At 49.5% G+C, this 48,097-nt stretch carries 55 protein-coding genes and 1 tRNA gene (1 of these 56 running past the window's edge); 29 read left to right on the plus strand and 27 right to left on the minus strand.

Going from position 1 to position 48,097, the window contains the following annotated elements:
- The 3 genes from GM173_RS13840 to GM173_RS13850 all read right to left on the minus strand — a co-directional run.
- Positions 1-557, minus strand: the 5' portion of a protein-coding gene (locus GM173_RS13840) for a transporter substrate-binding domain-containing protein (RefSeq protein ID WP_203571976.1). Its footprint begins 250 nt before the window's first position; only the first 557 of its 807 coding nucleotides appear in the window; its start codon is at positions 555-557; the stop codon falls past the left edge of the window.
- Between the two features lie 144 nt (positions 558-701).
- Entirely contained in the window at positions 702-1,841 is a 1,140-nt protein-coding gene (locus GM173_RS13845) for a PQQ-dependent sugar dehydrogenase (protein ID WP_203571977.1), read from the minus strand.
- Positions 1,842-1,941: 100 nt separating this feature from the next.
- Entirely contained in the window at positions 1,942-2,658 is a 717-nt protein-coding gene (locus tag GM173_RS13850) for a PilZ domain-containing protein (RefSeq protein WP_203571978.1), read from the minus strand.
- Positions 2,659-2,928: 270 nt separating this feature from the next.
- Between GM173_RS13850 and GM173_RS13855 the strand changes: the two genes are divergently transcribed.
- Positions 2,929-3,912 (plus strand): SPM autocatalytic domain-containing protein, encoded by a 984-nt coding sequence (locus tag GM173_RS13855; protein ID WP_203571979.1) that lies wholly within the window; start codon positions 2,929-2,931, stop codon positions 3,910-3,912.
- A 58-nt stretch (positions 3,913-3,970) separates the two neighbouring features.
- On the opposite strand, the gene GM173_RS13860 is transcribed toward GM173_RS13855, so the two are convergent.
- Positions 3,971-4,534, minus strand: a complete 564-nt coding sequence (locus GM173_RS13860) for a DUF2799 domain-containing protein (RefSeq protein ID WP_203571980.1) — start codon at positions 4,532-4,534, stop codon at positions 3,971-3,973.
- Between the two features lie 198 nt (positions 4,535-4,732).
- Complete coding sequence (locus GM173_RS13865; protein ID WP_203571981.1) at positions 4,733-5,734, minus strand: YeiH family protein; 1,002 nt, start codon at positions 5,732-5,734, stop codon at positions 4,733-4,735.
- A 109-nt stretch (positions 5,735-5,843) separates the two neighbouring features.
- Between GM173_RS13865 and GM173_RS13870 the strand changes: the two genes are divergently transcribed.
- Positions 5,844-6,734 (plus strand): LysR family transcriptional regulator, encoded by an 891-nt coding sequence (locus GM173_RS13870; protein ID WP_203571982.1) that lies wholly within the window; start codon positions 5,844-5,846, stop codon positions 6,732-6,734.
- Positions 6,735-6,845: 111 nt separating this feature from the next.
- Here GM173_RS13870 and GM173_RS13875 read toward each other — a convergent pair whose 3' ends face one another.
- Positions 6,846-7,094 carry a hypothetical protein gene (locus GM173_RS13875; protein WP_203571983.1) on the minus strand — a complete coding sequence of 83 codons (249 nt, stop codon included), beginning with the start codon at positions 7,092-7,094 and terminating at the stop codon, positions 6,846-6,848.
- Between the two features lie 107 nt (positions 7,095-7,201).
- Positions 7,202-7,630, minus strand: a complete 429-nt coding sequence (locus GM173_RS13880) for an Imm44 family immunity protein (RefSeq protein ID WP_203571984.1) — start codon at positions 7,628-7,630, stop codon at positions 7,202-7,204.
- A 252-nt stretch (positions 7,631-7,882) separates the two neighbouring features.
- On the opposite strand from GM173_RS13880, the gene GM173_RS13885 reads away from it, so the two are divergent.
- Positions 7,883-8,599 (plus strand): sugar isomerase domain-containing protein, encoded by a 717-nt coding sequence (locus tag GM173_RS13885; protein WP_203571985.1) that lies wholly within the window; start codon positions 7,883-7,885, stop codon positions 8,597-8,599.
- Between the two features lie 299 nt (positions 8,600-8,898).
- On the opposite strand, the gene GM173_RS13890 is transcribed toward GM173_RS13885, so the two are convergent.
- Both GM173_RS13890 and GM173_RS13895 read right to left on the minus strand, forming a co-directional pair.
- Positions 8,899-9,210 carry a hypothetical protein gene (locus GM173_RS13890; RefSeq protein WP_203571986.1) on the minus strand — a complete coding sequence of 104 codons (312 nt, stop codon included), beginning with the start codon at positions 9,208-9,210 and terminating at the stop codon, positions 8,899-8,901.
- Entirely contained in the window at positions 9,210-10,196 is a 987-nt protein-coding gene (locus GM173_RS13895; RefSeq protein WP_203571987.1) for a patatin-like phospholipase family protein, read from the minus strand. Before GM173_RS13895 ends, GM173_RS13890 begins: the two co-directional genes overlap by 1 nt.
- Positions 10,197-10,465: 269 nt before the next feature.
- On the opposite strand from GM173_RS13895, the gene GM173_RS13900 reads away from it, so the two are divergent.
- Positions 10,466-10,747 carry a helix-turn-helix domain-containing protein gene (locus GM173_RS13900; RefSeq protein ID WP_203571988.1) on the plus strand — a complete coding sequence of 94 codons (282 nt, stop codon included), beginning with the start codon at positions 10,466-10,468 and terminating at the stop codon, positions 10,745-10,747.
- 192 nt (positions 10,748-10,939) lie between these two features.
- Positions 10,940-11,164, plus strand: a complete 225-nt coding sequence (locus GM173_RS13905; RefSeq protein WP_203571989.1) for a hypothetical protein — start codon at positions 10,940-10,942, stop codon at positions 11,162-11,164.
- Positions 11,165-11,386: 222 nt separating this feature from the next.
- Here the strand turns inward: GM173_RS13905 and GM173_RS13910 are convergent, their stop codons facing one another.
- Both GM173_RS13910 and GM173_RS13915 read right to left on the minus strand, forming a co-directional pair.
- Positions 11,387-12,442, minus strand: a complete 1,056-nt coding sequence (locus GM173_RS13910) for a 3-deoxy-7-phosphoheptulonate synthase (RefSeq protein WP_203571990.1) — start codon at positions 12,440-12,442, stop codon at positions 11,387-11,389.
- 139 nt (positions 12,443-12,581) lie between these two features.
- Positions 12,582-12,899: a hypothetical protein gene (locus GM173_RS13915; protein ID WP_203571991.1), complete on the minus strand. Its 318-nt coding sequence runs from the start codon at positions 12,897-12,899 to the stop codon at positions 12,582-12,584.
- A gap of 248 nt (positions 12,900-13,147) precedes the next feature.
- On the opposite strand from GM173_RS13915, the gene GM173_RS13920 reads away from it, so the two are divergent.
- A complete protein-coding gene (locus GM173_RS13920) occupies positions 13,148-14,461 on the plus strand; it encodes an anaerobic C4-dicarboxylate transporter family protein (protein ID WP_203571992.1) in 1,314 nt (437 codons plus the stop codon).
- A 12-nt stretch (positions 14,462-14,473) separates the two neighbouring features.
- Here the strand turns inward: GM173_RS13920 and GM173_RS13925 are convergent, their stop codons facing one another.
- The 4 genes from GM173_RS13925 to GM173_RS13940 form a co-directional block, all read right to left on the minus strand.
- Complete coding sequence (locus tag GM173_RS13925; protein ID WP_203571993.1) at positions 14,474-14,791, minus strand: cupin domain-containing protein; 318 nt, start codon at positions 14,789-14,791, stop codon at positions 14,474-14,476.
- Between the two features lie 100 nt (positions 14,792-14,891).
- On the minus strand, positions 14,892-15,680 hold the full coding sequence (blaOXA, locus tag GM173_RS13930) for a class D beta-lactamase (protein WP_203571994.1): 789 nt from the start codon (positions 15,678-15,680) through the stop codon (positions 14,892-14,894).
- Positions 15,681-15,771: 91 nt separating this feature from the next.
- Positions 15,772-16,128 carry a hypothetical protein gene (locus tag GM173_RS13935; RefSeq protein ID WP_203571995.1) on the minus strand — a complete coding sequence of 119 codons (357 nt, stop codon included), beginning with the start codon at positions 16,126-16,128 and terminating at the stop codon, positions 15,772-15,774.
- 163 nt (positions 16,129-16,291) lie between these two features.
- Positions 16,292-17,047, minus strand: coding sequence for a TFIIB-type zinc ribbon-containing protein (locus tag GM173_RS13940; protein ID WP_203571996.1), 756 nt, complete (start codon positions 17,045-17,047; stop codon positions 16,292-16,294).
- 182 nt (positions 17,048-17,229) lie between these two features.
- On the opposite strand from GM173_RS13940, the gene GM173_RS13945 reads away from it, so the two are divergent.
- The 4 genes from GM173_RS13945 to GM173_RS13960 all read left to right on the plus strand — a co-directional run bounded on the left by GM173_RS13945 (position 17,230) and on the right by GM173_RS13960 (position 19,815).
- Positions 17,230-18,381, plus strand: a complete 1,152-nt coding sequence (locus GM173_RS13945; protein WP_203571997.1) for a pyridoxal-phosphate-dependent aminotransferase family protein — start codon at positions 17,230-17,232, stop codon at positions 18,379-18,381.
- Positions 18,382-18,581: 200 nt separating this feature from the next.
- Entirely contained in the window at positions 18,582-18,809 is a 228-nt protein-coding gene (locus GM173_RS13950; RefSeq protein WP_203571998.1) for a hypothetical protein, read from the plus strand.
- Positions 18,810-18,874: 65 nt separating this feature from the next.
- A complete protein-coding gene (locus tag GM173_RS13955; protein WP_203571999.1) occupies positions 18,875-19,123 on the plus strand; it encodes a DUF7336 domain-containing protein in 249 nt (82 codons plus the stop codon).
- A gap of 485 nt (positions 19,124-19,608) precedes the next feature.
- Positions 19,609-19,815, plus strand: a complete 207-nt coding sequence (locus GM173_RS13960; RefSeq protein ID WP_203572000.1) for a DUF2061 domain-containing protein — start codon at positions 19,609-19,611, stop codon at positions 19,813-19,815.
- A 60-nt stretch (positions 19,816-19,875) separates the two neighbouring features.
- Here the strand turns inward: GM173_RS13960 and GM173_RS13965 are convergent, their stop codons facing one another.
- Positions 19,876-20,916: an alpha/beta hydrolase family protein gene (locus tag GM173_RS13965; protein WP_203572001.1), complete on the minus strand. Its 1,041-nt coding sequence runs from the start codon at positions 20,914-20,916 to the stop codon at positions 19,876-19,878.
- A gap of 261 nt (positions 20,917-21,177) precedes the next feature.
- On the opposite strand from GM173_RS13965, the gene GM173_RS13970 reads away from it, so the two are divergent.
- From GM173_RS13970 to GM173_RS13995, 6 genes are all read left to right on the plus strand, one after another.
- Entirely contained in the window at positions 21,178-21,927 is a 750-nt protein-coding gene (locus tag GM173_RS13970; protein WP_203572002.1) for a GNAT family N-acetyltransferase, read from the plus strand.
- A gap of 218 nt (positions 21,928-22,145) precedes the next feature.
- Positions 22,146-22,511 (plus strand): hypothetical protein, encoded by a 366-nt coding sequence (locus GM173_RS13975; RefSeq protein WP_203572003.1) that lies wholly within the window; start codon positions 22,146-22,148, stop codon positions 22,509-22,511.
- A gap of 40 nt (positions 22,512-22,551) precedes the next feature.
- Entirely contained in the window at positions 22,552-23,034 is a 483-nt protein-coding gene (locus tag GM173_RS13980; RefSeq protein ID WP_203572004.1) for an SRPBCC family protein, read from the plus strand.
- Between the two features lie 133 nt (positions 23,035-23,167).
- Entirely contained in the window at positions 23,168-24,781 is a 1,614-nt protein-coding gene (locus GM173_RS13985; protein WP_203572005.1) for a methyl-accepting chemotaxis protein, read from the plus strand.
- Between the two features lie 200 nt (positions 24,782-24,981).
- Positions 24,982-25,167 carry a DUF1289 domain-containing protein gene (locus GM173_RS16430; RefSeq protein ID WP_203572006.1) on the plus strand — a complete coding sequence of 62 codons (186 nt, stop codon included), beginning with the start codon at positions 24,982-24,984 and terminating at the stop codon, positions 25,165-25,167.
- A gap of 238 nt (positions 25,168-25,405) precedes the next feature.
- Positions 25,406-26,926, plus strand: coding sequence for a polysaccharide lyase (locus GM173_RS13995; RefSeq protein WP_203572007.1), 1,521 nt, complete (start codon positions 25,406-25,408; stop codon positions 26,924-26,926).
- A gap of 59 nt (positions 26,927-26,985) precedes the next feature.
- On the opposite strand, the gene GM173_RS14000 is transcribed toward GM173_RS13995, so the two are convergent.
- Positions 26,986-27,264 (minus strand): peptidylprolyl isomerase, encoded by a 279-nt coding sequence (locus GM173_RS14000; protein WP_203572008.1) that lies wholly within the window; start codon positions 27,262-27,264, stop codon positions 26,986-26,988.
- 261 nt (positions 27,265-27,525) lie between these two features.
- Here GM173_RS14000 and GM173_RS14005 point away from each other — a divergent pair, with 261 nt between their 5' ends.
- Positions 27,526-28,047 (plus strand): DUF6841 family protein, encoded by a 522-nt coding sequence (locus GM173_RS14005; protein ID WP_203572009.1) that lies wholly within the window; start codon positions 27,526-27,528, stop codon positions 28,045-28,047.
- A 102-nt stretch (positions 28,048-28,149) separates the two neighbouring features.
- Positions 28,150-28,656 carry a hypothetical protein gene (locus GM173_RS14010; protein ID WP_203572010.1) on the plus strand — a complete coding sequence of 169 codons (507 nt, stop codon included), beginning with the start codon at positions 28,150-28,152 and terminating at the stop codon, positions 28,654-28,656.
- Positions 28,657-28,864: 208 nt separating this feature from the next.
- On the opposite strand, the gene GM173_RS14015 is transcribed toward GM173_RS14010, so the two are convergent.
- Positions 28,865-28,941, minus strand: a tRNA-Gln gene (locus GM173_RS14015).
- Positions 28,942-29,165: 224 nt separating this feature from the next.
- Here GM173_RS14015 and GM173_RS14020 point away from each other — a divergent pair.
- Together GM173_RS14020 and GM173_RS14025 are read left to right on the plus strand one after the other, a co-directional pair.
- Entirely contained in the window at positions 29,166-29,978 is an 813-nt protein-coding gene (locus GM173_RS14020; RefSeq protein WP_203572011.1) for a TonB family protein, read from the plus strand.
- Positions 29,978-30,190: a cysteine-rich CWC family protein gene (locus GM173_RS14025; RefSeq protein ID WP_203572012.1), complete on the plus strand. Its 213-nt coding sequence runs from the start codon at positions 29,978-29,980 to the stop codon at positions 30,188-30,190. The genes GM173_RS14020 and GM173_RS14025 overlap by 1 nt, the downstream gene beginning before the upstream one ends.
- A 146-nt stretch (positions 30,191-30,336) precedes the next feature.
- Here GM173_RS14025 and GM173_RS14030 read toward each other — a convergent pair whose 3' ends face one another.
- Positions 30,337-30,969 (minus strand): cell wall hydrolase, encoded by a 633-nt coding sequence (locus GM173_RS14030; protein WP_203572013.1) that lies wholly within the window; start codon positions 30,967-30,969, stop codon positions 30,337-30,339.
- A gap of 233 nt (positions 30,970-31,202) precedes the next feature.
- On the opposite strand from GM173_RS14030, the gene GM173_RS14035 reads away from it, so the two are divergent.
- Complete coding sequence (locus GM173_RS14035) at positions 31,203-31,766, plus strand: nucleotidyltransferase family protein (RefSeq protein ID WP_203572014.1); 564 nt, start codon at positions 31,203-31,205, stop codon at positions 31,764-31,766.
- On the opposite strand, the gene GM173_RS14040 is transcribed toward GM173_RS14035, so the two are convergent.
- Positions 31,763-32,599 carry a hypothetical protein gene (locus GM173_RS14040; protein WP_203572015.1) on the minus strand — a complete coding sequence of 279 codons (837 nt, stop codon included), beginning with the start codon at positions 32,597-32,599 and terminating at the stop codon, positions 31,763-31,765. The two genes, GM173_RS14035 and GM173_RS14040, sit on opposite strands and share 4 nt — an antisense overlap.
- A 247-nt stretch (positions 32,600-32,846) precedes the next feature.
- Between GM173_RS14040 and GM173_RS14045 the strand changes: the two genes are divergently transcribed.
- Positions 32,847-34,475: a methyl-accepting chemotaxis protein gene (locus GM173_RS14045; protein ID WP_203572016.1), complete on the plus strand. Its 1,629-nt coding sequence runs from the start codon at positions 32,847-32,849 to the stop codon at positions 34,473-34,475.
- On the opposite strand, the gene GM173_RS14050 is transcribed toward GM173_RS14045, so the two are convergent.
- From GM173_RS14050 to GM173_RS14065, 4 genes are all read right to left on the minus strand, one after another.
- Positions 34,472-35,329 carry a carcinine hydrolase/isopenicillin-N N-acyltransferase family protein gene (locus GM173_RS14050; RefSeq protein ID WP_203572017.1) on the minus strand — a complete coding sequence of 286 codons (858 nt, stop codon included), beginning with the start codon at positions 35,327-35,329 and terminating at the stop codon, positions 34,472-34,474. The two genes, GM173_RS14045 and GM173_RS14050, sit on opposite strands and share 4 nt — an antisense overlap.
- 18 nt (positions 35,330-35,347) lie before the next feature.
- A complete protein-coding gene (locus tag GM173_RS14055; RefSeq protein WP_203572018.1) occupies positions 35,348-36,742 on the minus strand; it encodes a sensor histidine kinase in 1,395 nt (464 codons plus the stop codon).
- Positions 36,739-37,395, minus strand: coding sequence for a response regulator (locus GM173_RS14060; protein WP_203572019.1), 657 nt, complete (start codon positions 37,393-37,395; stop codon positions 36,739-36,741). Before GM173_RS14060 ends, GM173_RS14055 begins: the two co-directional genes overlap by 4 nt.
- Positions 37,396-37,613: 218 nt before the next feature.
- The gene (locus GM173_RS14065) at positions 37,614-37,781 is read right to left on the minus strand and encodes a hypothetical protein (protein WP_203572020.1); all 168 of its coding nucleotides are present in this window, start codon (positions 37,779-37,781) and stop codon (positions 37,614-37,616) included.
- On the opposite strand from GM173_RS14065, the gene GM173_RS14070 reads away from it, so the two are divergent.
- The 5 genes from GM173_RS14070 to GM173_RS14090 all read left to right on the plus strand — a co-directional run bounded on the left by GM173_RS14070 (position 37,772) and on the right by GM173_RS14090 (position 42,946).
- Complete coding sequence (locus tag GM173_RS14070) at positions 37,772-38,671, plus strand: alpha/beta fold hydrolase (protein ID WP_203572021.1); 900 nt, start codon at positions 37,772-37,774, stop codon at positions 38,669-38,671. The genes GM173_RS14065 and GM173_RS14070 overlap by 10 nt on opposite strands.
- A gap of 216 nt (positions 38,672-38,887) precedes the next feature.
- On the plus strand, positions 38,888-39,718 hold the full coding sequence (locus GM173_RS14075) for a MipA/OmpV family protein (protein WP_203572022.1): 831 nt from the start codon (positions 38,888-38,890) through the stop codon (positions 39,716-39,718).
- Positions 39,719-39,738: 20 nt separating this feature from the next.
- Positions 39,739-40,857 (plus strand): serine hydrolase domain-containing protein, encoded by a 1,119-nt coding sequence (locus GM173_RS14080; RefSeq protein WP_203572023.1) that lies wholly within the window; start codon positions 39,739-39,741, stop codon positions 40,855-40,857.
- Between the two features lie 102 nt (positions 40,858-40,959).
- A complete protein-coding gene (locus GM173_RS14085) occupies positions 40,960-41,892 on the plus strand; it encodes a hypothetical protein (RefSeq protein WP_203572024.1) in 933 nt (310 codons plus the stop codon).
- 283 nt (positions 41,893-42,175) lie between these two features.
- A complete protein-coding gene (locus tag GM173_RS14090; protein ID WP_203572025.1) occupies positions 42,176-42,946 on the plus strand; it encodes a C13 family peptidase in 771 nt (256 codons plus the stop codon).
- A gap of 154 nt (positions 42,947-43,100) precedes the next feature.
- Here GM173_RS14090 and GM173_RS14095 read toward each other — a convergent pair whose 3' ends face one another.
- On the minus strand, positions 43,101-44,033 hold the full coding sequence (locus GM173_RS14095) for a TraB/GumN family protein (RefSeq protein WP_203572026.1): 933 nt from the start codon (positions 44,031-44,033) through the stop codon (positions 43,101-43,103).
- 180 nt (positions 44,034-44,213) lie between these two features.
- Here GM173_RS14095 and GM173_RS14100 point away from each other — a divergent pair, with 180 nt between their 5' ends.
- Both GM173_RS14100 and GM173_RS14105 read left to right on the plus strand, forming a co-directional pair.
- Positions 44,214-44,414 (plus strand): hypothetical protein, encoded by a 201-nt coding sequence (locus GM173_RS14100; RefSeq protein WP_203572027.1) that lies wholly within the window; start codon positions 44,214-44,216, stop codon positions 44,412-44,414.
- Positions 44,415-44,661: 247 nt separating this feature from the next.
- Positions 44,662-45,042, plus strand: coding sequence for a hypothetical protein (locus GM173_RS14105; protein ID WP_203572028.1), 381 nt, complete (start codon positions 44,662-44,664; stop codon positions 45,040-45,042).
- Positions 45,043-45,108: 66 nt separating this feature from the next.
- Here GM173_RS14105 and GM173_RS14110 read toward each other — a convergent pair whose 3' ends face one another.
- Complete coding sequence (locus GM173_RS14110; RefSeq protein ID WP_203572029.1) at positions 45,109-46,110, minus strand: M14 family metallopeptidase; 1,002 nt, start codon at positions 46,108-46,110, stop codon at positions 45,109-45,111.
- Positions 46,111-46,256: 146 nt separating this feature from the next.
- Positions 46,257-48,011, minus strand: a complete 1,755-nt coding sequence (gene aceK, locus GM173_RS14115) for a bifunctional isocitrate dehydrogenase kinase/phosphatase (protein ID WP_203572030.1) — start codon at positions 48,009-48,011, stop codon at positions 46,257-46,259.
- Positions 48,012-48,097 lie beyond the last annotated feature (86 nt).

Here is a 48,097-nt window from a genome sequence, read left to right on the forward strand (position 1 = left end):
ACCGGTGCATCATCGACAACCCCGTCGACCACCTCGGCAGTTAGCGCTTTGATCATTTCAGGCACGTCATCAAATTCGGCCAGCTTGGTTTTGGGGAAATTTTGCCGCAGCAATTTAGCACCGGTGGATGCGGTGACCGCGGATAAATGAGCGCCCGCTAGATCTTTCTCGCTATTAAAACGGCCTTTTTTCGCCAAAACACGCGTATCGGTGACGAAATAACCAACGCTAAAATCGATTTCCTTATCGCGCTCAGGCGTGCGCGACAGTACCGCGACAACAATATCGGCTTTATTTTGCTTCAGCCACGGCAAGCGATCGTTTGATTCTAGCGTTTTGAAAATGGGCTTTACATTCAAACGCTTGGCAATACCCTGCGCAAATTCGATGTCGTAACCTTTCAACACGCGAGTTTGTGGATCAAGAATAGAAAACGGCGGCGATGAATCACGCACGCCAATTACAATCGTACCGCTGCGCTGGATAGTTTCGAGAGACGATGCCGCTGCCAGCGCGGTAGCCAGCAACAGCGTAGCGGTCAAAATGATGCGTAACATAGTGAGCCTCTTTGACGATGGTTTACTTTCAGGTGTAGCAGATTTATAGCTAAGCCGCCAAACATCGCTGCGGCACATGCTGTGGTGCTGGCAGTGTAGGTGAAACATGACAATTGGCTAGCTAGGGAAAAGGCTTAATCTTCATTACGACAAGGGGACAAGCCGCAGCAGAGCGCCATCCGCTTCATCGGTCAGCAGATAAAGCAAGCCATCGGGTCCCACGCGAACGTCGCGAATGCGACCAAACTGATTTTTGAGCAAACGCTCTTCGTGCACCACACGCCCGCCATCCAACTCTAAACGCACCAGCATTTGATATTTGAGCGCACCAAGGAATAGATTGCCCTGCCACTGCGGAAATGCTTTGCCTTGATAAAACGCCAAGCCCGACGGCGCAATCGACGGCGTCCATTGATAAATCGGCTGCTCCATACCCGCTTTGGCGCTACCTTCGCCAATTTGAGTGCCGATTCCGTAATTCACACCATACGTAATCACCGGCCAGCCATAGTTGCGGCCAGCACGAACAATATTCAGCTCGTCACCGCCTTGCGGCCCATGCTCGGTCGACCACAGCTCACCACTAACAGGGTTTATGGCCGCACCCTGCATATTACGGTGTCCGTAGCTGTATACCTCCGGTCTTGCATCACTACGTTGCCGGAATGGATTGTCAGTTGGAAAACGACCATCATCGTGTAGGCGCACCGCTTTTCCGGCAAGATCATTAAGTTGCTGCGCGCGGTCTTTTTCGCCACGATCACCCTGCGTAATCAGCAGCATACCACTGCGATCAAACACCAAGCGCGAGCCAAAATGAACGCCAGCGCCACTGCCTGGGCGTTGCCGATAAATCTGCTGGATGTTTTCTAAACGATGCCCTTTTGCATCGCTCAACCATTGCCCACGCGCCACTTGCGTGGATGCGCCACGCCCTTCTTGCCCTGCGTAGGAAAAATACACCCAACGATTTTGGGCAAAATTCGGATGCAACGCCACATCGAGTAAACCACCCTGACCGCTAGCAACCACCGTCGGCACGCCCGCCACGGGGCGCGGATCCAACTCGCCCTTGGCGGAAATAAGGCGCAAGCGCCCTTCGCGCTCGGTAACGAGCATTCGACCATCCGGCAAAAAGGCTAAGCCCCACGGATGCGCCAAACCACGCGTCAGCGTTTGCACCCGAAAATCATGTCGTTCCGAGCGAATCACCTCATCCGCGGCCTGCGCGAACGTCAGCACAGCTAAGCAACTACACGCAATTGGGTAGCGAATTTTGAACATAGCGGACTCCATCCTCTTGGCTCACCACCAGCATAGGTCAGTTGGGACGGTTTAAACACACGCACAATACGTGGCCAACTTTCCGCAAAAACAGTCTCACTTAGCTCGGCATCGAACCATCATTTTGCCCGCTCAGCCGTTCCTGCATATAGCGACGTATCGTCTTATTGGCGGCATCAGATAAATGACTAAACTCCAAGCCATGTAGGACGTGGTCTTCGCTGATCTCGCTAAATTTACTACGAATGATGGCTTTGGCTTCAACGGTCAGCGAGCCAGTTTCAAATGGCAACACCAAGAGTAGCTTGAGCTCTTCGCCAATCAGCCCTAATGGCGCGTGATATTCCACTTGCATCCCTTGCTCAGAGAGATTGAGCATCATCGCGCGGCGGCGCATATCACCTGTTCGTTCGAGCAAAATCGCTTGCTGCAAAGCCACCCGTGGATAGTTACGACTTTGTTCCACTCGTATTTGCTCAGGCCATTGCAGCGCAATCGTCCAATGGGCTTGCTGTGGCAGCAACTGCGCGTTGGAATCAAAACACAAAACGCCATTGGCAACCGCCATCCGAATATGCAAAGTACTCGCACTATTAAACTTAACCCGCACATCTAGCTGATCCGCTTTCGCTAACGGGCGAATCAGCAAAGATTGCCCCGCAATCACTTGCACGACTTGAGCGCGTAATTGAGTTGCACTCTGTTGAGGCAGGCTCATAAACACGGTCTTACCTTCCTGCAAATACGGGCTTGATACCAATTGCTGGCTCAACTCTAGCTCGACCGCACTGTCTTTCTTAGGCTGGATTTGACTCATGGCCATCACTCCAAAATCGAATGGACATAAAGATGACTTAATTGGTAAGCAAAAGCAAGGCTAGTGTGTGTTTAAATTTTTATTTCGTTGGCAAGGTCGCCAAGCCATTTTTCGCGGATAACACGCCTACCAACATCGATCTCAGCACTACCGCTTATCAGTTGGCTCGAGTGCGGTGATCAACGTCCTCCAACGCAGCGCTTTCGGGCCGATAAAGTTCTTAGGCTTGGCTGGTAAACCCAAGATCAATAGATGCATTCGAGGTAGATCATGCGGATTATCGAATCAGACGTCAGCTTAACAGCGCAGCGCAGTTTTCAGCGGGAACGCAGCGAGCGCGTATCAATTCGCTATGAAGCGCCGCGCCCTGTGCCAAACAATGTCGACGAGTCGGTGAGCATTTCCAGTGCCGCGCGGATGATTGAAGAGCAAGAAGAAGCCGTCAATAACGACCCGCGCCTCAGAATGATTAAAAGCTTACTCGAAGCAATGTTAGGCCATGAAATAAAGCTAGGGCATCAGGCGCCAGACACTAATAAAGCTGAGCTACAGAGCAATACCCAAACAACAACCCAAATCGAAGATGGTTTTAGCATCGAATATCACGCCAGCGAGCAAGAAAGCGAACAAACGCAATTTAATGCCGAGGGCGTCATCAAAACCGCCGATGGTCGTGAAATTAGCTTTAGCAGCGAACTCAAATTGAGCCGCAGTTTTAGCCAAACGGTCGATATCAACATCGCCACCGGCAGCGCCGCGCGGCCAAAGAAAGACCCGCTGGTGCTCAATTACGATGCGCCCGTTGCGACGCTCTCAGATAAAACTTTCCAATTTGATATCGATGCCGATGGGAAAAATGAAAGCCTGCATATGCTCACCCGAGGCAGCGCTTATTTGGCGCTGGATCGCAATCGCGATGGCAAAATCAATGATGGCAAAGAGTTATTTGGCGCGCAAAGTGGCAATGGCTTTGCCGATTTGACGCAATACGATGGCGACCAAAACGGTTGGATTGATGAGGCCGACACGGTGTATGCCGACCTCAAACTCTGGCTAAAAGACGCCAGCGGTCAAGATCAGTTGCTCAGCATCAGCCAGCTGCGCATCGGTGCGATTTCTGTCCGCTATGCGCGTGGCGACTTTGATTTGAATAATCAGCAAAACCAGAACTATGGCCAAATCCGTAGTTCTGGCGTCTATTTAAAAGAAAACGGTCAAGTCGGCACGCTGCAGCAAGTCGATCTGAGCGTTTAATCATTCTCGCCAAAACGGGTGAACAGCATAGGCCATTCATCCAACTCGCCGCACTCAATTACTGTGGATATAACAGCGGTGCCGTGATGGCCTGCACGCGTAAAACATCGCGCAAGCGGCGGTCGTCTTTGTTTTGTTGATTTAGATTTTCCAACTCGCGTTGATAACGGCGGCGGTCTTTGTCATTGCCTGCAGCCTTGATTTTGTCTTGTAACCTGTCGCGCTGGCTAGCGTATTGGCTAATCCGCCATTCGGTTTGTTCTAAATCACGCTGAATCGTGAAGCGTTGAAACCCACGTTGATAGGCACTTTGAAACGCAGCTTGGCTCGCTGCTGGACAAACATTTGCCGCTGGCGTACCACGCAGGCCGACTTGATAACCATTCGATGCGGTGCAATAACTGCGTAGACCTTCACTGCGGCCACTATTGTATAAATTCAAATCGGGTTTTACTTTTTGCTTGCGACACGACTCAGCATGATCGGCGGCACGGGATTCATAGCCATTTTGTCCGTCCTTCAGGCCAATGCTATACCAGTCTCCGGTGCGGCATTCACTTTCACTCAAGGTAGAACAGGCACTCATCAGCAAAACGAGGGATAGGGCAATCAGGATACGCATTACTAACTCTTTGTCATATTGAATGGCGGCATTCTAATGACGAGCTTGCAGTAAATCTGGTGAAAAGTAACAGCAACGCGCCGCATTATTCACACCGCATAATGGACGATTTGCGCTTCTCTCTCGGCGGGATGAACTGAATAAAAAGCCGCTCGACCTCACTGTCGCGCGGCTTTGCTTATTTATAATATCAGCGATTTACCAATGGCCGCCCACGTACTGCATCACCAAACTTGAACCTGCGACCATAATCCAAACCAACAAACCCAAAGCCACAGGACGCCAGCCGGTATTTTTCATTTTGCCCAAATCCGTTGACAAACCAATCGCCGTCAGCGCCGCGGTAATCATCACCGTTGAAATACTGTGCGCGGTGCGAGTGAGCATTTCTGGTAAGTAACCGTTAAAAATCGACGCCGCCAAAAACCACACGATGAACCACGGTACCGCATGTGCAATGCTGGCGCGCTGAACTTGGCCGTCTGCTGCTGCGTTACGCGTCATAAACACAAAACTCAAAATCAAGGTCACCGGAATAATCAGCATCGCACGGCTGAGCTTGACGATAGTGGCGTGATCACCCGCCGCTTGGCTCCAAGAATACGCCGCAGCCACCACCGAAGAAGTATCGTTAATCGCCGTCCCCGCCCACAAGCCAAAGCCCGCATCCGACATACCTAGCCATTGCCCGAGCGGCGGAAAGATCAGCACCGCAACGATATTAAATAAGAAAATCGTCGATAAGGAAAACGCCGTTTCATGGTCATCGGGTTTGATGACCGGCGTCATCGCGGCAATCGCCGAGCCGCCACAGATAGCGGTACCGCCGCCAATCAATACACACAATTTGGTCGGAATTTTGAGTAATTTGCCAAAGGCAAAAGCACTGGCAAAGGCAATCGACAAGGTCACCAGCGTCACCGATAGTGATTTCAAGCCGGTATCCATCACCGCACTAATCGGCAACGCTAGCCCCAAGCCGACAATCGACCATTGCAATAATTGCTTGCCCGCAAATTGAATGCCGGGCAATTGTTGGGCGGAAATTGAAAAACGGCTGCGAATCAGCAAACCCAATAAAATCCCGGCGACTGCGCCGCCCATCAGCGGTATTTGTTCACCAATGAGCTGAGCAACAACGGTAATCCCGGCAACGAGCAGCAGGCCCGGTATCAGCGACTTGAGCGTGGCGAGTTTCATGATTTACCCCGTGTTGATTAAATAATGAGCACAGTGTAAAGTCGGCCATCCATCTTGAATAACGGGTAATTCGGGTAAGTTCATCGGAAAAACCGATTAAAGGCACAGTATGCTGAAAATGACATTACGGGAATTAGAGGTTTTTTGCGCCATCAATCGCACGGGCGGCGTCACCGCCGCAGCCGATGCCTTGGGTTTGTCGCAATCGGCAGCCAGTGGCGCATTGGCTGAACTAGAGCGCCGACTTGGCGTGAATCTATTTGACCGCATCGGCCGCCGCGTCGTACTGAATGAGCATGGCCGCTATCTACTACCGCGCGCCGAAGAATTACTCGGGCAAGCGCAAACACTGGAAGAGAACTACAACAACGGGGCGCCGAGCCGTCTGAATATCGCCGCCAGCCTGACCATCGGTAACTTTGTGCTGCCCGGCCTTTTGGGGCAATTGATGCAAGCGCGCCCCGAAGATCGTTACGACGTAGCGATTGGCAATTCACAGCAAGTGATCGAACGCCTGCTCGATAGTCGTGCCGATATTGGCCTGATTGAAGCGCCGATTACGCATCGACAGTTAGTCAGCGAGCGCTGGTTAAGCGATGAAATGACGATCTTCGCCCGATTTGATCACCCACTAGTGGGGCAAACTCCGAGCTTGAGCGAGCTGGCCGCCACACCGTGGATCATGCGCGAACCCGGCTCGGGCGTTCGCAAAATGCTCGAAGCAATGCTGTTGCCGCATCTGGGTGGAATGAATTTATTGCTTGAACTCGGCAGTGGCGAAGCGGTACGCGAAGCAGTGCGCTTAGGGCTAGGGATTTCCTGCGGCTCGAAACGCGCGATTGCGCAGGAACTTGAGCGCGGCGAATTTGCGGCGATTCCACTGCCCAATATTCCAATGGAGCGTCGTTTTTACATCGTCTGGCACGCCGAAAAACGCCTCACCGCCGGCGCAGAGCGGCTACGTACGGCGTGTCACGCCATGATGAACAATCCGCCTTGAGCACCCAATCTGGGTATGCTTAATCATTTAAGCATCCGCTCTGATCAGATGCAGACACCCGCACTTGAATTATCCAGAGCATGAGAGACAGCTCCCGACCCAAAGCGGAACTTAAAATGGCCGTCGCCCTTTTTGGGCTAAAGCCTTAACCCAACGCTCATTAATACTTTTTAACGGCTCAGCTTCATCGTCTATGTATTCATCTAAAGCAAGCTGCTCTTCTGAATTTAACGACAGAATCTCAGAAATGCAGCCGCATGAAACTAATTGATTATTGCAAAATGGGCATCTTTCATTAGTACAAAAAATCTCATGCAATTGCCCTTTTACACAACCACAATCTGAGCATAATTCCGACATATCTTCTAATCCTGAGATTGTTAAATAGATAAGAACTTCCGCTTCTGGCCGACTACCTCCTGTTTTCGACCCAAAGCAGTCCTATAAATCAAATTAGACGAACTTGATTAAGGTGATAAATAGACACCCAAAGCTCTCCTTATCTGGCTAAATAATTCGGCGCTATTTGTGGAGTTGCCACCTTTATCAAGCCTATCCACGCATAGTTTTATTACTTCCAAAACTTTATTTGCTAAATATGTTTTTAACTCATAAGTATTCATTGGTAGCCAAATCTCAGCTGGTATTTGAATATCTAATGTTATATAGCGCTTAGCTTTAGCAAAACGAAGACGGAAAAAACCCTCCGCACCAAATTTTTGTAGGCTTCCATCAACACGTAAAACTAAAATAAATTCATCAATTGCATCGCAATATGTACTTGTTACATGCCTTTCAAGTTCTTTAAAAAGTTGAACTTTAAGATTTGCAACAATCTTTGTCTCTGGGCCTCCACCATCGCAGCCTATAGAAATTGCAGAAATACATACCTCCAATTAATGATTGCTAAAACATACGTTAAGTCCGCTGTTGGCCGACTGCGGCCTCCCAGCTAGTCTAACCCAGTCCATTCATACAAGCATCATTCCTCATTTAATGGTGATTAAATTAAATATCACTTGCCCTCATCAGGGTATTGCCTTGTAGGCATTGATTGAGAACCGCAGTAAGTTAATACATCTTCATCGATGCTCGCCAATGCCGGGTGCGGCATCCTATCACGGCTGTTTTCACCCAGAGAGGCTCTGATGTTTGAATATGTCACAAAGCTACAAGACCGAATCACCACATTAATTGAACAGAATGCCACGCAAATGCCTGTGGCTGCCCAGTGGTTTGCCGATGCCATCGTCAATGACCAAATGATTCATATTTTGGGCACTGGCCATTCGCATATGATCGGTCTGGAAGGCTTTATTCGCGCGGGGGGCTTGGGCAATATCAATGCGGTGCTCGATTCGACCGTCACCACGGTCGATGGCGCGCTGCGTAGCTCGGCCTTGGAAAAGCTGCCGGGTTTGGCGGCGATTTTGTGGGCTGAGCAGCCGATTGCGGCGGGTGATTTAATCGTGGTGATTTCTAATTCTGGCCGCAATACCTTGCCAATTGAGTTTGCCCAACTGGCCAAAGAAAAAGGCCATCGCGTGATTGCGATTACGTCGGTTGAGCAATCAAGCCAAAACCCAAGCCGACATCATTCTGGCCAAAAATTAATGGACATTGCGGACGTGGTGCTCGATAACTGCGTGCCACCGGGTGATGGCCTGTGCGAAGTGAATCAGCAAGTGACAGGGGCGTTTTCAACGATTGCCGGTTGTGTGCTAATCAATACCTTGGTCGTTGAATCACAAAAAATCGCGCTCGCGCAAGGCGTAACGCCGCTGATTTTCGCCAGCCAAAATGTCGATGGCTTTGATAATGATGCGGTTTACCAGCATTTCCGCGGTCGACTGAAATCGATGTAGTTGCTAGGTATACGGCGGCAAATCAACTGAGAAAAACTTCATAAGCAAATACACTTAAATAATAAATTCTTTATGATGCTGTGCCGCGCTCGTTGATCTAGGGCTTAAAAAGCCCGTTCAAGCGCACCGAGTGAGGAGAGAGACAAACAGCTTTATCGTTTGGCTCACGATCGACCGAGGGAACAGCGGAGCTGGGCGCCCCCGGGTCGCCTTCTCTTGCTTACTTCTCGCAGCGAAAAGAGAAGTAAATCCTCGTCGCAGACTGCGACTGTAAAACACCGTGCCGCAGGCACTTATCACTATTTGATGGTAGCCAGCCACCTCCGTACTCCCCAAATCAGCAGCCACAACACGGCGGAGATGAACAACACCGCGGGAATAAAATACAAAGTATGCGCGATATGAAATCCGCCGGGCATAAAGGGAAATTGCCCCGGCCACAGCCAATGCCCCAATAAAGCCAAGGGCAAGGTGTAAATAAAAATCCAAATATTCGCGAGACCATCGGGGGGCTGCTGCCAAAACTGCAGCAGCACCAGCAAGCCGCCCACCGCATAGCCGCCGGGAAGCCAAAACTGCGCCCGCTGCAGCAGTGCGCGCAGAGTGCCCATTACGCTTTACTCAACTGAGCACACGCGTCGCGGTAGCCGACCTCAATCCGCGCGGCGATGCTGTTGGGCGAGAAATCCAAGGTGGTGCTTTGCTCGTCGGGCATTTGATTGGTAATCACGGTGGGCGCGAGCAGCATCCGTAGGCGAGCGATGTCTTTAAAACCGTCCATTTGCCGAATCGGTGAATTCGCTGGCAACAGTTGATTGAGCGCGCCGTATAACTCGGCCAAGCCATTGTAATCAGCCATCCTTTCCATATCGCCCAAGACTTTATTCGAGAAAATAATCTCCAGCATCCGATCTTGAGTTTGGGTCAGATTTTTTGGCAGTTGGCCTTTGAGCGGGAATAAATTGACGATGACAAAGTGCGCGTCGCTATCGGCGGGCAGCGCATTGATCATCGCCCCCAGTGGCGCATTATCAAACAGCCCGCCGTCCCAGTAATGTTTGCCTGCAATTTCAACGGGTGGAAACATCGGCGGAATCGAGAGCGAAGCGATGATGTGATCCATCGTGATGCGCTGGCCGTCGCGGTTGGTGAACACTTCGATCTCGCCACTTTCGATTTGCACAGCAGACAGCTGCACGATGGTCTCGGATTCATTTAATTTATCAAAATCGACCAGCTCGGTGATCAACTCACGCAGCGGGTCGGCCGAATAAATGGACGTCCATTGATTCATATTCCACACATCGGTACGCAAGCGCGACATATGCGGATTGCCAAACAGCGATAGATTTTGCTCGACGATTTGCGGCGCGAATGGAATGTTCGGTACGGTGAGTTTTTGCCACAGGGTTTCCAGTGCCGCCAATGGATTGGCATTTTTGCTACCGACCAACACCGCTGTATTGACCGCGCCAATCGATACCCCCGCTACCATCTTTACAGGAAGCATTGCTAGCTCTTGCATTCGGCGCAATACCCCTAGTTCATACGCACCTAAAGCACCGCCCCCTTGCAGTAATAAAGCGATATTGTTCATGCCTGCTCCAATCTGAATGTTTCAAAAGTTTAAGTAGCAAACCACTGCTACGGTTTTGGGCTCGGTAATCGCTCTGCACACGGCGACCCGAGTACAGCTCGCTGGGTGTTTCGAATTGCTTCCATCACAAATAAATAAAGTTCAAATCAAATACGGGAATTTTTAACAAAATATCAAATTACTATTACACATACAACTGCATGACAAATAATTAATATGAAATTGTCATCAATCCAATTGCTTGAGGGCAATTTAAAACGGAGTTCACTATGTCAGAAAAATTAATTAATCCTAAAGCCATTCGCAAACAACTCGGAATGAATCAGCAGGAATTCTGGAGCAAAATTGGCGTAACCCAAAGTGGTGGTTCGCGTTATGAAAGCGGCCGCAATATGCCTAAACCCGTACAAGAATTATTGCGCGTGGTACATATTGAAGGCATTGATTTAAGCAGCATTCGTAAAGATGATATTCGCACTTTGGAATATTTAAAAAATAAACATCCGAATTTATTTGAGAAAATTTACGACGAGGCGCATAGCGCAGTGTGAACCTATGCATAATCGGATTAGAAAAAAGCCGTGCAACCGCACGGCTTTTTATTTTTAACGGCGAGTCGGAAAACCTTGTTGAGCCATACATTGCTCCCTATCACGACCAGCTGGTGCACAGAAGCGCTCCGCTTCCGAATAGGAGCGACCAGTCGAATTTGATGGGCGATTAGGGCGATTCCAGTCATTCGAATGACTGCTTTCATTCCAACAACGCTCTCTGGCTCGGTCATTCTGCAAATCATTACAATTGCGATGATTGTTATTATTGCGTTCTTCCCAGCAGCGCTCTCTAGCTCGCTCATTTTTTATATCGTTACAATTTCGATTATTGTTATTGTGCTGACGCTCCCAACATTGCTGGCGGGCCCTGTCATTTTTAAAGTCATTGCAATTTTGCCTGCTATTGGCAAATAGTACGCCCGAAAGCGTAAATAAACACAGTGAAATCAATACACGTTGGATCAGCATATTTCATACCTCTCGTTCATTAAATTTTGTATTCGCACTTCACTGTGCAAGGCATAACTTGAAGTTGATTCTCAACATCACCAGCATACGCCTCAGCCAGCCGATTTAAGTTTAATGTAATTAAACTATTTTTCATCAAACAGCTTGGCTGAGAGTGGCGCAGCGTCATTAGCGCAGCGCTAAACGTTTTGCCGCATCGAGCAGCATGGTTTCAGTACTAGCCCAATCCACGCAGGCATCGGTCACTGAGCAGCCATAAATCAATTGCGATAAGTCGGCGGGGATTTTTTGATTGCCTGCCACCAAGTTGGATTCAATCATCACGCCGACCAAAGCTTGGCTACCATTGACGATTTGATTCACCACATCGGCCATCACCAAAGGTTGCAACTCAGCTTTTTTGTAGCTATTGGCGTGCGAACAATCAACAATGATATTGGTCGGCAACTTGGCTTTTTGCAGCGCTTGCTCGGCCATCGCCACCGATACAGTGTCGTAATTCGGACGGCCATCGCCACCGCGCAACACCACATGACCGTATTGATTGCCACGGGTACGGACAATCGCAACGCGCCCCTGCGCATTCATTCCCAAAAAGGCGTGTGGGTGCGAAGCAGACAAAATCGCATTAATCGCAATACTGATGTCGCCATCAGTACCGTTTTTAAAGCCCACGGGCGTCGACAAGCCCGACGACATTTCACGGTGCGTTTGTGATTCAGTCGTGCGTGCACCAATCGCGGTCCAAGCAATCAAATCGCCCAAGTATTGCGGCGAAATCGGATCAAGCGCTTCGGTCGCCGTTGGCAAACCCAGTTCCAGCACATCAAGCAAAAATCGACGCGCTTTTTCCATCCCCAAACCGACTTGGAAAGAATCATCCATTAGCGGATCATTGATGTATCCTTTCCAACCCGTTGTAGTACGTGGCTTTTCGAAATATACCCGCATTACCAGCAACATCGTGTCTTTCACCTGCTCTTGCAGCGCTTTCAAACGACGCGCGTACTCAAGACCAGCCACTGGGTCATGAATTGAGCAAGGGCCAACCACAACGATTAAGCGCTGATCTTTGCGATCCAAGATATTTTTTAGCGCTTCGCGGCCTGCGTTGACCACTTCTGCGGCGTATTCAGAAATTGGTAAGCGTGTGTGTAGTTCTTCTGGTGTCGGCATCCCTTCGAATGACGTGACATTGATATTTTCTAAGTCTTGGCTGTTCATCAGGGACGGCTCGGTGAAATAAGATGCCCTATTATAAACACGTCCACTGCGCGGCATAAGCACTTACGCAATAGATATTGGCAAACAGGGAGGGCGTAAAAAAAGCCGCAAACGCGGCTTGTTCAACTTTGACTCTGACTTATTTACGCCCATAGCGTTTGCGGCGAATGACCGTCAAACCCAGCGCGCCTAAAGCTAGCATCGCATAAATATTTGAGTTTGCATCGCTGGGATTGCTGTTTACGACGGGCTTGGTCGGAGCGCCCAATACAGGATGAATTTGTAGCGCAGTCGCCGCAGCAGGCTGCAGGCTTTGCTCTAAACTGCCATTTTGCGCTGCAAAGATCGTAGTCCCTTGCATCGCTCCCACCACCGGCACCACTGCAGCTTGTGCAGAAGGCACCCAAGCTAGGCTAGTGAAAACCAATACAGTGCTTACAAATGTACGCAGCAACATGACAATCTCCCTACAATGAATCAATGGGGCGCATTGTAACGATGGATAGATTACAACTCAATGACAAGTGCATTTATTTTGCTGCACTCGCACATTTTTGTGTTGTTGTTCACTCCGATGAGACTCCAACCTTCAGCAGAGCAATTCACTGAAAAATGCCAGTGATTAATACCCTTGTATTATGTAGATGGCTTACTGCGCCGTACCGTGATTGCTGGCAAACTCAGCGCAATTAGGGAGATTTAATTTTGATTGCAATTGAATTATTAGTCGTGCTGGCCGCGATTTTATTGGGCGCGCGCATTTCGGGCATCGGCCTCGGCGTGATGGGCGGTTTGGGCTTGGCCATTTTGGTGTTTATTTTTGGCTTAAAACCAACGTCAGCACCGATTGATGTAATGCTGATGATTATCGCGGTAATTACCACTGCAGCGTGTTTGCAAGCCGCAGGCGGGATGGCGTTTTTGGTGCAGATTGCCGAAAAAATCTTACGCCGCAATCCCAAGCGCATCACCTTCTTTGCGCCCTTAGTCACTTACTGTTTCACGCTATTTGCCGGCACAGGCCACGTCGCCTACGCAGTGTTACCCGTGATTGCCGAAGTCGCACATGAATCTGGCGTGCGCCCAGAGCGGCCTTTATCGATTGCGGTCATTGCCTCACAGGCGGCGATTACCGCCAGCCCGATTTCTGCAGCGACGGTTGCTTTGCTGGCTTTATTGTCACCGATAGGCATTCATCTGGGCGATATTTTACAGATTGCGATTCCAGCGACCTTAATCGGCACGATGGCGGGCGCTCTGATGGCAAGCCGCCAAGGTTGCGAGTTGCATCTCGATCCGGTGTACCGCGAACGGCTTGAACGCGGCGATTTTGCACAAAATCAGCAACAAGCGTCGATTACGTTGCCCCGCGGCGCACGCCTCTCAGTAGCGATCTTTTTTATTGCGGTCACCACTGTCGTCATGCTCGGATCAATTCCAGCATTACGCCCAACCTGGCTAGTCAACGACACGCTCGTACGGCTCGATATGGCGCAAGCGATTCAAATTGTGATGTTATCGGCCGCAGCCTTGATGCTGATGCTCTGTAAAGTCGACCCCGAAGCAGTGATTAAAAGCTCGGTCTTTCGGGCTGGCTCCGCCGCGGTGATTGGGATTTTTGGTGTCGCGTGGATGGGTGACACGTTTATTCAAAACAATCTGGCGTTTTTCTCTGGCTCCATCCAAAGCATCGTTACCGCACAGCCGTGGCTGTTTGCGGTCGCGCTCTTTGGTATGTCGATTTTATTGTATTCACAAGCAGCAACAATCCGCGCAATGTTGCCGCTGGGCATTGCGCTAGGCTTGCCCGCGCCCGCTTTGATTGCGATGTTCCCGAGTGTGAATGGCTACTTTTTTATCCCGAACTACCCCACCGTAATCGCCGCGATTAATTTTGACCGCACAGGCACCACCCGCATCGGCAAATATTTGCTCAATCACAGCTTTATGCTGCCCGGCTTGGTGTGCTCGATTACGTCGGTATCGAGCGGATTTTTACTGGCGGGCATTTTGCTCTAACGATTGGCCTGACTACGCAGGTGCCGCAGATAAATGGATGGCGAGCCAAAGCGCGCCATCACTCACTCTGCGCACTGTATGGGGCGTTTTAGATGGCAAAAAGAGGTAATCGCCCGAAGACAAAGTGACCTCCACACCTGCCACATCCATCGTCGCTTCCCCTTGCACCAGCAACACCCATTCATCTTGCGGCTGTACGTACTCAGTTGACGCAATTTTTGGCGAGCTGATGATACGCTCAATCAGTAAGCCTTGATGCGCCAGCAAAGTCTCAAAACGCTCGCCTTCTGCGGGCGCTTGGCTGTGCTCAAATAAATTTCCACCTTGCATCAACAAGCTCCAAAAAATCAAAGTGAATGTGGATTAATAGAAGTTCATCGACATTCATACCTAGCAAAAAGGCCATCATTAGATGGCCTTGGCTTTATACTTATTGCATTAAACCTTGACTACGTAAACTCGCCTTCGCGATCTCAATTCGCTTAGGTAAATCAGCAGCGTCCGGGATATCCATATTCAGCGCAAAAGTATAGAGCTTGCCGTCTTGCTCAACCCAACCCACAAACCAGCCGATTGAGGGTTGCTGGCGACCAGTCCAGCCGGTTTTACCGTACAGCTTCCAATTTTTGCCTGTTTCCAACAAAGTAATCTCGCGAACCGCCGCTTGCATGTTTGCCGGATAAGGCAATGCGCCTTGCGCAAGGCGAGTGAGAAATTGCACTTGCTCAACTGCGCTGATAGTTAAGCTGCCATTGAGCCAAAATTGATCCACACCGCCAGCAATACGGTGATTACCGTAATTGAGTTGGTCGAGTTGCTGTTGCATCGGCTGCAAACCAATTCGCCGCGCCAATTCCTGATACGCCGCCACATTTGAAATCGGCAGCGCACCACGCAAACCCATATCATGCTCCCATGATTTCAGGTATTTGGGCTGACCATCGTGATGGTAAAACACTTCATCCACACTACTGACTGCGCCCGTAGCCAGGCCAATCAAGCTATTGGGAATTTTGAACGTCGACGCGGGAGAAAACCGCGTCGCGGCGCGCTCGGCATTGTGGCCAATCCAGCGCTGTGCAGTCGCATCGAGCATGACAAAAGTACCGTTTACCTTCGCCTGCGAAAATTGCGCGCTGATTTTGGGTGCCGCTATGAGTTCTATTGCAAACGTCGGTGCCGCTACACAGCACAGCAAAATCAATAAAAATCGAAGCATCTAACAACAACCTCTGCATCATCAAATTAATGATTATGCCGAAACCAACTGATTTTACGGTGGGTAATAATGCCGCTAGCCCGGTGTAGTTTTAAAACCGAATGCACGCCCGACCCGCGCCGAGGGCATAACACGGGCAATTGGCAAAACTGCCATCGGGGTTCACGATTAAGGTTCGCGCGCCAATTTTGCACCAGCGCTGACTCGTCGGTTCTTGGGCATGGTCGACATCCTTGCGGTTGCTACTGCGCTCCCCTGCTGCGATAGTATAAAAACCATTCTGGTCATCCCAAACTTTAACCTTAAATGGGCTTTGATTAATCACCCGCCCATTCAGAGGCCACGGCCAATGTCCATCGCGTTCTTTTTCTTGCTGAATAAAAAACAGCAGCGCGACACCAACTAGGCTTAATCCAAGCAGGCCAAAGAAGAATTTTTTTGCAGTCATAGCAACAGTTTCAAACAGGCAGGGCGTTATTCTAGACGTGAGTCACAACAAAGACTGCATTTCGTCGCGAACAAAATGACCCCGTAAGAAGAGAACCGAAGAAATTAATTAGGTATATCAACATAAGCTCGAATGAAATTAGCCTGTGACAATATACTTCGATTTATTTTTTAAACCACCAACCGAGCACGCTGATCAGTGCCACTAAAACCACAGGCCAGCTCATGCCCAGCAAGAACCACAGCAAACACGCTAATACCAAACCGACCAACCATTCAGGCAATGCACGATTGAGCAGCTGACCCGCATCATAAGGCACGTCTTTACTGGCAATTGGCGGTTTAGGCTGATATTTCACTGGCTCAACCAGACCATTAGCCGCATCAATCCGCGCTTGGCGTGCAGTTTCAGCCTCAACATGCTGGCGGCCGCCTGCCTCCATCCATTCGGCCAGCACCGTAAATTCGCCATTATCCAACCACACGCCGTGCCCACGACACTCGTCGACAATCACCGCGATGTGTTTGCTAAACGCATTGCGATTCATCATTTTCTGGCAGACGGGGCAAGGCTTATAACGCACCGCATCGGGTTTGACGCGCTGCTCAATAATTTGCTTGAGTCGACCGTGATTGATTTCGCGCACTTGCCCCGCCACGTGATCGAGCGTAATTTGCAATGCGCCCGGCGCAAAGTGCAGACCAAAACACGTCGTACAATGCCCCACTGTCGCGCCCATCCCCGCGCCCAAGCGCAGCAATTGCAAATTGCCGCAACCATTCGGGCACGGCAATTCGCTGTGCTCAGCCAGCACTTTAAAATCACGAATCGCCAGCAAATCCACCGCATTGTGCAGACCACAATACGAACACACCAATTGATCCACCGGCAGCGCCGCGCCACAACCCGAGCAATTCATCGCATTTTTCCTCATCCAGTTCCGCTAGCTTAGGGCGCAGCTTATCTGGCGCGAAGTCGATTTTGCCGAATGTTGGTCAACAGACACAGGCTGTCGCAGTCATGCTGCAGGTGCAACAAATCCGTGACCGACTCTCGCCGCCCAGCCATAATGAACCATCACCGATCTCACCGGAGCCTGATATGTCTGCGCACACTCTTTCACAACCCCAAATCGCACCGTTTTTCCCGCCGCGCCGTACCTTGATGGGGCCGGGGCCATCGGATGTGTATCCTAGCGTGCTGGCGGCGGGCGCCAAGCCGACGCTCGGGCATCTGGATCCGCTGTTTGTCGGCATGATGGATGAAGTAAAAATCCTGCTGCAATACGCATTTCAAACGCAAAACGAAATGACGCTGGCGGTGTCTGCGCCCGGCTCGGCGGGGATGGAAGCGTGTTTTGTCAATCTGGTCGAGCCCGGCGAAAAAGTTATCGTTTGCCGCAACGGCGTGTTTGGCGAACGGATGCGGCAGAACGTGGAGCGCGTCGGCGCGGTGGCGGTGCTGGTCGACAATGAATGGGGCACGGCGGTCGATGTGGCGGCAGTGGAAGCCGCGCTGAAAGCCAACCCCGATGCGAAATTTCTGGCCTTTGTCCACGCCGAAACGTCGACCGGCGCACGCTCAGACGCGAAAACGCTGTGCGCGCTGGCCAAGCAATACGGCTGCTTGAGCATTGTCGACGCGGTGACGTCATTGGGCGGGATCGAATTGCGCGTTGACGAATGGGGCATCGACGCGATTTATTCAGGCAGCCAGAAATGCCTATCGTGCGTGCCGGGTTTGTCGCCGCTATCGTTTTCACCGGCCGCCGTTGAAAAAATCAAAGCGCGCAAAACGCCAGTGCAAAGCTGGTTTCTCGACCAAACTCTCGTTATGGGGTATTGGTCTAACAGCCAAGGTGCAAAACGCAGTTATCACCATACTGCCCCTGTTAATGCGCTCTACGCCTTGCACGAAGCGCTGCGTCTACTCGCCGACGAAGGCCTCGAAGCGGCTTGGGTGCGTCACGCCGCAATGCACGCCGAGCTGCGCGATGGACTGGAAAAACTGGGCATCGAATTTGTCGTCGCAGCCGCTGACCGCCTGCCGCAACTCAATGCCGTGCACATCCCCGCAGGCGTCGACGACGCCGCAGTTCGCGCGCGACTACTGAATGAATACAACCTCGAAATCGGCGCTGGCCTTGGCGCGCTGGCGGGTAAAGCATGGCGCATCGGCCTAATGGGCTACGCCGCGCGCCGCGAAAATATTGCGCTGTTGCTCAAAGCGCTGGGGGATGTGTTGGGGAAGTAGCACCTAGACGTATGTTAACCTAGATCATTATTATCAATATCTAGGTTAATATACCCATTGCTTATTAGTAAGTACGAAGAAACGCAAACACACTCATGCTGCGTTATTTTTTTGTACCTGCTGCGGTAGGCAAAACTATGCTACAGGCCGTTGTCGGCCAAAAGCGGAAATTCACAACTTGAACATTTTGGATAGATAGGATGCAACAAGCCAATTTAGTGCAGGCATTTCTGAGTCATATTCCTATTGATGGTGTTGAATTTGAACACAATGACTTTGTTCAAATTGTAAGTGGCGTACACAGTGGGAAATTTGGTTCATTGGTCGGCGTGATTGAGTTGCTACCTGAACCAGAATTTATAGTTGAGCTTGAAAATGGCTTTGACGTTGAAGTTTTTCAATCAGAATTGAAAGCTGTAATTACTTAATATTAAAACGGTAGTTTTATTCCTCTTTGGGTCAAAAACAAGCAGAGTCGACCAGATGGAGTCATATGAATTCCGTATTCTTGCTTCAACATCTTCACACTCTCCCAAGTGGAGTTGATGATGTGAAAATTATTGGAATCTATTCAACAAAGGATGCCGCACTTGCAGCCATTAGCAGAGTCAAATTGCAGAATGGGTTTAATGATTTTCCAGAGTTGGTTAATTACGAATTAGATATGTCAGATGAAGGCTTTCACCTAAATGAATTCATCTTGGACAAAGACAACTGGTCAGAAGGATATGTAACAATTTAAGCAGTTTCCGCTTTGGGTCGAAAGCGGGCAAGAAGGGCGTACTTAAAGCCAAGTGCGCAGCATCAAATACAGCAAAATAAATTACAGACCGTCGATATGTTTCGGCGGTTTTGTTTTATGCGGCTGCGCCGCGTGCATTTTAGGGCGCGGGCTGCGCGCGGCAGGTTCATTTCTTTTGCTTCTCCAAAAGAAACGAACCAAAGAAAATGAGCCCCGGGCGCGCATCGGTCCCCGATGCCCTCGATTGTCGCGAGCCTAGGTCTCGCTCCGCACTCGGTGCGCTTGGACGGGATTTTAAAACCAAAACGCCACCATTGGCGTGCTTGGTGTTGAGCTGCCGCAGGGCAATCAGCCTAGCACCGAATTAGAAGCCTATAGCCCATTACTATGACCCCAGTAAAAACAATCAACTTCATCAATCAAATACGAACCATTATCATTTGCCTATCGAATCCATTTCCGCTGGCAACAGCCGAGGAGGCAATATGTTGAAGACCATTACTTTCGCGATTGTTCACTTTACCGTCGCATTCAGCGTGGCGTATTTGATTACCGGTAGTTTTGGCGTGGCGAGTGCGCTGGCCTTGATCGAGCCGCTGGTCAATACAGTGGCGTATTTCTTCCACGAAAAAGCGTGGGATGCGTATCGCGCCGCGCAGCAGCAGGCCACAAACTTACTACATCTAAATTAATTACGATGTATTGGCTTATAACCTTCACGAATTAAAGCATTTAAGCCAATACATCAAGTATCAGGGCAACAACCGCTGCTGAAAATATCGGCTAATTTTCTGATTTACCAGCGCGGTTTCTTGCCGATCAAAGCCAATCGGATCGCCAACTAACTGGGCAACCAGCCCTTCCAGTGGAGAGCGAATGGGCGACAGCAGCGCGCCGTGGCCGCCAGTTTCAAAATCGTGCAATACCGTGCAAGTTTGACAAGCGCGAATAATCGGGTCGCTGTGAAATTGCGGATGCAGCCAAACATCTTGCCGCGCCGTAATCAACGCGACGGGGATTTTGGGTTGCACTAATGAGTTCAAATCAAACACCACGCCATACGGTACGCCCGCCACAATCGCAGTGATCCGCGGATCGGTGTGGCTTTGCCATTGCGCATCGTTAAAACGCCAGCGCAAAATGAATTTGACGATGGCGATTTTCAACCAATCCCACATGCCACCATTCAATTGAAAAAAAGTCCCCGCGCAAGCATTAAAGTCATCGCGAATATGAGCGTTGCAGTGCTGCACCATTTTGGCGGGAGCCCAACGCCCGCCCGCCAAGGTGAGTGCCGTTAAACCGCCAGCCGAAATCCCATACATGCCGACTTGATCGAGCTTGAGCGTCGGCGCAAAGCGTGAGTCTTGCGCGACCGCATCGATCGCGCTGGAGATTTCATGTGGGCGAGCTTTCCAACTCGGCGGCCCAGCGTCTTGGCCATTTTGATGGTTATCACCTCGATGATCGGGCAACGCAACGACGAACCCCGCTTCAACCAAGCTACTCGCCAAATCAGCATAATCCCACGGCGAGCCGCCTGAGCCATGCGACATCACAATCAAGCGGCCATTGCCTTTGACTGGCGTTGCATTCGGTGACGCAAATACCGGCAGCCCGAGTTTATTCAGGCTGACGTTTTTACCCATCGCAGGATAAAACACCGTCACTGCGCCATGCTGGGGCGTGCTGGCAATTTCAGTCAAACCCGTTGCGGCGAAGAGCGGCGAAGCGAAAACCAAAATACACACAGCGTGAAATAACGCTTGAATTCGCCGATCTTGAAATCGCATACATCAACTCGTCATATGAAAGTGAGGAAATAGAGACAGCCTACGCAGTGCAAATGAATTGACTGTGACGTAATACCGATTGTTTATTTAAACCAACAAACAGCTGCAACAGCAGCCGTCCTTGCCTATTCATTGCTTCGCAAATTAAATTACAACAAAGCCAAAAAACAGTAAGTTTTTGTCACGCCAAATTCATAAAATAAAAACCTTGCTGTAATAATCAGCTAGTAATTTAGCTCTTAAAACTCTGGAGAGAGAAAAATGCTAGTTGAAAGTACAGCTTCAATTCATAAACATAAACGCACACTCACGGTATCGATTGCCAGCAATCCGGAAACCATTTTGGCGGCACAAGCGCTGCGTTATCAAGTGTTTGTCGAAGAAATGGGCGCACAAATCACCAGCAAAATTCCCGGCATCGACCAAGACTTGTTTGACCGCTACTGCGATCACCTCGTCGCGCACGACGAAGATACTGGCGAAGTTATCGGTACCTATCGGATTTTACCGCCGCACCAAGCTCAAAAAGTCGGTAGTTATTATTCGGATACCGAATTTAATCTGACTCGGCTGCAAAACATTCGCCCGCAACTGGTAGAACTGGGTCGCACCTGCGTCCACCCGAAATACCGAAACGGCTCAACGATTGCACTATTGTGGTCGGGGATCGCCAATTACATTCAACAAAATGACTATCAATATTTAATTGGCTGCGCCAGCGTACCAGTCAACGACGGTGGTCATTTGGCAGTTAATCTGTATAAAAAACTCGCGTCTTCAGCACTAGCGCCAATTGAATGGCGGGTTTTTCCGAATAATCCACTGCCATTTTCAATGAACACCGTTGCGCAAAAAGTCGAAACCCCAGCGCTGATCAAAGGCTATCTGCGCGCAGGAGCGATGATTTGTGGCGAACCGGCGTGGGATCCGTACTTCAATTGTGCTGACTTTTTGATGCTACTACCAACCAAACAATTGGATATGCGTTACGCCAAGCATTTTAATCGATAAACGCGCGCCTGCTTGCTCGGCATCTCGACCGAGCAAGCAGGTATCAACCTCAAAGCCAGAAAAATAAAACTCTTTCAGGCAATACACACTAAAAATCTAAATTAGACCAGCAACAAAACCACATTCAATTCATCCATCCAACGCCCCACCGATGGAACAAATTAGACCAAGCCCAAGCAGACAGCGTACTATATCAACACTGATACTGAGGGTGAACGATGAGTACGAAGTTAACAAAAGATGAAATGGCCGCACTAATTGAAGTGAGCCGTGGCCTGAAAAGCACCCGTTTAAGCCACGCGGTGTTTAAAAATGTCAAAACCCTCACCGGGCAAAAGCTGTGCGCTTACGAGCGTAAAACCGGCATTTTGCAAATTACCGATTTGGGCAAGCAAACCATTTTTATGGCGCTATGCATCGACGCGCTTCGACAACTCAAAGCCAATCCAACACTCAAAGTGAACGGTGAAGCGCTGGCGTTTTTGCTGCGCAAAGGCCACCTCGAGACGCGGGAAGGCGAAGTTGGGCATTTCATCACCACCAAAGGTGAAGAATCTCTCGCCGACATTGATTCACAAAAATAATAGCCTAAACTCCGTTGAGCCCTTCAACGGAGTATCCACCATGTGCGAACAAATCCCTCCCAGCGCCGTGTACGAGTTATCACTCGAGCGAATTATCGATGCGTCCCCTGAGCAACTCTACCGCGCTTGGACCGAGCCTGAGCTGCTCAAGCAATGGTTTTGCCCCAAACCGTGGGGCGTCGCCCACGCGGAGCTGGATGTGCGCGCAGGCGGTAGCAATCTGGTCATCATGCAAAGCCCCGACGGCGACTTGTTTCCCAATCAAGGCGTTTATCTTGAAATCATCCCCAATCAAAAAATCGTCTTTACCGATGCCTATACGTCGGCGTGGGTTCCGTCAGCCAAGCCATTTATGACTGGCACGATTACCTTCACCGACCTAGGCAACGGCCAAACACGCTATCACGCACAAGTGCTGCATTGGAATGAGTCGGACAAAGCCGAGCACGAAGCAATGGGATTTTATGAGGGTTGGGGCGCAGCGACCGATCAGCTAATCGCACTTATCAAGCACAGCTCCTAAATAAAGCCAGCGCCATTTCACTGAATATTGAAATATGACAAAGAATTGAATCTTGGGCGAAAACCTTACTTGTTGACGCCGATCGAAAGGCTATACTGAAATATCGTAGACTCGTTCGGCCTTGGAAGTTCAAATGAAAATCGCCCACAAACTCATCGCGCTGATTGCCTTAGCGGCCATCGCCATCGTGCTGCTAACGGCAGTGAACTACAGCAAATTTCAGGATGCGAAAGAACACTCAGCCACAGTCAGTGACGATGCATTACCCTCCGTTGTTTTAATCAGTGAAATTAATTTAGCTTTTGCCAATGCCCGCCGTGAATTGCTCAATCATATTATTCAAGGAGAAGCCGCAAAGAAAAAAGAAGCCGAAGGAAGATTAAACGCTTTTTTAGCGCAACTTGAAGAAAAATTAAAAGCTTATGATCACTATGTATCTAGCCCTGAAGGTCAGCAAAATATCAGCGAACTCCGTAAAGAACTTGCTCAATGGGCAACCCTGAGCAAATTAGTCATTACCGCTTCGGAAATGAGCGACACCGAAGCTGCCGAAGCATTAGTTCGCAACCAAACTGCACCACAAGCCGCTAAAGTTGCCACGCAATTAGAAATTGCCACGAAGCGCAATGAAGCAGCATCAAATGAAGCGAAAAAAAATATTGCTAACTCCATTTCATCCGCGATCAGCTTATCTATCGGCATGGGTGTGATGTTAATGATTGCAATCGCAATTATTGGCATGCTGATTGCCCGCAGCATAATCAACCCGCTCAATTCCATGCGCCAGTTCGTCCTGCAATTGGGCAGCGACTATGATTTCACCCGGCGAATCACCGTCAGCAGCCGTGATGAGATCGGTGAATCACTCGAAGCACTCAACGGACTGATCGCCACTTTGCAAGGCAGCTTGCAACAGCTTAACCGAATTGGCCGCGATGTCACTGGCTCAGCGACCGGTTTATCCAATGCCAGCAGCGAGCTCTCCGATGCCTCACAAAGCGTCAGCAATGCCGCCTCCAGTATGGCGGCAGGGGTTGAAGAAGTCACCGTCAGCATTAGCCACGTGGCAGACCGCGCCGACGAATGCGATCGCACCGCGCGCGAAGCGGGGCAAATGGCCAGCACTGGCGGTGCCGTAATTGAAAGTACCATCACCAGCATCAATCAAATTGCCGATGATGTGCGTGTGTCGGCACAGCAAATCGAATCACTCAAAGAACGAACTGCTAGCATTAATGCCGTGGTCAACGTCATTAAAGACATTGCCGATCAAACTAATCTATTGGCTCTAAATGCGGCGATTGAAGCAGCGCGCGCGGGTGATTTAGGCCGTGGTTTTGCGGTGGTAGCCGATGAAGTGCGTAAACTCGCCGAGCGTACCGCAAGCTCTACACAAGAAATTATCGGTACCGTCAGCGCGATTCAAAATGAAGCCAATGCAACTGTGACGACGATGCAGCAAACCGTACGCCAAGTCGACTTAGGCGTCGAACGCGCGCAAGAAGCCAGCGATGCCATTTCCAAAATTCGCCACAACGCTGATCAAGTCGTCGAACAAGTGAGCGAAATCACCGGCTCAATGCGCGAACAAAGTGCAGCTAGCGCGATGATGGCGCAGCAAGTAGAACAAGTGGCGCAAATGTCGGAAGAAAGCAGCTCAGTCGCGCAAAATACCGCCAGCGAAGGCGAGCGTTTACGTCAATTGAGCAAGGAGCTCGACTCGGCGATTTCACGCTATCGCGTTTGATCGCATTCGGTTGAGCCAATCAGGCCACAGTATGTGGCCTTTTTTATGCGCTGCAACTGTGGCGTAAGCAGAGACGACATATGGCGCGAGCAAGCCTATGCACTGAGCGCCAATTCCAGTCCCAATCAAGCGGATTCTGAACTTGTCGACAAGTTCAGAATCCAGTTCAATAGCGACTTCATCACTTACAGGCATTCACAATGAGCGTCGCCTCACCTTGTATTAATCAATGTCAACTCGATTCACGCCGTGAATATTGTCAGGGGTGCTTACGTACGCTAGACGAAATCCGAGCATGGTCGAGTAGCTCTGACCAAGAAAAACATGCCGTTTGGAAACGACTAGGTCGGCAACCGCATGAGCAGACGACCGTTCTCGTTGATTGAGCGCAACAAGCAAAACAGGTATCCGCCACTAACCCAGCAGATTAAATAGCTAGCCAGCAATACCCAAATGTCATTTATTTTTTTGTGCCTTATTGTGGCATTTCATACACCCAAACTGCCACTTGTAAGGATTGATTGACAGTTATCCACCCTGACGACTAGGCTGAACCCATCTGCCAAAGAGCAGCCTAAAAAACTACACGAGGAGACAGCCAGCTTGCTGGCTGCAGGAGATTGTATGTCGAAATGGAAAACTGTCAGCCTAATTGCGCTGAGTATGTTCGGAACACTGCAAGCCAATGCGGCGTGCCGCGGTGAATGGATTGAGGGTCCAACGTTTGCGGCGGGTGATACCGTCATTTATAAAACTGTCGTCTATACCGCACAAGTAACACACACCGCGTATGTCGGCGCCAACTGGAATCCTGCCACGACCCCCACACTATGGAAAGTCGGTGGCAGCTGTAGCGGCGTTACGGCCACACCAACGCCAAGCACAGCCCCTACCCTAGCGCCAACCCCCACGGTCAAACCCAGCGCGACGCCAACCAGTACGCCTACGGCAACAATAGCACCGACCGCAACACCGCGGCCAACCGCCACGCCCACGCCCACGCCCACGCCCACGCCCACGCTCAACCCAACTCCGACACCAACTGCAACTGCAACAACGGCACCAACTCCGACGGTAACGCCAAGCATCGCACCAACGGTAGCCCCTACCGCGACCCCGGCACCGCTACCTAGTGGGGCACCAAGCCAAGTCGTATTACAAAATCGATTTGATCAATACGCAGTGGGAGTTTATCAAGCGCCCCAATTTAAAGCCGACTGGGGTATTGAACCCGGTGAGTCGACTGGCGTGCCATCAGGGCGCTTAAGCATCGTCGCTGATACCGCCAATCCCGCCAATAAAGTACTGCGCGTCCGCTATTTAGCTGGCCAAGTAGGTGGCAATTCAGCAATGACCTTTGATGCGCCACTTGCTCTACCCGCTCAGTCGATGTTTCTGCAGTATAAAGTGCGCTTTGATCAGGCTTTTACTTGGGTCAAAGGCGGCAAATTGCCAGGACTCGGCGGCGGAGATACGCCTACGGGTTGCATCCAAAATGGGACATTCGATGGATTCACCACACGATTAATGTGGCGTGAAAATGGTGTGGGCTTTCAGTACTACTATTTCCCTGGCAAAAAAGAAGAATGCGGCGATTATGCAGGCCTAGCACGACGCTTTGAAGCTGGCCGCTGGTACACCCTGACGCAACAAGTGGTGCTCAATGACATCGGACAAGCCAATGGTGAATTCCGCCAATGGATAGACGGTGAGTTAGTGCTTGAAAACAACGCGATGTTATTCAGAAACAGTGCCAATGTTAGCGTATCGGCAATCAAAATGGATACTTTCTTTGGTGGCAGCAGCAGCGATTGGGCGCCAGTAAATGATCAGTACGCCTATTTCGACGATTTCATCGTCAGCGCCGATTCACCGCTGGGTATGGTGGATACGCGTAGCACACCACCGAGCTATAACCACCCGGTCGCAGGCTATTCACAATGGCAAGCCAGCAGTGTCTACCCCGCCAATAGCGTAGTGTATCGAGTTGACGCCAACGGACAATACCGTTACTTCCGGGCACGTGGCTATACCGCCAAAGGGATTGATCCATTACTCAATTCGATTTTAGAAGTGTATGTAGGGGTCTATTCGCCAATCCGGCTCGATACCGCGCAAAAATGGATCGAAATCGCCAAGCCTTAAATCTTGCAGGCACAAAAAAACCGCCAAATTGGCGGTTTTTTTTCGACTTCGGGGCGTAATTAGCCGCGGCTCGTCACTACCAATAAATGATAACCAAATTGGGTTTTAACAGGGCCTTGTACTTCATTCAATGGTGCGCTAAACACCACTTTATCAAACTCCGGCACCATCATGCCTGGGCCAAATGAACCCAAAGCCCCACCTTGTGCGGAAGATGGGCAGCTTGAATGCGCTTTTGCCACTGCTGCAAAATCAGCACCCGCCAAAATTTCTTGTTTTAACGCTTCACACTGCGCTTCTGTTTGTACCAATAAGTGACTGGCGGTAGCTTGAACCATGTTTTAACTCCTGCAATTGACTGTAATTGAACATCAAAAATTCTCGTTATTCAGAAACCAGATGGCGCTGACGCGCGAAGTTTCAAGTTGCTGCGCTGTCAATTTGCGCATCTTGCTCAACACAGCACAGGAAACTTAACAATCGACGACTAATTTATACGTAATAAAATTGCCACAAAATTTCACAACAAGTCAGTTTTGATTGAGTTTTTATACTCACCCATCAATAATGAAACACTTGTATAGCACAGGACTTTTAAAATGAATTTGGAAGAGTTTTTTGAACATTTTTCCGTCGCCTATTCACAGCTAGACGTAGATGGCGTCACACAACTCTTTGCAATGCCATTTTTCACCCTCATCAACGATGAGCGTACCGACTGGCCCGAAATGGCGCCGCTATATGAAACGACACAAATCTTGTTTAATTGGTACGCAGCGCAAGGCTTTCACGACGCCCAATACAAAATTTTAAGCTTACTAGAAATTAGCAGCACACTCGGCACCGCCCAACTCGCTTGGCGCGTCATTCGCAACGATGGCACACCTTGGGAATACCGGACGAGTTATCACTTAAAACGAGTTAATAATGTATGGAAAATCTCTGGCGTCATTCAATTTGAAGAAGAAACCCCGAATGTAGCCAATCTAACCAGCCTCGCGAGCGATGCGCCTTTACTCGTCGTTGCTGAAGCAGCGTTGCGCAATCACATCGTGCGGCCTAATTTACCAATAGCGACCCAAGAAGCAATCAAGCAAGAAACCGCTAAGTCTTTGATTTAAATCGCCCTGTTTATTATTTGCAACAAAATGTAGTTTGATATTTTCAACTACATTAGTTTTGGCTTATACATACTCCATGTACGAATGAAATCGAGTGGCATCATGGAAAATGCGATTTATCATAAAACAGCACTGGGGCAACAAGAGATTATCCAGCGCAGTGGCTTAATCGGGCAAAAAGAACGCCAAGTGCTATTTATGGTAGACGGCGCACGCCACAGCATGGCCCTAGCCGGGATGCTACCGAATATCGATGTGCTAAGTATTTTACAAAAAATGCAGAGCCTCGGTTTGATTAGCGCCGTTTCACAAAGCAAGACCATAGATCAAATCCAATTTTCAGGGCCAAGCACGGTTGCACCTCAAATCGCGCAAGACTTAAAACAAAAACGTCAAATCGAAGCCGCCCGCCAAGTTATCCTCAAAGTCACTCAAGAATACCTGGGACAAAACTGGGAAGAACGACTTAGCGAACTACTCAGCACAGTACGACGCGCTGAAGATTTCGCCCCGATTGTTGAACAATGGGGTGTTGCGCTCAGGCGCTCTGGTTATCGCGGCGCAGCCGACGCAGGAGAGCGCGAAGTCAAGGCCGCGTTAAGCGACTAAGTCCCAGAGCCGCCTGCGCGGCTCTTTTTTACCGCGCAGCCATTTTGCAGCGTACAAACGCTCAATGCGAAGCAGCGCACTCCAAATCAACTAGAAGGTATTCGTCTAGAAACAAACAGATACATTACTTAAGAGGCAATACCTGCGATAGCAGGCTTTGTTTAGACAATAAAAAAGAGCCGCATAGCGACTCTTTTTTATTTTATTCTGGCAGGGGAAGAAGGATTCGAACCTTCGCATGCCGGAATCAAAATCCGGTGCCTTAACCAACTTGGCGACTCCCCTAAATGCTGCAAAATTTGAATTAAGCAACTTAGGGGGCGGATAATACCTGATATTTTTTAAAACCGTAAGCGTTTTTTGAAAATATTTTTGTGCATAATTACAATTTCACGTTAAATCAGTCATCTAAGCCCAATCCTGTTTGCTCGACTCGCGCCACTTTGCGGCGCTTCAAGGTAGAATGCATCCCTGCTGATATTTAATAACGACGCTGGACTTATTTTTGAATGCCGCACAACGATCTTGGTAATATCGCCAGCTCGCAAGACAAATGGCTCGTGCAGGCACTGATTCTGGCGATTCTGTTGCACATGCTATTTTTGCTGATCCCGACACCCGAAAAAAACCAACCCAAAACAGCCAGCAGCACAGCTCTAGAGATGACGCTGCAAAAAAAACAGCCCCCCAAAGCCCCCGAGCCTAAGCCAGAACCCGAAGCCAAGGTGATGACGCAAGCGCCTACGCCAAAAAAACCACTGTATCGCGCAAAGCCAGCCCCCAAAACAGTCAGCAAAGCCAGCGCCCCCAAAGTGCAGGCTCAGCCTGCAAACAGCACCGAAATTGAAATCGCCGGACTCGACCTTACGAATGGCTCAGCCAAACAAGGCAAACCGAAACCTTTAGATTTAACTTATCGCCCAGAAAAGCCTACTTTTGAAAACCGCCCACAAGAAGATGCGGCGACGCGTAGCCAAGAAGGTTCTGAAAAGATACGCGCCACTTTTGGGATTTGGGAGCAACAAATTCGGCAAAAAGTCGAACGAATTGGCCAACAAAACTTCCCGCGTGACGACAGCGGCCGACCTTTATTCGGCTTGATGCAATTTAAAGTCATTTTGCATGCCGATGGTAGCATCGCCAAACTGGAATTAACGCGCTCATCAGGCAATCCAGAGCTCGACCAAGACGCGTTGAATATCATTCGAATTGCGGCGCCTTTTGGCCCAGTCCCGATTGAATTACTCGATCATCGCGGTCAAATTGTTTTAACGCGCTATTACGAATTTGTCGACGAACGCAATGTGCGCTGGAAGAAGTAATGACGCCAGAAAATAAATCGCTTAGCCAAGCAAAACAGTGTCAACGTTGCGGAGCGTCATTCCAATGTGGCAGCGGCGGCGCACAAGGTGGCTGTTGGTGTATGGACCTGCCAATCGAGCTACCACTTCCACAGGCAGGGGAAGGCGATTGTTTTTGCCCCGCTTGCCTAGCGCAGATTAAAGAGCGGGTATTAGCAGGAAAAGCATTCTAAATAAAGCATATATAGCAATACCTATTAAGAATGCAGTCTTAATTCAGATTGATTATTTTTAGTGCTATGCACACTTGGTCTGCCCACGCCAATGACATCAAACACCCAGCAACTAACTTCATTCAGCTCGCAATCTAGCAAACGACTCAGCAGCGATTATTCAAATAAAAAATATGGCTGCCCATGGTTTTCACCCGCTCAACCGACGCAGCTTTTGCCCATCCCGGATTCACGTCACGCGTGTGGTAGAGCACCGCTTGGCTCGGCTTGGCGCCGTCAGCAATATACTCAGTGACCACCAATTTTACTTTTCGATAACTCTCTGGCTCACGTGCCTTGGCTGCACTGAGGGTGCGCGCAGTTCCGCGTTGTGATGTCCATGAAAATTGCTTTCGTTGGTACACCACTTCGTGCACCGAATCGGGATAACAGGCCGATTCAACGCGTGCCATCGTCACCCCCAATACCGCGCGAATTCCTGCTGGCGATTCGCCACGCGCCTCATTAAATGCATTCAAAATCAGCGCATCAATGTCTTTTTGACTGAACTGATAATCCTTCACCTCACTCGCGACCGCCACCTGTGACGCACGACTGGCAGCAAGGCATTCCGCAATCACCGAACTAGCGCTACTTGCAGCAAAAACCCCACTGGCAGCAGAAACTGGGCAGGCCGCCACAGGCGCATCCTGTAAAGCGGGCTCCCATCCTTGCAGGGCACAGCCAGTCACCAAACTACTCACTAATATCAAAGATCCAAGGTTTGCACCTAACGCCATTCATACCCCTTTTGCAAACACTCCTTGGGCACAAAGGCAAGGAGTGCATGACCATGCTCGATGGTAAATATGCAACTGTTCTAAAATAAAAACGGCATGTTAAGTAAATAGTTGAGTCTTTTCAGTGACATAGTTACACCAGCCCTAAGCAACCGAATAAAACAGTACACAAAATGCATTTTTACACGGAATATTCAGGCCAGATTTCAAGCCAATAATTATTAGAATTACGCATGAAAAAGCAAACTTTAGCCCTAATTCAAGCCGATCCATTGCGCATCGATTGTCTTCAGGCCGTGCAGGAATTAAGACTGCCGCAAGCGATGATTTGCGCTGGATTTATCCGCAATCTAATCTGGGATGCGGCTCATCAATTCAGCACCAGCACACCGCTCAATGATGTCGATGTCGCATGGTATTCAAGCGAACAACTCGATCCTAAGTTTGATTTAGAATTGGAATTTCAACTGAAGCAACAACTGCCAAATGTGCAATGGCAAGTCAGAAATCAAGCACGCATGCACCACAGAAATGCTGTAGTGACCTATCTATCGGCGAAGGATGCTGTAGAGCGTTTTCCCGAAACGGCAACATGCTTGGGCATCAGCATGAACCACAACAATGATGTCGAATGGTGTGTAACAGCAGGTTTAGCCGACGCGTGGGCATTGCGCTTACGGCACAACGCCCACTCTGGTTTAGCACTGAGTGTGACTCAGCAAAGAATCAACGAAAAAAATTGGTTAGCACACTGGCCGCGCTTAAAATGCCTGCCCGAGTTACTCGGACTAAGTTAGACTTTGGCATCCACCGCTTTTTTATCTGGATTGTGCTCGGGGCTCAGATCCACATAACGTGGCCCACCAGGTAAATTCAGCAATTGCAGCGACATTTCACCCAAAAGTTGCAAGCCATTGTTACCCTCTGCATCAGGCTTAAACAGGCCGAACGGGCGGAATACCGGCTCGCTACTCAAGCGTTGCAACAAGTCCAGCGCAGTACCCGCAAAATCTTGCTTCAAGCCATCAATTTTCTCCGCCTCTTTGGTATTGCGCGCAGCACTGACTGGCTCAGTCGGCGTATTTAAATCGACAACATCAATTGGAGTCGAAGTCGCCGATGTATTAGGTATTACCTTGTAGCCATTATCTAAATTGCGCTGCTGAGCAATACTCGCACCTTCAATCACCGATTCATAGCGAACTTCAATTTCAATCTCAAAACGCTGCCCGTCCGCCGTCGTTAATGTGCCTTTCGCACTCAACGAGCTACTATCGCTCAAACGAAAGGCACTCGCTTGGCTGCTACCTTGCGCACTTTGGCTCGACTGCTGCATCGCAGTAAAACTCGACTCGGCGTTTAATGACAACTCATCAAACTGAATCGTCATCCCCTTCGCTTGGTCGCCAAACATCTTCTGCGCAAACTGTGTGATCAAATCGCCTGCCATCTGTGTCGTGGCTTTACCAAGCTGATCAACGCGCTGGCCGATTAACTCGCCACCCTTACTCAGCGATTTTGCCATCTCCCCCATCGGCTCGCCCATCTTGCGCAATGATTGCGCCATCCCCGAATCATGTAGACCAAGGCCATTGGCAAAGTGAGTTTGGAGTGCAGACAGCGAGTTCATGATGACACCTCTTTACGATAAGTCGATTGACCTTGAATCGATGATTGTGACTAAGGCCTTGCTGACACTAGTGAACGTTAAGCTTTTATCGACCGCAAAGCCGCAAACTAAATCAATATCAGCCACACAGCAGACCAACGGACGCTGCACACCTTGCCGACACATTTCTTCATATCATCGAATGATTTGTCTATGCTGAAAGACGGCATAGCTCGCCGCAATCACTTTTCACCTTGGAAACACAGCAATGAAAACACTGAAAGCCAAAATTCGCCTTGCTCTGATTTTCGTCGCCGGTTTAGCCGTGGTGGTATTTAGCAGCTTTAGCTACATCGACGCCAAACGGATTATTTTAGAATCTATCGACGCCCGCCTACTTACCGCAGCACAAGGCTATCGCTATGTTGTCGATGATCATTTTCACGACAATATCGTGCCACGGACGCAAGCTGACTTGAAAGCCAAACACGCTGCCGCCGTCAAACTGACCGAATACAGCAAAGCGATCAAATTACCTTACGTCTATAGCTTTGTGATGTTAGACAATAAGCCAGTCTACTTAATTAGCTCTCTCTCTGATGAAGAACTCACCAAACCAGACTCAGAGCATTATTTACTGCCCTACGACGTTGCCACCGATGGCCTGATGAATGCCCTAACGCAGAACAAAATCGGTTTTGCAGAATACTCCGATCCGTACGGCGACTTTCGTTCAATTTATCTACCATTCAAAAACCAACAAGGCCAAACAATTGTGGCGGTAGCCGATATTGACCTTGGCTACGTTACAGCGACCTTGCGTACCGCGCTGTTTAAATCGATTGGAATTGGCATAGTCTTGATGCTCATCGCTTCTGCAATTGCAATTTGGTTGAGTAATCTAGTCGTTCAACCACTAGAAGCCTTGCTAAAAACGATGCAAGTGTTGTCTAGTGGAGAAGCGGATTTAACGGCTAGGCTAGATGATTCGCGTGCGGACGAAACAGGAGCGATTGCCAAAGCATTTAACCACTTCATCAGCGAAATTCAGCGCATTATGTCGGTGGTTAAACAAGAAAGCACTCAGCTCAGCCAAGGAGTACAGCGTATTGAGCAAGTGGCGCAGCAGCTTTCAAAAGACTCTCGCCAACAAGCCGATTTAGCCGCTTCATCGGCGGCCACCATCGAAGAGGTCACCGTCAGCATCGCCCATATTGCTGACAGCTCTGAGGTTGTGCAAAACACCGTTACCCATGCAGGTCAAGAAGCTGAACACAGTGCAAGTGCGATGAATCAAATGCGGCAAGACACGCAAAACATCAGCCAGCAACTCAATGCGCTGGGCAATGTCATGCAAAATCTCGACCAACAATCGCAAAAAATCACCCACATTACCAATACCATCAAAGAAATTGCCAATCAGACCAATTTACTCGCGCTCAACGCCGCCATCGAAGCAGCTCGCGCTGGCGAACAAGGGCGCGGCTTTGCCGTAGTCGCAGACGAAGTACGTACTTTGGCAGAGCGCACAGCCGCAGCGACGATTGAAATTGATGCGATGTTGGGCGCAGTCAGCACAGATACTCATGTGGCAGTTGAACAAGTCCAATCCGCGCATAAAGTGTCGAACAACAACCTACAGCAAGCGGATACCGTCTTTCAGCAGCTCAATGTGGTACATGGAGAAATGCAAACCGTTGTCGCGCAAATTGTAGAAATTTCAAACGCCACGCGAGAACAATCAATTGCCACCGAGCAAATGGCACTGGTCGCCGAGAAAATGAATCAACAAGTCGTTCAAACCGATTCGGCCTTGGAGCACACCAGCCAAACGCTGCGAGAACTCAGCCAAATGGCGCAAGCACTGCAAAACGTCGTAAATCGCTTCAAACTCTAAGGTAAACTTGGAGACAACAGCGCCGCTTTTTGTCGCCAGAACTGGCTATCAAGCTGCCAAGTTTCTTGTTGCTCGCTCTGATTTGGGTTGGCCAGTACCACGGTCAATTGCGGAGCGCCCTCGGCGGGCAAAACAATTTGCCAGCTTGCCAGAGTATGTTCCTTGCCGTGTCGCCATAAGCTATTGTCTGCACCGTCATGCTGATCACGACTGATCTGCGCAAAGTCAGTCATATGCCATGGCTGTTCGCCCATCGCCAATAAACTCTGAATACGTGATAAGCGCACATGACTACTTGGACCTCGCAACTGATTGCAATAAGCCAGCTCAGGGCTGAGATAATGATTGGTATGCGTCAAAACCCCGTTCCGTTTCACACTCAAGCTGTATTGACCATTCAAGCCAATTTCAACCTGCAAAATTTGTTGGCGGTCCGCCAGCAGTAGAAAATTAGCTCGTGCGGGTTTAAACAGCGCATCTGCATCGGTAATCACCTGCTCAACGCTACGGTATTGACGCAAAATCTTGCTCATCACGCCGCGTGCATCAGTTTGTGCATTACGAATCTTTTTCGGGAGCGTGCTAGCCGCCGCGCTCACCACCGCTAAAGCTTGCTCATTTACGCCAGCCTTGATACCTGGCTCGGCACCGTTGTCAGCAAATAAGCCAATATATCGAAAACCTTGCTTAGGCGTAACCAGCCGCACCGACTGGCTATGGTCTGGTCGCCAATCACGATTTTTAGCTAGCAGCGTACCACTCCCTGCCACCACATCCCCTGCCGCACCCCACAAAGTACAAGCGCTTGCAGGTACGCTGAGCAGCGCTAGCGTCACGGCTAAATATCGATTCAAGGCTGACTCCGTATCGACTCAAACTGTTGCAGTTTTAGATTCATGCAGCGGGATGGTTACGGTAAAACAACAACCACGCTCATCCAGCCCCGTAGTAAGTTCAATCTGGCCATTCAAACGCGCCACGGCCTGCGCCACAATCGCCAGCCCCAAGCCCGTTCCCGCCACATCATGCCCTGCGCCACGATAAAAGCGCTCAAAAACCAGCTCTCGATCCGCTTCAGCAATACCGGGGCCATTATCAGCGACCGACAAACGCATAACATCGACCATCTGGCTCAATTCAACCTCAACCTGCCCCCCTTCCTGCACATATAAAATGGCATTATTGAGTAAATTTTGTACAATCGATTGCAGCAAATTCGCATCAATTACATTGAATAAAGAATGGGGAGCACTTAAGGATAAATCGATTTTGCGTGCCATCGCCGCTGGCGCTAAGCGCGCTAATTCTTGCTGCAACAAAACCGCGACGTCAATTGCCGCGCTCGCTGATAATTTATCATTATCGATGTGCGACATTTCGAGTAATTGGGCGATTAAATGTGAAGAACGTTGAATCGCTGATTCCAGGTTTTTTTCAGCGATTTGTCGCTCTGGCACCGTTTCAGCCCTCGATAAAACATGGGCTTGGGCCGAAATCACCGCCATCGGCGTGCGTAACTCGTGCGCGGCATCCTGCACAAATGCATGTTCACGCGCAATCTTGCTACGCAATTGACCTAATAAACGATCCAGCGCTGCCGTCAGTGGCTTGAGCTCGGCGTACGGGCTACTGAAATTAATCGGTGATAAGTCATCTTTATTTTTCGCCGCAATCAGATTCGACAAAATCCGTAATGGTTTTAAGCCCCGCGCCACCACCAGCCAAGTGGTCAACACCATAATCGGCAAAGCGATCAGCATTTGCACCGTCATTTCCATAATCACCATCATAAAGAACCACGGCGAATTTAAAATCGGTGCAGCCCACAACACCTCCCAGTGAGCCGTTTTCGCCTGAAAAACGCGGTACAACTCGCCATTAATCGTTGCATCGAATAATTGATGAGACTGGCCGGTAGGCAACTGATGCGCCCCCCCTTCGGGTGACAAATAAATTCGACGTCCCTGCAAATCATTCAATTGGAGCAACATGACTCGAGGAATTTTAAACTGTCGATAACTTAAATTATAAATATCCGAATACGTCGAAATGATCGTCAATGCTTCAGCTTCGTTGCTTACTTTCTCCAACGCAGTTACTAAAGCATGACCATTAGCCAGCAACGATCGATCCCGCTCAGCCGGATCAGTTTCTTGCAGATAGCCATAAATCGCCAATACCACCCAGCACAAAGCAAAAGCAAGCAAAATCGCCATCACCACGCGCCGAATCAGGCTGGGGCCCAAATATTGTAAATAGCGTTTCATAAGACCAACATATACCCAATACCGCGCACGGTACGAATCCGTTGCGCACCAATTTTACGTCGTAGATTCGACAGATGAACTTCGAGTGCGCCAAAATCAATTGCATCGCCCAGTGGCTCTAAACGCTGCGCCAATGCGCCTTTCGGTACGACCACACCGGGTTCTCTAGCAAGCTCAAGCAGTAAATGAAATTCACGCGGCGACAAATCCAATTTCACGCCAGCCAAATTCGCCTGATAGCGACGCGGCTCAATTTGCAAATCACCGATGTTCCAAACATCACTGGCTTGCTGTGCATAACGCCGTAATACCGCCCGCATCCGCGCAATCAATTCGGCAGTCGCAAACGGCTTGATAATAAAATCATCCGCGCCACCATCTAAACCCGCCAATCGATCATCCAAGGCCGAACGCGCGGTAATCACAATAATCGGCGTGCTTATGCCCGCCTTGCGCCAGCGATTCAGTAATTCAAACCCCACGCCATCAGGCAAGGTGAGATCTAGCAATACACAATCAAACTCCATCTCCTGCGCGGAACGTGGCGCATTCGCGATGCTACGCCGCCATTCGCTGCTGATGTCTTCGGCTTTGAGTGCCTGCTGTAGTGCGAACCCGAGATCGAGGTCGTCTTCAATAATCAGAATATGCATGCCACCACTCTAGCAGATGAATCTTAAGCTTTGCTTAAGCTTGCGTTTGTCATACTGCTTGCCATTCATTCACTGGGTAGGTCAGATGATGCAAATCCACCGCTTATGTCACAAGTTTTGTTTTTCCGTATTGATTGCGAGCTTATTAACCACCTTGAGTGCATGTGGAGGCACGAGCGAACGAGAACAAAAATGCTTGAGCAGCGGGGCCGACATGATTAATTGCTTAAAACCAAGCCCAAGCGTGACACCAACACCGACGTTGCTCCCTGCACCAAGTCCCAGCCCAAGTCCCAGCCCAAGCCCAAGCCCAAGCCCAAGCCCAAGCCCAAGCCCAAGCCCAAGCCCAAGCCCAAGCCCAAGCGCGACAGTGTCCGTGCTGCCATCGCAAAACTTTATTCAAATTGCTCCGAATATCAAGCTGGAAGTGCTCGATTTTGGTGGTCATGGTGAGGTGATTTTGCTACTTGCTGGAGCAGGCAATAGCGCACATGTGTTTGATGGCTTTGCGCAAAACTTAAACGCAAAATATCGCGTTCTGGCGCTAACTCGACGTGGATATGGGGCATCCAGCCAGCCGCCAACTGGATACGACACAACAACATTAACAGAAGATATTCGGGCAAGCTTAGATCAACTCGGAATTCAACGCGTACACCTAATTGGGCATTCGATTGCAGGAGATGAAATCACCCGCTTTGCAGGAAAATATCCCGAGCGCGTCAACCGTTTAGTTTATTTAGATGCCGCTTATGACCGCATCGCACTCAATACAATATTGAGCAGCTTCACCTTACCATCACCACCGGAACTAACGATGAGCGATCTCAGCTCATTGAATGGGATCCGCCAATACACCCGTCGCATCCGTGGAGTAGAAATACCGAAAGCCGAAATAGCAGCAACCATTCGCTTTAATAGTGATGGCAGCGTAGCGAATGCGGTCACCCCTGACGAAATCGCGGCACAGCATCTTGCTGGCGTAGAAGCACCGAACTACAGCATGGTAAAAGCGCGTGCGCTAGGCATTTTTGCTGATGCACAAAACCCAAGCGACATTATCCCGTGGTTAACCCCCGCATCGCCCGCATGGGCTGCCAACAACGTTTTCTTTACCCAAGTTTATCGCCCCTATCTTTTGCAGCAGCAAAACAAATTTAAAACCGAATTAATTGGTAGCCAATCTCTCAACATTACAGGCGCCAATCACTACCTATTTATTTCGCATGCTCAGCAAGTCACCGCAGCGATTGAACAGTTCTTAACTGCACCTTAACGATCAAATTTAAATCAGTACGGAGAAATAAGATGTGGAGCTTATATCGAACACCGTGGGATCTAGAGCGCCTACTCGTGCCAACTCACAGCGCCCCCCAGCAGAGCACGGCTAGCAGGCAAAACCCACTGGATTCAAGCCTTCACGGATTGCAATCCCCGCACAGTCAGAGCTTGCCAAACACCAATTCACTATTTTTTAAGCAAGGATAAATTCATGCGTTTTCCGATTATTGTGTCATGCCTTTTAGTCAGCCAAGTCAGCCTTGCTGAAGAAACGACGCTCAACTCAAACATAGAGCAAGGTTTATCACGCCTGCAAAGCCTATGGGCCGAAGCCAGCGATGGTAAAAATTGGCAAGCAGCAACTGGGCTAGGGATAGCGTATGCCCCTGAGGTGATGGGGGGGGATGTGTATGAGGCCAGCCCGATGGGCAGCCTTGATTTAGCGCATCGCTCAGGTTTTTTTATCAGCACCAGCAAAGGCGTAGGCTGGAGTTACACCGTCAACCCCAACTGGCAAGCGGCCATTTTTCTCGCACCGAGCGAAGAGCGCAAAGAAAAAGACCAACTGACGGATCACATTACTTTCAAAGGAATGGGCGAGATCAAAGCCGCGGCACAAGCCGGTTTAGCGCTGAACTACATTTGGGGCGACCTAGAGCTATCCACCACAATTTTCACTGGCTTAGCCAACCGAAATCGAGGCCAGCAAATCAAATTGGGCGCAGATTACACCGCCTACGGCAGTGAACACTTCGCCTTAATCCTCAATGGCGGGCTCACCGCCAGCAATGCCGATTATCAACAACGCTGGTACGGCGTAAGCGCCCAACAAGCGAAACAAAGTGGCTTCAAAGCTTATCAAGCGGGCAGTGGCCTGACGCTTGGCAGCGTGGGCGTCACGGCGATTGTGCCGTTCAGCAAGGAGCTGCGCCTCATTAATAGCGTGAGCTACAACCAGCTCCTTGGCGACGCTGCCGATAGCCCCTTGGTGAAATCCAAAGGTAGCGCCGCCGTATCGGCCTTTTTGCAATACACCTGGTAACACCAGCCAAGGAAAATACGATGCAGCCACTGTTGCCAACCAAGCCTTATGGATTTGTTGCTCATACTGGCGCGAGCCGTCTTGCTAGCCCAAGCCAGCCGCCCGCTTCAGTCATCCATCCAGCGCAGTACCAAGCCAAAGTGGATGTTTTTCGGCGCAAACACGGCTTGCCTGGCCTCGCTGTCGCCGTCATCAACGCGGACACCTGCCATTATCTGTGCAGTGGGCGGCAGCGAATCGATGCACCAACTTTGCTACAAGCCAGCGACAGCCTGCCATTGGGCGCATTGAGTAAAGCCGTCACCGCCACATTGCTCGCGCGCTGGGTTGAGCAAGGCAAATTACGCTGGGATTCCACACTGGCCGAGTTGCTGCCCGCGTGGCGCACACAAATGCGTACCGAATTTCAAACGGTAACAATACTGCAATTGCTGCAACACCGCGCCGGGCTAGCCCGTGATGTTTGCGATTTAAGTTACCCTCAATTATTGGCGATGCTCGGCGGCCATCCGAGCGCCGACCGCAGTACCGCCGCGCGTTGGATTTTGCAACAAGCCCCGCTGGGCGGGATGAATCATCGAGCACACTATTCAAACCTTGGGTATTTGATTGCAGACTTTATTATTGAATTGCTAGGTGGCAATACCTATCAGAATATTATGCAAGAGCAATTACTTTCGCCACTCCCGCTACCTAGCCAACACAACAATCCATCGCCAGTCTCGGGCCATTATTGGTCTAAAACCCACTGGTTTAGCCAAGCCTATTGGCGCCGGGCAGATGACAACGATGAGGCGCAACAGCTAGCCCAGCTCAAGCCCGCCATTCGGCTCAGCCTTGCCGAGTACAGCGTCTTTTTGCGCGAACATTTACGCGGCTTGCGCGGAGCATCGTCCTTGCTCAGCCAACGCAGCTTTCAGCAACTGCATACCCCAAGCGACTATTACGCACTCGGCTGGGCTTGCGTGCAATCAACCGAGTACGGGTCACTCAGCATTCACGACAGCGCCGAACACGGCTACCGTCACTACAGCTTACTGATACCTGCTAGCCAACGCGCCGTCGCGATTTTCTGCAATGGCGATCAGCCACGCTCGGGCGCATCGCTGGTGCAACTCGCTGAATCGCTAATCAGCTAATCGGTCAGCCATTGCAAATCGATCCGCAACGGCGCGCAAAAACTTGCCTTGCGCGCACGGCTTCGCTTATAAACGAGCAGCGCAATCGATAAAAGACCCACTATGCCGCTTAGCCCCGAAGAACGACTGGCTTTTCTAAACCGCAACCCTAGCTTTACCGAGCTAATCGACGCCTGCCCTGCCGCATGGCAGAGTGTGCGCAGCGAGCTGGAAGGCGTTTTTGCGCGGCGCGACCCAGCGGAACTGAAAGCCATCGTCGAAAAAGTCCGCGTTCGCGCACCGCACGATGCGCGGTTTTTATCGGGCGAAAGAAATGGCCGCGCGTACGCCGATTTCGTCACGCAGCAAGAACGGCAGCGGTTGATCGAGCTGGCATTACGCCAATACGCCTTCTCGACTGCCACCGGCGTTGGCGCAGGCAAAGTGCGCTTTAATTTGTGGAATGGCCTGATTATGCAGCGCCTGCTATTCGAGCGCGATTTGGTTCGCAAACCCGTGTCAATGCGGCGTTTTCGCTGGACTTGGCCGCTGATTACGCAAAAACAGTTCCTAATGCCGCTCGTTGAAAAACGCGGGATTTACTGCTTTTACAGCAAGGAATTGATTGCAGGTTTAGCGCAAGTGATAGCCAACCGCGCTTGCCTCGAAATCGCCGCTGGCGACGGCACACTCAGCCGCTTTTTACGTGCACAGAATGTCGATATCACAGCCTGCGACGATTTTAGCTGGGGCAAAGTCGTCAACTACCCCGCCGACGTACAAAAACTCGACGCCAGCACCGCGATTGCGCAGCAGCAGCCCGAAGTCGTCCTCTGCTGCTGGCCACCCGCGGGCAATCACTTCGAAAAACAAGTCTTCCGCCAGCGCTGCGTGCAAACCTATATCGTCATCGGCAGCCATTCGCGCTTTATCACTGGCAACTGGGGCGATTACGAAGCGCAGACTTTATTTGACTGGCAAGAACGGCGCAACCTCAGTCGCTTGGTATTACCACCCGAATTGGGCGCGGGGGTTTGGGTGTTTCAGCGGAAGTAGGATGGGGGGGTCGAAGTGAGACCCATCAGTGCAATTGAATGGGTATTTCACTGCAAGCATTGATTAATAAACTCTATAAAGCAATACTCGCGATACACGGTAACCGTTGGGCTGCGCAGACCGTAGCCCAAACTAAGGCGCTAAATTAAGTACAAAATGAGCAAAACAAATATTGTCGCCAAACTTACTTAGATGTACGATGTGATGTCTAATTTCCCCTTCCCACGACATGAAATCCCTATATTCCTTACTACTGCTATCTACACTCTGTGCGTGTACTTCTTTGCCCCCACAAACTGGCGTTGAGTCTGAAGCGCTGATTGAACAGCAGTTAAGCCAAATGCCACAGGGAGAGATCGGTAAAAAAGAAGTCTTTCTAGTGGTGGTGGCGGGCTTTGACGCTCCAGCAGTATTTAGTAATGAAATGCGTTTGGCTGCAGAGCAATTAGGCCTTGCTTTCGATGCTAAAAATCGGATTTTATTGTTGAGTAATTCAAACAAAGATCGCGAGACACTGCCACAAGTCACGCCATTCCTGCTGCAACGAGCAGTGAATAAACTGTCAAAAAAGATGAATGGAAGTGAAGATATTTTGGCGCTGTATCTTGTTTCACATGGAACGAAACAAGGATTTGTTTTTAAACCAAACAATGGAAGTATGGAGATTGCATCTCCCTATTCGATTCAGCAAGCATTGAAAGAAGCTGACACGCCATGGAATATGGTCTTTGTTTCTGCATGTTATTCAGGCTCATTTGCCGATGAGCTAAAAAACAGCAAAACGATGATTATGACCGCCGCTGATGCAACACACAGTTCATTCGGCTGTGATGCCACAAATAGATACACTTACTTTGGCACTGAGTTGCTGAAGAATCGTGAGTTTAGTGGCAAAGTCGATTGGAATGAGGTTTTTCAAGACACGCAACTGAAAATACAACAGAAAGAGAAAGATAAATATTTAGAGCACTCTAACCCACAGTTCTGGTTGGGTGATGAGCTAGCTAAATACTTAGCATCACTACCAAAACCTACCCAAACCAACACTCAATAGACCCGTCTACGCGAGTCCAAAAATGAAACCAACACAGATGGTTTAATTTGAAAAGCTCGCGTAACAAACCAACATAATAGTGCTGGCTAAGAGTGTGCAGCCCAGGGTTTACTATTGTGCCGGATGCATTATTTCAACCAATTCCAATCACCTCCTAATTATCAAACCCCACCCGCTCAACCTTAAATCCCCGCTTCGTCAATAAAGCAGGCAGGCCGTTTTTTCCTATCATGTGCAAGCTGCCAACGGCGACGAAAATCGGCGCAGATTGGTTGTGGAGTTTGGCGATGTTGTCGGCCATTGGCGGATTGCGTTCGTCGAGCACGCGCCGCATATCGGCGCGCTGTTTGGGCGTGTTCATACAGTCGCACCAGTCGGCAAAACTTTCTAAGGTGAACAAATCTGATTCAGTCCATGCATCGAGCAATCTGATACTCATCGTTTGGCTATTTTTGTTTTCAATTAGCGCCAATCCTTCGGCGTATTCCGCCGCGCTCACACTACCGTCGCCCAGCAAGGCCTGCATTTGACTTTCGGCCGTTTCAAGCGGGATGACCTTTTTGCCACTGGCCGCAAGCATGTACTCCGTACCGTAAGCCGCTTCGTAGCCGCTTTCGCGCAAACCTAATACGCTCATCGTTACAAATAACAGCGCCGGATGAATCGATTGCGCAATCGATTCAGGTAAACAGACTTTATCTAATTGAGCTTTAAGCCGACCTTTCAGTGCGTTTGGCACTTGGCCAGCGCCTTGGCGGCTTAACTGCGCTAATTTAGCTTGCGTGACAGGATCGGCCATATCCAACTCGAGCACCAGTGCTTGGCTTTGCTGCACCGCTTGCCGCACTTTCGGGCCAGGGAACGCCGCCGACAAACGGTTGATATGAATCGAACCATAGAGCCAAGATGTGCGACCGTCTTTGCTGATTTTCCACAAAAAGCCATGGTCGCGAGCCGCTTCTTGCAGTTGCTGAATTTCCGCGGCGCTAGGCGGAAGAGGCGCAGGTACACACGCGGATTTTACGGGCAGACTCAGGCAAAGCAGCATACCCCACAGCAATGACGAAACTCGAATCAAACGGCGCATAAAGAACACCTATTGTTTTTTGGCGAATCAGTAAATACAAATCAATCGATCAATTAATACTTACAAATCAAAACCTTAAAATCAAAACTAACCGCACATCAGCTTACACAGCGCGGACAATCAATCTTTGTATACTCACATTATTCAAATAGCATCCAACGCAAGACAAGGAGCTGAATCATGAATCCAAAAGCTTTAGAAACCCAAGATCTGATTACCATCGAGGCCGAAGCGGGTGAAGTATTAAACCAAGCCATGCCACAAAGCCATCTCTATCAAATGGCATCTCGACTGCAAAATATTTTGCGCTTAGAGCTTATCCGTCGCGGTCTGTTTGAACGACAAATTCAACGACTCCGTGCCGCTAGTCAACAGCGTTAATTAGATCGGGTATATCTATCAAAGAATTAATTCAAATTGCTTTGATAGATATACCCAAGCCAATTCATCATTCAGACCAAGCCTGCTGTTTTGTCTTAAGGGCGACTATCTAACGCCAACAATACACGGTAATAAACAGGCTACACACGGTTTACTCACAGAATAATCCACAAAATCTGCTAGAAAGAATCATACGCCTTTGCCAATGAGGCGTGAGGATCAAATCAATTCAGCGGAGGATGAAATCATGAATAGCAAAATCCCACATGGCACCGTCAATATTATGTCACGCGTTGATTTCATTCGAATGGCATCGACTGAAATGGCGCAAGCGGTGGTGTTTTTAACCTATGACACCACGGATGAGCGCACCAGCCATTCGCGTAGCAAACTGCTGCACTACCTGAGCGAAATTGGCATGACCACTGAAGCACAAGCGATTGAAGCACATAAATCGATTTTGATGTATGAGCTTGCTAGCGATGCCGTTCGAGCTTGGCAGCAGATTAATGACCATACCCACGTTGTGGCTGCGCACGTATTCTGGCACGGATTGCAAGACGATGCGGTGCACAATGCCATGCTGCAAGCGAGACCTAAAGAAGTCAGCCCATTAGCACACCACTGATATCCTCATGGTATCTGCCGCAAAGCTTTGTTAGCTAATATTTTGCGGAAGATACCTATATGTCACTTACTTCCGAACGCCACCAACATTGCGCTCGCTAGCTTGGGCAAAGTAAAACCACTCATTGCCGGGCACTGCACTTGGATTAGGGAACAACACAAAGCCATCGCACGGCGCTACCTCAGACGTACCATCGTGGCGCGCACCAATCACCTCACCAGCCTTAACCGGATCAAAGCTAGCCCATGTTTTAACAAACACGTCATCGGCATGGTGGCGATCAATGACGCGGCTAATCTTTAGCACTTCCAAATCAGTTTGGACAACGGCTGGCGGAACATCGGCTAGGTTCAAGCAAGCAATCGCATTGCGAATCCCTTGGTATGCGACCTCGGGCGATGAGGCATCTTTATGCTGACCACACTCCAAAGTCAGCGAATAGCCGCCATGCGCGCGCGTATATTCGGTCGTGCCAACACCATAACTTGGGTCGGTATTGAGCAAATGCGAGCGCTCGCACACCGGGGTATACGCCAAACGATGTTTAACGCCTTCGGCATAAGTACAAAGCCAACCCTCAACAATCCGATGCGGTCCTAAACGCACCGCCAGCGCTTCTTCTTCCTTAGCTAAGGCAAACGGCTGCAAATCGCCGTCGTTATTCTCAGGCCCCAACATAATGAAAGGCTCTCCCGGATTATTAGTCGAGTGCAAATCGAGTAACACATCATGATCCGCTAGCAGCGGACAGAGAGCATTAGCGATCCGATCTTCAAAATCATGGGGATCATCAGTAATACGCAGATTGCGATTTAAATTGCGATCACCATTGCGCTGCACTTTTTCATAGGCCAAAGGATTGGTAATCGGCACAAAAGTAATGCGACCACGTAAAAGCTGCAATTCACCCGAATCCAGCTCTGCCATCACACGGTGAATCGCCTTAGTACCACAATCTTCATTACCGTGCACTGCACCCAATACAATCAGGCTAGGGCCTGCGTCCAAGGCAGAATAGGAAAACGACTTAAGCTGGAAACGTTGGTGAGGCAACACGGTTGTCGACATAAAATCCTCAATAGCAAATTCAATCAATGGTGCGAATTATCAGCTGATTAGCAGCATCTGTACATCGGCGATGAAACAAAAAATAGATTTTCCTGACCCGCAAAAAAGCCCCTCGCAAGGGGCTTACTCATCGCGCAGTGAAGTGATTACGATTGTGGAAATCGTAAGGCCTGTGGATAAGGGAAAAAATCTTCAATGATGCCATTTTTGATCCTAGTTTTTGTATCTTGCCAAAATTTAGGCGTTAGCAAATCGGCGTGGTACTTATTAAAAGCTGCTTTTACATCGGCACGCGCTAACAAGAATCCACCAAATTCTTCTGGGTAAACTTCATTCTTATTCCCACTAAACCAAGTCTCGCCACTCATTTCAAATTCGGGTGTCGGCGGTGGCGGGATTCGTCGGAAATCACAATCAGTCATATACTCAATCTCGTCATAATCGTAAAAGACCACTCGCCCTGCCCGTGTTACACCAAAATTCTTAAATAACATATCGCCTGGAAAAATATTGGCAATCGCCAATTCGCGCAGCGCATTGCCATAATCACGAATTACCGCCTCAACCTCAGCATCACGGCGATGCTCAATATAAAGGTTCAGCGGCTTCATTCGGCATTCAATATACATATGCCGAAACACCACAGTATCTCCATCAATTTCAATCACCGATGGCGCCAATGATTGCATCTCTGCCAGTAATTCAGAATCAAATCGCGCTAATGGCAGCGCCACATTTGAAAACTCAAGCGAATCGGCCATTCGCCCTACCCGATCATGCTGCTTAACCAGCAAATACTTTGCCCTTACCGTGGCTCTATCCACTTCTTTCGGCGGAGCAAAAACGTCTTTAATAATTTTAAAAACAAACGGAAATGACGGCAGCGTAAACACAATCATCACCATCCCTTTAGTACCTGGCGCACTCACAAAAGGATCTGAAGAATGGCGCAAATGATGAAATAACTCACGGTAAAACATGGTTTTACCCTGTTTTCCTAAGCCCAACATCGTATATAGCTCAGCGCGAGACTTTCCCGGAATTAAATCATGCAGAAATTGCACATAGGCCGAGGGCACTTCCATATCGACCAAAAAATACGCGCGCGACAATGAAAATAACTGCCGAATATGCACAACTTCAAATAAAGCAGCATCAATATATAGAGCACCAACTTCGTTACGATATAAAGGAATCGCAAATGGAATCTCGGTGTCACCATGCGTGGCCTTACCGATAATATAAGCGGCTTTATTGCGATAAAACGGCGAAGACAATACTTGGATTTGTGAATTAAATTCAGGCGTTAATTTTTTACCAAGATGGCGTCGCAACACTGCCAAGATACGTGCCACATCACGATCTAAATCGACAAAAGGCAAATTCCATGCGAAATCAGTGAAAATTTGTTTTAAAGTCGCCGCTAATCCCAAGTTATTCACATAATAACTACGGAAGGTAGCCTGAGTTTCTTCGATATACTCAGTAGAAACAGCGGGACGATAAAAGATGAAATCGTTGTGAAAATAGGTGCGGTGCAGTATGCGACAGCACACAGAATTGAAAAAGGTTTCCGCTAATTCAATTTGTTTATGCTTTAGCAGCAAAGCAATATATTGCTGCTTAACCGCCAGCCACGCTTGATCAGACAAAGTTTCTGCAGCAAATTCTTGCTTTAAGCGAGCCACACTCTCTAATACTCGCGCATCATAAAATTCAATCCGATTTCGAACGGCATCACGCTGCGCCAGAATATTGCCCATTTCAAAATTTACTTTTGCAGCAATGCTAGCAGCACGGAATAACTCATAGTGATGATTAAAACCATCGAGCAATGCCTGAGCAATCGCCGCAGCACATTCGGTATCATCGGCTATAGCACACGAAGAAAGTGCATTCATATTGTCGAGCCCAAGAAAAAAGTTACTTCATTCTAGGCAATCAAATTCAATGCTGCGCTACAGCATTACCTCAATTTTATTTCCAC

Source organism: Deefgea chitinilytica (assembly GCF_016881405.1).
GTDB lineage: Bacteria > Pseudomonadota > Gammaproteobacteria > Burkholderiales > Chitinibacteraceae > Deefgea > Deefgea chitinilytica.

Bases quoted from the DNA above. Each gene is read 5' to 3' on its own strand.
- GM173_RS13895 (WP_203571987.1), bottom strand. From the start codon at position 10,196: ATGAACAATATCGCTTTATTACTGCAAGGGGGCGGTGCTTTAGGTGCG.
- GM173_RS13980 (WP_203572004.1), top strand. From the start codon at position 22,552: ATGTGCGAACAAATCCCTCCCAGCGCCGTGTACGAGTTATCACTCGAG.
- GM173_RS14065 (WP_203572020.1), bottom strand. From the start codon at position 37,781: ATGGCAGCACGGACACTGTCGCGCTTGGGCTTGGGCTTGGGCTTGGGC.
- GM173_RS13875 (WP_203571983.1), bottom strand. From the start codon at position 7,094: ATGTCGGAATTATGCTCAGATTGTGGTTGTGTAAAAGGGCAATTGCAT.
- GM173_RS13870 (WP_203571982.1), top strand. From the start codon at position 5,844: ATGCTGAAAATGACATTACGGGAATTAGAGGTTTTTTGCGCCATCAAT.
- GM173_RS13925 (WP_203571993.1), bottom strand. From the start codon at position 14,791: ATGCAAGGTGGAAATTTATTTGAGCACAGCCAAGCGCCCGCAGAAGGC.
- GM173_RS13975 (WP_203572003.1), top strand. From the start codon at position 22,146: ATGAGTACGAAGTTAACAAAAGATGAAATGGCCGCACTAATTGAAGTG.
- GM173_RS14055 (WP_203572018.1), bottom strand. From the start codon at position 36,742: ATGAAACGCTATTTACAATATTTGGGCCCCAGCCTGATTCGGCGCGTG.
- GM173_RS14105 (WP_203572028.1), top strand. From the start codon at position 44,662: ATGAATAGCAAAATCCCACATGGCACCGTCAATATTATGTCACGCGTT.
- GM173_RS13855 (WP_203571979.1), top strand. From the start codon at position 2,929: ATGCGGATTATCGAATCAGACGTCAGCTTAACAGCGCAGCGCAGTTTT.
- GM173_RS14035 (WP_203572014.1), top strand. From the start codon at position 31,203: ATGAAAAAGCAAACTTTAGCCCTAATTCAAGCCGATCCATTGCGCATC.
- GM173_RS13915 (WP_203571991.1), bottom strand. From the start codon at position 12,899: ATGTTGCTGCGTACATTTGTAAGCACTGTATTGGTTTTCACTAGCCTA.
- GM173_RS14005 (WP_203572009.1), top strand. From the start codon at position 27,526: ATGAATTTGGAAGAGTTTTTTGAACATTTTTCCGTCGCCTATTCACAG.
- GM173_RS13955 (WP_203571999.1), top strand. From the start codon at position 18,875: ATGAATTCCGTATTCTTGCTTCAACATCTTCACACTCTCCCAAGTGGA.
- GM173_RS13960 (WP_203572000.1), top strand. From the start codon at position 19,609: ATGTTGAAGACCATTACTTTCGCGATTGTTCACTTTACCGTCGCATTC.
- GM173_RS13965 (WP_203572001.1), bottom strand. From the start codon at position 20,916: ATGCGATTTCAAGATCGGCGAATTCAAGCGTTATTTCACGCTGTGTGT.
- GM173_RS13940 (WP_203571996.1), bottom strand. From the start codon at position 17,047: ATGAATTGCTCGGGTTGTGGCGCGGCGCTGCCGGTGGATCAATTGGTG.
- GM173_RS14100 (WP_203572027.1), top strand. From the start codon at position 44,214: ATGAATCCAAAAGCTTTAGAAACCCAAGATCTGATTACCATCGAGGCC.
- GM173_RS14000 (WP_203572008.1), bottom strand. From the start codon at position 27,264: ATGGTTCAAGCTACCGCCAGTCACTTATTGGTACAAACAGAAGCGCAG.
- GM173_RS13890 (WP_203571986.1), bottom strand. From the start codon at position 9,210: ATGGGCACTCTGCGCGCACTGCTGCAGCGGGCGCAGTTTTGGCTTCCC.
- GM173_RS14085 (WP_203572024.1), top strand. From the start codon at position 40,960: ATGCCGCTTAGCCCCGAAGAACGACTGGCTTTTCTAAACCGCAACCCT.
- GM173_RS13865 (WP_203571981.1), bottom strand. From the start codon at position 5,734: ATGAAACTCGCCACGCTCAAGTCGCTGATACCGGGCCTGCTGCTCGTT.
- GM173_RS14010 (WP_203572010.1), top strand. From the start codon at position 28,150: ATGGAAAATGCGATTTATCATAAAACAGCACTGGGGCAACAAGAGATT.
- GM173_RS13970 (WP_203572002.1), top strand. From the start codon at position 21,178: ATGCTAGTTGAAAGTACAGCTTCAATTCATAAACATAAACGCACACTC.
- GM173_RS13945 (WP_203571997.1), top strand. From the start codon at position 17,230: ATGTCTGCGCACACTCTTTCACAACCCCAAATCGCACCGTTTTTCCCG.
- GM173_RS14095 (WP_203572026.1), bottom strand. From the start codon at position 44,033: ATGCGCCGTTTGATTCGAGTTTCGTCATTGCTGTGGGGTATGCTGCTT.
- GM173_RS13885 (WP_203571985.1), top strand. From the start codon at position 7,883: ATGTTTGAATATGTCACAAAGCTACAAGACCGAATCACCACATTAATT.
- GM173_RS14020 (WP_203572011.1), top strand. From the start codon at position 29,166: ATGCCGCACAACGATCTTGGTAATATCGCCAGCTCGCAAGACAAATGG.
- GM173_RS13850 (WP_203571978.1), bottom strand. From the start codon at position 2,658: ATGAGTCAAATCCAGCCTAAGAAAGACAGTGCGGTCGAGCTAGAGTTG.
- GM173_RS16430 (WP_203572006.1), top strand. From the start codon at position 24,982: ATGAGCGTCGCCTCACCTTGTATTAATCAATGTCAACTCGATTCACGC.
- GM173_RS14045 (WP_203572016.1), top strand. From the start codon at position 32,847: ATGAAAACACTGAAAGCCAAAATTCGCCTTGCTCTGATTTTCGTCGCC.
- blaOXA (WP_203571994.1), bottom strand. From the start codon at position 15,680: ATGCTTCGATTTTTATTGATTTTGCTGTGCTGTGTAGCGGCACCGACG.
- GM173_RS14080 (WP_203572023.1), top strand. From the start codon at position 39,739: ATGCAGCCACTGTTGCCAACCAAGCCTTATGGATTTGTTGCTCATACT.
- GM173_RS13900 (WP_203571988.1), top strand. From the start codon at position 10,466: ATGTCAGAAAAATTAATTAATCCTAAAGCCATTCGCAAACAACTCGGA.
- GM173_RS13905 (WP_203571989.1), top strand. From the start codon at position 10,940: ATGACTGCTTTCATTCCAACAACGCTCTCTGGCTCGGTCATTCTGCAA.
- GM173_RS13860 (WP_203571980.1), bottom strand. From the start codon at position 4,534: ATGCGTATCCTGATTGCCCTATCCCTCGTTTTGCTGATGAGTGCCTGT.
- GM173_RS13950 (WP_203571998.1), top strand. From the start codon at position 18,582: ATGCAACAAGCCAATTTAGTGCAGGCATTTCTGAGTCATATTCCTATT.
- GM173_RS14030 (WP_203572013.1), bottom strand. From the start codon at position 30,969: ATGGCGTTAGGTGCAAACCTTGGATCTTTGATATTAGTGAGTAGTTTG.
- GM173_RS13935 (WP_203571995.1), bottom strand. From the start codon at position 16,128: ATGACTGCAAAAAAATTCTTCTTTGGCCTGCTTGGATTAAGCCTAGTT.
- GM173_RS13995 (WP_203572007.1), top strand. From the start codon at position 25,406: ATGTCGAAATGGAAAACTGTCAGCCTAATTGCGCTGAGTATGTTCGGA.
- GM173_RS13845 (WP_203571977.1), bottom strand. From the start codon at position 1,841: ATGTTCAAAATTCGCTACCCAATTGCGTGTAGTTGCTTAGCTGTGCTG.
- GM173_RS13985 (WP_203572005.1), top strand. From the start codon at position 23,168: ATGAAAATCGCCCACAAACTCATCGCGCTGATTGCCTTAGCGGCCATC.
- GM173_RS14075 (WP_203572022.1), top strand. From the start codon at position 38,888: ATGCGTTTTCCGATTATTGTGTCATGCCTTTTAGTCAGCCAAGTCAGC.
- GM173_RS14060 (WP_203572019.1), bottom strand. From the start codon at position 37,395: ATGCATATTCTGATTATTGAAGACGACCTCGATCTCGGGTTCGCACTA.
- GM173_RS14110 (WP_203572029.1), bottom strand. From the start codon at position 46,110: ATGTCGACAACCGTGTTGCCTCACCAACGTTTCCAGCTTAAGTCGTTT.
- GM173_RS14040 (WP_203572015.1), bottom strand. From the start codon at position 32,599: ATGAACTCGCTGTCTGCACTCCAAACTCACTTTGCCAATGGCCTTGGT.
- GM173_RS13910 (WP_203571990.1), bottom strand. From the start codon at position 12,442: ATGAACAGCCAAGACTTAGAAAATATCAATGTCACGTCATTCGAAGGG.
- aceK (WP_203572030.1), bottom strand. From the start codon at position 48,011: ATGAATGCACTTTCTTCGTGTGCTATAGCCGATGATACCGAATGTGCT.
- GM173_RS14025 (WP_203572012.1), top strand. From the start codon at position 29,978: ATGACGCCAGAAAATAAATCGCTTAGCCAAGCAAAACAGTGTCAACGT.